27 protein-coding genes and 2 pseudogenes (1 of these 29 only partly in view) are annotated in these 45,283 nt (G+C 56.6%); 12 read left to right on the top strand and 17 right to left on the bottom strand.

All coding sequences use genetic code 11. The features are described 5' to 3' along the window. A pseudogene (locus G1C95_RS12860) lies at positions 1–113 on the top strand (IS30 family transposase); the annotation flags it as partial. A gap of 46 nt (positions 114–159) precedes the next feature. Further along, positions 160–2,244 carry an InlB B-repeat-containing protein gene (locus tag G1C95_RS11090; RefSeq protein WP_169173011.1) on the top strand — a complete coding sequence of 695 codons (2,085 nt, stop codon included), beginning with the start codon at positions 160–162 and terminating at the stop codon, positions 2,242–2,244. Positions 2,245–2,433: 189 nt separating this feature from the next. Here the strand turns inward: G1C95_RS11090 and G1C95_RS11085 are convergent, their stop codons facing one another. Beyond that, positions 2,434–4,722: an InlB B-repeat-containing protein gene (locus tag G1C95_RS11085; RefSeq protein WP_169173010.1), complete on the bottom strand. Its 2,289-nt coding sequence runs from the start codon at positions 4,720–4,722 to the stop codon at positions 2,434–2,436. A gap of 573 nt (positions 4,723–5,295) precedes the next feature. Further along, complete coding sequence (locus tag G1C95_RS11080) at positions 5,296–6,720, bottom strand: RNA-binding domain-containing protein (RefSeq protein WP_169173009.1); 1,425 nt, start codon at positions 6,718–6,720, stop codon at positions 5,296–5,298. 250 nt (positions 6,721–6,970) lie between these two features. On the opposite strand from G1C95_RS11080, the gene G1C95_RS11075 reads away from it, so the two are divergent. Continuing rightward, a complete protein-coding gene (locus tag G1C95_RS11075; RefSeq protein ID WP_169173008.1) occupies positions 6,971–9,376 on the top strand; it encodes an InlB B-repeat-containing protein in 2,406 nt (801 codons plus the stop codon). Between the two features lie 255 nt (positions 9,377–9,631). On the opposite strand, the gene G1C95_RS11070 is transcribed toward G1C95_RS11075, so the two are convergent. The 3 genes from G1C95_RS11070 to G1C95_RS11060 all read right to left on the bottom strand — a co-directional run bounded on the left by G1C95_RS11070 (position 9,632) and on the right by G1C95_RS11060 (position 14,120). Beyond that, positions 9,632–11,683 (bottom strand): InlB B-repeat-containing protein, encoded by a 2,052-nt coding sequence (locus G1C95_RS11070; RefSeq protein ID WP_169173007.1) that lies wholly within the window; start codon positions 11,681–11,683, stop codon positions 9,632–9,634. 404 nt (positions 11,684–12,087) lie between these two features. After that, entirely contained in the window at positions 12,088–12,777 is a 690-nt protein-coding gene (locus tag G1C95_RS11065; protein WP_169173006.1) for an HNH endonuclease family protein, read from the bottom strand. A gap of 2 nt (positions 12,778–12,779) precedes the next feature. Continuing rightward, entirely contained in the window at positions 12,780–14,120 is a 1,341-nt protein-coding gene (locus tag G1C95_RS11060; protein WP_169173005.1) for an AAA family ATPase, read from the bottom strand. Between the two features lie 186 nt (positions 14,121–14,306). Between G1C95_RS11060 and G1C95_RS11055 the strand changes: the two genes are divergently transcribed. After that, complete coding sequence (locus G1C95_RS11055; RefSeq protein ID WP_169173004.1) at positions 14,307–16,751, top strand: InlB B-repeat-containing protein; 2,445 nt, start codon at positions 14,307–14,309, stop codon at positions 16,749–16,751. 202 nt (positions 16,752–16,953) lie between these two features. Beyond that, a complete protein-coding gene (locus G1C95_RS11050) occupies positions 16,954–18,288 on the top strand; it encodes a DUF2142 domain-containing protein (RefSeq protein ID WP_169173003.1) in 1,335 nt (444 codons plus the stop codon). Positions 18,289–18,577: 289 nt separating this feature from the next. Here G1C95_RS11050 and G1C95_RS11045 read toward each other — a convergent pair whose 3' ends face one another. After that, positions 18,578–20,746, bottom strand: a complete 2,169-nt coding sequence (locus tag G1C95_RS11045) for an InlB B-repeat-containing protein (protein ID WP_169173002.1) — start codon at positions 20,744–20,746, stop codon at positions 18,578–18,580. A 211-nt stretch (positions 20,747–20,957) separates the two neighbouring features. On the opposite strand from G1C95_RS11045, the gene G1C95_RS11040 reads away from it, so the two are divergent. Further along, entirely contained in the window at positions 20,958–23,201 is a 2,244-nt protein-coding gene (locus tag G1C95_RS11040; protein ID WP_169173001.1) for a DUF7657 domain-containing protein, read from the top strand. Positions 23,202–23,385: 184 nt separating this feature from the next. On the opposite strand, the gene G1C95_RS11035 is transcribed toward G1C95_RS11040, so the two are convergent. Then, on the bottom strand, positions 23,386–24,630 hold the full coding sequence (locus G1C95_RS11035; RefSeq protein ID WP_240947543.1) for an ATP-binding protein: 1,245 nt from the start codon (positions 24,628–24,630) through the stop codon (positions 23,386–23,388). A 150-nt stretch (positions 24,631–24,780) separates the two neighbouring features. Between G1C95_RS11035 and G1C95_RS11030 the strand changes: the two genes are divergently transcribed. Further along, the gene (locus G1C95_RS11030; RefSeq protein WP_169173000.1) at positions 24,781–27,048 is read left to right on the top strand and encodes an InlB B-repeat-containing protein; all 2,268 of its coding nucleotides are present in this window, start codon (positions 24,781–24,783) and stop codon (positions 27,046–27,048) included. A 206-nt stretch (positions 27,049–27,254) separates the two neighbouring features. On the opposite strand, the gene G1C95_RS12435 is transcribed toward G1C95_RS11030, so the two are convergent. The 3 genes from G1C95_RS12435 to G1C95_RS11015 all read right to left on the bottom strand — a co-directional run bounded on the left by G1C95_RS12435 (position 27,255) and on the right by G1C95_RS11015 (position 33,716). Next, entirely contained in the window at positions 27,255–27,980 is a 726-nt protein-coding gene (locus G1C95_RS12435; protein WP_205832818.1) for a hypothetical protein, read from the bottom strand. A 220-nt stretch (positions 27,981–28,200) separates the two neighbouring features. Further along, positions 28,201–30,576, bottom strand: a complete 2,376-nt coding sequence (locus G1C95_RS11020) for a hypothetical protein (RefSeq protein WP_169172999.1) — start codon at positions 30,574–30,576, stop codon at positions 28,201–28,203. Between the two features lie 566 nt (positions 30,577–31,142). After that, on the bottom strand, positions 31,143–33,716 hold the full coding sequence (locus tag G1C95_RS11015) for an RICIN domain-containing protein (RefSeq protein WP_169172998.1): 2,574 nt from the start codon (positions 33,714–33,716) through the stop codon (positions 31,143–31,145). A 489-nt stretch (positions 33,717–34,205) separates the two neighbouring features. Between G1C95_RS11015 and G1C95_RS11010 the strand changes: the two genes are divergently transcribed. Together G1C95_RS11010 and G1C95_RS11005 are read left to right on the top strand one after the other, a co-directional pair. Then, positions 34,206–35,195: a L,D-transpeptidase gene (locus tag G1C95_RS11010; protein WP_169172997.1), complete on the top strand. Its 990-nt coding sequence runs from the start codon at positions 34,206–34,208 to the stop codon at positions 35,193–35,195. Between the two features lie 81 nt (positions 35,196–35,276). Then, positions 35,277–35,624, top strand: a complete 348-nt coding sequence (locus G1C95_RS11005) for a tautomerase family protein (protein ID WP_169172996.1) — start codon at positions 35,277–35,279, stop codon at positions 35,622–35,624. A 312-nt stretch (positions 35,625–35,936) separates the two neighbouring features. On the opposite strand, the gene G1C95_RS11000 is transcribed toward G1C95_RS11005, so the two are convergent. Next, positions 35,937–36,245, bottom strand: coding sequence for a hypothetical protein (locus tag G1C95_RS11000; protein ID WP_169172995.1), 309 nt, complete (start codon positions 36,243–36,245; stop codon positions 35,937–35,939). Positions 36,246–36,602: 357 nt separating this feature from the next. Between G1C95_RS11000 and G1C95_RS12805 the strand changes: the two are divergent. Beyond that, a pseudogene (locus G1C95_RS12805) lies at positions 36,603–36,794 on the top strand (ASCH domain-containing protein); the annotation flags it as partial. Between the two features lie 33 nt (positions 36,795–36,827). Here G1C95_RS12805 and G1C95_RS12595 read toward each other — a convergent pair. After that, positions 36,828–37,088 (bottom strand): hypothetical protein, encoded by a 261-nt coding sequence (locus tag G1C95_RS12595; RefSeq protein ID WP_240947542.1) that lies wholly within the window; start codon positions 37,086–37,088, stop codon positions 36,828–36,830. On the opposite strand from G1C95_RS12595, the gene G1C95_RS10990 reads away from it, so the two are divergent. Next, a complete protein-coding gene (locus tag G1C95_RS10990; RefSeq protein WP_169172993.1) occupies positions 37,087–38,097 on the top strand; it encodes a hypothetical protein in 1,011 nt (336 codons plus the stop codon). The two genes, G1C95_RS12595 and G1C95_RS10990, sit on opposite strands and share 2 nt — an antisense overlap. 66 nt (positions 38,098–38,163) lie before the next feature. Further along, complete coding sequence (locus tag G1C95_RS10985; protein WP_169172992.1) at positions 38,164–38,679, top strand: GNAT family N-acetyltransferase; 516 nt, start codon at positions 38,164–38,166, stop codon at positions 38,677–38,679. A 182-nt stretch (positions 38,680–38,861) separates the two neighbouring features. Here the strand turns inward: G1C95_RS10985 and G1C95_RS10980 are convergent, their stop codons facing one another. The 5 genes from G1C95_RS10980 to tmk all read right to left on the bottom strand — a co-directional run. Beyond that, a complete protein-coding gene (locus G1C95_RS10980) occupies positions 38,862–40,379 on the bottom strand; it encodes a formate--tetrahydrofolate ligase (protein ID WP_169172991.1) in 1,518 nt (505 codons plus the stop codon). A 156-nt stretch (positions 40,380–40,535) separates the two neighbouring features. Further along, the gene (locus tag G1C95_RS10975) at positions 40,536–42,155 is read right to left on the bottom strand and encodes a C69 family dipeptidase (RefSeq protein WP_169172990.1); all 1,620 of its coding nucleotides are present in this window, start codon (positions 42,153–42,155) and stop codon (positions 40,536–40,538) included. Positions 42,156–43,136: 981 nt separating this feature from the next. Then, entirely contained in the window at positions 43,137–43,691 is a 555-nt protein-coding gene (locus G1C95_RS10970; RefSeq protein ID WP_169172989.1) for a YbhB/YbcL family Raf kinase inhibitor-like protein, read from the bottom strand. Positions 43,692–43,793: 102 nt separating this feature from the next. Beyond that, positions 43,794–44,951 carry a DNA polymerase III subunit delta' gene (locus tag G1C95_RS10965; RefSeq protein ID WP_169172988.1) on the bottom strand — a complete coding sequence of 386 codons (1,158 nt, stop codon included), beginning with the start codon at positions 44,949–44,951 and terminating at the stop codon, positions 43,794–43,796. Further along, positions 44,948–45,283, bottom strand: the 3' portion of a protein-coding gene (gene tmk / locus G1C95_RS10960) for a dTMP kinase (RefSeq protein WP_169173020.1). The gene runs 285 nt beyond the window's last position; only the last 336 of its 621 coding nucleotides appear in the window; its start codon lies beyond the right edge, outside the window; the stop codon is at positions 44,948–44,950. The genes G1C95_RS10965 and tmk overlap by 4 nt, the downstream gene beginning before the upstream one ends.

Here is a 45,283-nt window from a genome sequence, read left to right as displayed (position 1 = left end):
ACGACGGCCAGGTCCGGACCGTATACGACGCTATCAACCACAGACCACGCAAACGCCACGGCTACAGGACACCCTGGGAAATCCACCATTCAACAACGTTGCACTTGCTCTGAAAATTCAAGTTCTCAATAACCTTCGCCCTAGAAGAAAGGTTCCAGGATGACTGGAAACAAGAATGTTTGGCGCGCGCCGCTCGCGGGCCTCGCCTCGGTCGCGATGATCGCGACGATGGGTGTCGCGGCAAGCACCGCGAACGCGGCGTTCGTGCCGGCCGAGAAGGCTGGAAAGTACACTGTTACCCTTGACGTGAGCAAGCAGTCTGGCGCGAAGCTGGGCACTGCCTTGGTCAACAAGCTCCGCCAGCTGGATGCGAATAACGACTTCGAAAAGAAGACCGATGACACTACTGATGTTGAGGTCACGCTGAACAGCACTGACCCCGCAAAGGCATCCAAGGCCACAATCGAGAACGTCGAGGCGAAGACTGCCGTGGCTGATCTGATTGCCAATCCGGCGGAGCCGGCGAACCGTCACTTCCTGACTTGGCAGGTCGGCGGACGCGCCGTCGCCGGTGATGCAAAGGTAACTGGCGACCTTGATCTGACCGGTCGCTACTATATCTCGGGCAACCTGAGCACAATCGAATTCGAAGGTGCCGCCACCGGTACCCAATTCCAAGTCGTAAAGGGTGACAAGCTGGCTGACTGGCAGGTTGGCAAGCTTGCCGATGGTGCCGATGCGATTCGTGGCTGGAATACCAGCCGCGCCGCCACCACCGCACTTGATCTGTCCACGCTGGACACCACCAAGGACGTTAAGCTGTATCCGATTTACGGCCCGAACCGCACAGTTACCTTTGATCTCAACGGCGGCACCGATGGCACGCCGGCCACTCCTCAGACCGTGAAGGTCGTGGAGAGCACCGCGTTCGAGGCTCCGAAGTATGACGATGACAAGGCTCCGACCAATGGCGACCTGAAGTTTGTGGGTTGGAATACATGGGCCGACGCGAACAACGACGGTAAGGTCACCGACAACGAGTTGACTTCGTTCGATTTCTCCAAGGGCACCGACAAGGATGTGACCCTGTATGCGAAGTACGCCAAGGAAGCCCAGACTGCCAAGATCACCTTCAAGTTCCCGGCTTCCCAGAAGCTTGATGGCACCGTTGTCGCCGAAACCGATTACGGCTACGATAACGTCGTGGTGAACAATCCGGTCGCCCAGCCTGAAGCTCCTGTGGACAACACCGATCAGGGTCGTTCATTCCTGTACTGGACCGAGTCCGCTGATGGCAGCGCTAACGCCGATAACCGTGCCGATAAGGAATACGCATGGTCTGCGAACGTGACTGCGGACAAGACTCTGTATGCTGTATTCGGCGAGGCTACCAAGAAGGCCGCTTCCAAGATTACGTTCGACGAGAATTGGCAGGATGGCGCGATTACCGAGGTTGAGTCCAACGAGGACGGCACCTATACGGTTGATGCCCCGGTGCGTCAGGGCTATACCTTCCTGGGCTGGTCGGATAATGACACGGACAAGGATGAGGACAAGGCCATTGACCTGTCCGACGCTGACTCGGTCAAGGATTATGCTGGCGGTACCCTGTACGCCATGTGGCAGAATCCGGCTGACGTGGACTACGATCAGGCCTCCAAGGTCCTGAACGAGAACGTCTTCACTGCAGACTCCTTCAAGGCCTATAAGAAGGTGTACGACAAGTACTTCGATGGGCAGGGCAATCTGAAGGATGCGTCCAAGAAGGATGAGGCCGTGAAGGCCGTGCTCGCCGCCCAGGGCAAGCTGGTGGAGAAGGATAACGTGACTGTGTATCGTCTGTACAACCAGTACAACGGCGGTCACTACTACACCACCGACAACTCCGAGGCCGCCGATCTGGTGACCCTTGGCTGGACCTATGAGGGTGCCAAGTTCCGCGCCACTGGCTTCGACAACGGATTGAACGAGGCGGTGCACAGCGCGTACAACAAGTACACGGGCGAGCATCTGCTGGTGCGTGCCGACGAGGCCAAGGATCTTGAGAAGATCGGTTGGACCGACGAGGGCCTGAAGTTCTACACGCTGGCCAACGGTTCCGACGACCTGTACCGTCTGTATAACCCGTACGAGACCGGCGCGGCTGCCCACCTGTACACCTCCGACAAGTCCGAGGCCGAGTCCCTGGTCAAGCTCGGATGGAAGTGGGACTTCAACGGCGAGGCCGCATTCAAGGTCAACTGAGCATAACCTGACTGCTCATCGCCCATAGACAAGAATGCCGGGGTTCCAGTGTCCTTTGAAGGATGCAGGCACCCCGGCACTCTCGTTTAACGCAAAGGAACGGTGCCAGTCCAATCCACGTGTGGGATTGGACTGGCACCGTTCCTTATTGGTCAGTCAGTCTAGGAGAGATTCCCTATTGGGGTTTGCTCACTTGACGACGTTGAACAGGACGTTCTCCTGGATCCAGCCGAGCTTGACGTTCTTGGCGATCTCGTCGGAGCTCGTGGTGTACAGGTGGGTGCCCACCGTCTCGTACGGGTTGAACAGACGGGTCACGCCGGTCGTCGCGCCCTGCGGGGCGTAGAAGTACACCGGGTTGCCGTCCTCATCGGTCAGGCTGCCGTCCTTGTCGAACACCCAGCCCGCCTCGGCCAGGCCAGCGGCCTCCGTCTTGTCGGCGGTCAGCAGATGCTCGCCATTGTACGGGTTGTACAGGCGGTACACGGCCTTCGCGTTGCCGAACTTCACCGTGGTGACATTGAACTGCACACCCTCGGCCTTCCAGCCGAGCTTGGACAGGGCGGAGGACTCGTCCTGGCTCGTGGTGTACACGTGATCGCCGTTCCACTTGTTGTACAGACGGTACACCTTCACCGGAGCAGTCTGAACAAGCTTATCCTGAGCAGCCTGAACACGTTCGGCCAGCTTGGCGGCTTCTTCGTTGGACAGCTCGCCCTTGTTCTCGAGGGCGGCCTTGTCGGCCTCGATCTCGTTCATCACTTCAACATACTCGGACCAGTTGGTGAAGTCCTTGTTCTCGGTGATGGCGGTACCGTTCTCGTTCTGAATCGGGGCCTGGTTGATGAGGTTGTTCAACTCGTCGGCACCTGCACGCTTCCAAGCGGCGAACACCTCGTTGTAGATGTTCTTCCACTCGGACTTGTATTTCGCGTTGCCGTCGTTGTCATATCCGTCTGCAACCTTGGTGTCAAGCCACTCAAGGTTACCATTGTCGTTGATGCGCAGCTTAGCATTCGCGGGCAGCTTGAACTGATCGAAATATTCAATCGTATGTGTGCCATTGTTCAGGTTCACATTGGCGGGACGGCTACCAATGGTGTTCTTGGAATAAAAGAACTCAGAACCGCCATTGCTTTGGAAAGGATTGGATGGGGTGCCAGTGGCAACGTACCAGCCGAGCAGGGTCCAGCCGTCACGAGTTGCGGTCGGCAGAGTGAAGGTGTCGCCGGAGGCGTAGTACTTCTCATCAATCTTGCCTGCGTAGTTGTAGTTGAACTTCACCACGGCCTTGGCGGTGCTCCACTGGGCGGCAAGGTTGACGTTGCCGCGCAGGGCCTCGTCGAACTTCACAGTGCTGTAGCTGTGTTTGCCAGAGTTCTCATTGACGCCCTTAGTGTAGTAGGCGAACGAGTAGTCGCTGTTGCGTTCCGGAGCGGCTTCGAGCTTGGCCTTGGAACCACTGTCCACAAGCTCCTCACCAAACGGTACGTCAACATCATTAATCTCGGTGTAGTAAGTGGCAACGAAAGCAGCTTGGAACTTGGTACCGTTGACGTTCCAACGGCTCTCACCCTTTGCCGTCAACTCCGCAGCCTTGGCTTCATCCACGTCCAACTTGCTTTCGAGGGTATCGCCAGACTGATCCTGCCATGCGGTCGCACGCTTCTGGAGCTTATTATCGTAGGAAGCGAAGCCTGTCGCCAGTTCGATGGAATCACCAACCTTCACATCCACACGGGAATCTCCAGCAGCCGGGTCATATCCGTTGCCTGCAATGTCGAACTCCACAGTAACCGCTTTCGCAGTCACCGGGTCCAGATCCAGAGTAACGGGATCGGAATTACCATTGCTCGGGAAGACGGCCTTGAGATTGGAGGTAAGCTGGTCATCGGACACCGCAACCTCAGTCGGGCTCGTCGGGCTCACAGTCTCCCAGCCCGTCAATGCCTTCTGGTTATCAGGACGATCAGTGGGCAGCTCCCACTTGGCGATCTTGTTGTCTGCCTTGGACACCTTGATGACATTGGAGCCGGTGTAAGGATAGTCAGCTTCGCCGCCGTTGAAGTTGACGGTCACAACGTCATCAGGCAGTGCGTAATGCGCATACAGGGTCACGTCCTTGTTCAGGAACGTGGACGGGTCGAACTTTTCGCCGCCCTGCGGAGCCGTATACCAGCCAGTAAACACAACATCCTTAGACGCATTATTCGGAGTGGCGACAACCGATGCGAGAGCATAGCTGGACGCGTCATAAGCAAGTTTGCCATTGGGGGCTGCCACACTTGCCTTTTCCGAATATGTTTCCTTGCCGCTAACAGTGCCTTCACTGCCGGCGTTGAACGTCACCGTGAAATCGTAGGCGGGCACGTCTCCAGCCGCGTTGGCGGTGCTTGCGGCGACGCCCATGGTCGCGATCATCGCGACCGAGGCGAGGCCCGCGAGCGGCGCGCGCCATGCATTCTTGTTTCCAGTCATATTCCTGGAACCTTTCTTCTAGGGCCACAGGAACGAAGATCTGCCTAGGGATTTCGAGTGGACGGCCTATCCCAAGAGCTGCTTTCCCCAAGGATTGTTCTCGCGTCGCCGACGGGGAATTCCCTAGTAAGCATGGGTCAGAAGCGGAAGCTCAAATGCGACTCGTCATGTGCAAGAACGACCAATACACGTACAAACAGGTCGTCATAAACATCGAAGGCGAGTATGCTAGCCGTTCTCCAAACAGCGAGAGGCTACCCACGCTGCATGTTCACACTTGATCTGCTGCCCCCTACAGCGCGACAACATGCACCACACCTCAATCTTAGGACGTCCTCGCCTCCAACTTCGACCTCGGATAAGAGACACTATCCATCATTCTCACAGAACGCATATCTCATGCTAGACAGGTGTTTGCCCATGGAATACGCCATATGATGACCGCATTCCGAACGCCCAACATTAGGGGCATTAGTCCCGCGCGAAAAGAGAATCTTACGAGTAAGCCGCATCGCCGGGGATGAATCGTCGGACAGCACCTTGGCATTTAGGAGGCTCATGCTGGGCGAGACGTCAGTCTGTGGACCTTTCGTATATGATGAATCGTCCTTTCTTGACCGCGACCAGGATTCCTCGGGACGTCATGGCGACAAGGTGACGGTTGGCCGTACGCGGCGTGACGTGCGCAAGTTCGGCCACAGTTTTCGAGGTCACGGTCCCATTCGCGTCAAGCAACCATGCAATGGCGTCATCGACCGCCATGCCCTCAGGATGCTTGTTCCGGATATTCGGCCGAGGCTGCTCCTGCGGGGCCGTGGCGGATCCGTCCGTGAACTCCACCGGCACGAACGCTCTGAACACGTCCCCATCGCTGAATTCCGGTTCCTGGCCCGTGTATTTCCGCGAGTATTTGTACAGGTTGCGCATGCCGCTTCCGAGTTCGTCCGCGAGCCCTATTTCGGTGAAGAAGCCGGCGATTATGGGGTTCTTCGACATGGGATTGAAGTTGTCCGGGTCCAGCCTGCCCTCGTAAAAGGACCTGGACGCGTTTTCCGTGCGGATGCCATCGTTTCCGATGACGAGCATGCCCGGCATCGGGCTTGAGTACTCCCTATGGATAAGGAGGTTCGCGATGAGCTCTCGCACGATGATGTCGCGCGGGCTTACCGACTGATCGTTCTCAAGGTAAAAACTGTCGGGAAGCTGACGCCGGGCGAACCCCGTCAACAAATCGTACGACTCCACCAGATTCGTCTTCGTCAGCAGACGGTCGTCATACCTGTCGAGATCAATCCTCCTGACGATCGCATCCGTGCGGTACGCGGGGCACAGGGAACCGATAACCGAATCCTTGCCCAACAGGAGTACCGAGGCAAGCCGGTATCCGGAGGTCTTGTCCGAAATGTCGACGCCCCACAGGTTCGCGCTTCTCAGCAATTCCTCGGCAGTCAAATCCCTCCACGGGTGATCCGGGCGTCTTGCCACGGCCATGCGACGGCACCGTTCAATCAAATCAACGCGAAAATCATCCAAAGTCAGGGAAGGAAAGACCTTCTGCTCGTAATAGTAGTTCTGCTTGCGCATATACAGCTGGGACAGCAGATAATCGCCCGTGACCTTCCTGTCCACATCGAACGCCCTGTCATAGGCCACGCCCTTGAACCGGATGACGGATGCCGACATAGGAACCCACACCCTGATCACGGCCAGCCCGTCCTTCGTCAAAACCTCCGTCTCGACCATGGGACTCGGATCGAACTGATTGGGGTTACACACCCTATTAACCAGATTGCGTTGAATCTCATCAACCCTTTTCGGGTTCACCCCCTCGACGGTGCCGTCGTTCAACACACCAAGAAAAATATTGCCGCCATACCGGTTGCCGAATGAGCAAACCGTTTCATAGACATCATCCTCGGGAAGACCCCCGCAGCGTTTGAACTCCACGCAGGAGGACTCGCCAGACGCCAGGATCCCCTCGAACTCCTCTGGTGACATGTCCCCTCCCCGATGACTAGACACACGGAACACCTAACAGTCTACCGTGTCCTCGAATGTCCTCGAATGTCCTCGAATGTCCTCGAATGTCCTCGAATGTCCTCGAATGTCCTCGAATGTCCCAATACCCAGTATCGAGACCAAGCAAAGTCTGGGCAGGATAACGAATGCCACGACCGCCAAGAACCAAGATGGACCCACGACCTCACCTGCCCCGGTCTCCTGTCCCTAGAAGAAAGGTTCCAGGAATATGACTGGAAACAAGAATGCATGGCGCGCGCCGCTCGCGGGCCTCGCCTCGGTCGCGATGATCGCGACCATGGGCGTCGCCGCAGCCACGGCCAACGCGGCAAGTGATCTTACACCGAATGAGAATGATCAGTATTTCGGTGTTGCTGTTTACCGCAAGGATCAACCTTGGAAGGCTGTGAAGCAGTACGGTTTCAATTACGTGTACGGCCAGACCTTCGATTTAAGTAAGGTCGCTAATCCATACAGTGCTCTCAATGACGGTAAAGTGCTGACTGGATACTCTTATGACTTGGCAGGCAAGAATGTTGCTAAGCCCGGTTTTGCGGTTAAGGGTGACACCAAGCTTTATGCCCAGTATGCTGACGCTGTTAATGTTACGTTCAAAGGCGCAAGCTTTGGCGGAGCTGACAAAACGATTGAAATCGCAAAGGGTTCTGGTGTTACCGCCGCTGATTACGCTGCGGTAACTGAACCCACCGCTCCTGCTGGCGAGGTATTCGCAGGCTGGAAGCTGACTGATGACAAGGATGCCGAGGATTTATACACTGGGGAAGCGCTAAATTCGGACACGATTTTGTACCCTGTGTTCCGCGTGTATTCTTCTGAAGAAAATCAGAATAATGCTTCTCAGGTGTTCTTCGATGTTCCGGATAACACCACAGATGATGCAACCCTGTATACATTGGATGGCAAGCCGTTCCCGGCCTATCGCGCTCCTGCTGGCACTTGGCTGGATGCCTCCGGCAACTCCTACGACTTCTCTGCTCCAATTGATTCTGATGCAAATGTCGCATACAACCCATCGAATAATGGTGAAGGTGCTGATTTGATTCTGACAGCAGCTACTGCCGCTTCAGACAAATCTTGGACCGTCAACTACGACTTTGGCAAGCCGAATGGAACGAAGGTTGATCCGACCAATGATGTTGCTGGCTCCGATGTGTTCAACACCGATGGGGATCAGGTGTCCGGCGAGTATCTCGCTGCCGACGACAAGGCTGAGCAGCCGGCTGATCCTGCTGTGAAGAATGCAGTGTTTACTGGCTGGTATGATGCTGCCGGTAATAAGGTGGACTTCAATGTCCCTGTTTCCCAGCAGCCTGCTGCCGATACGGAACATCGATTCCTGGAAGTTCACGCTGGCTGGGACACCAAGAATGTGGCTGCTGTTGTCTATTATTACAACTACAAGGAGCAGGGTTGGTCTTTGCCTATTGTTGGTGAAGCTGCTGGTCGTGTAACGCCGAAGACTGGCAAGGCTCTCGATTATGTGACCACTGGTAACGCAATCTCGCAGCCGACCGGTGTCGAAGACTACTTCCAGACCGCTGCCGATAAAGATCATGGTACTTATACATCTCGCAAGGTTGTCGCTTGGCAATCTGTTGCCGACGGCGCAGTTGTTACCAAGCTAACTGCTTCTACGGCTGTATACGCTAAGTGGGATTCTGCCGCATCCATTTTCGTCAATGGAAATGGTGGCTCTTTCTCAAATGGCAACAACGGTATCTATGCCACGAAGACTGATTCTCAGCGTTGGCAGGATGTTGTCGAGACGCCGACCCGCGCTGGTTACACATTCACCTTCTGGACTAACGCCGACAAAACTTTGCGCGCTAACTTGTTTGATGGATATTATTACGATGCAGCTGGCAAAAAGGTTTCTCTGATTGCAGACGGAAGCGAAATCCTTGCTAACTGGGTCGAGAATAATCAAGATAAGCTAGGTTCTCAGATTTATCAGTATAATCTGAGCTTTACGAGCAAGTCCTTCGATGTTGCGAAGCTGGTGAAGGAAGGCTACACGAAGGCCTCCGCCACCAAGTTCGTCGACGAGATGTACAAGCTCGAAGATGAATACCAAGCATACCTCCGTCTCACTGACGCACAGGAGAAAAAGGATGCTGCTGCGAAGCTGACTGTTAAGATTGCGGCTGCTGAGAAGCTTCTGGTTCGTCAGGATGCGGCTGAGGTGCCGGCCGGCACCGAGCCGGTGTACCGTGCCTACAACCCGTACATGAAGGTCGGCTCCACCCACCTGTTCACCACGGACGAGCAGGAGTACAAGGCCGCGAAGGACGCCGGCTGGATCGGCGAGGGCATCGCGTTCTACACGACGACCTCGAAGGACGCGCAGAAGGTGTACCGCCTGTACAACAAGTACGACGGCTCGCACCACTACACGACCGACAAGGCCGAGCGCGACAACCTGCTTGAGGTCGGCTGGACCGACGAGGGCGTTGCCTGGTACGCGGCCTCCGATGCCCCGGACAGCGTGTACCGTGCGTACAACAAGTACAACGGCGAGCACCTGTTCACCCTGGACGCGGACGAGATGAAGAACATCGTGTCCGTCGGCTGGATTGACGAGGGCGTTGCCTTCAAGGCCACCGCGGCCGAGTGAGCCTGGTTGTCCTAGGCGTTGGGTCCTAGGCGACGGCTCCTAAGGATAGAGGGGGTTCTCCCGCCATTGGCGGGAGAACCCCCTCCCCGTTTATCAGGCCGACACAACCATTACCTGAACCCACACTCACAAAAAACAACCTAATGCACCGGGATACGGAAAAAGGTCGGTTCCGATCCCCTTATAAAGGGATCGGAACCGACCTTTTTCCGATTAGGCCGTCAGCCTAGGAGATGATTCCCTATTGGGGTTTTCTCACTTGGCGACGTTGAACAGGACGTTCTCCTTGACCCAGCCGAGCTTGACGTTCGAGTCGATCTCGGACTGATCGGTGGTGTACAAGTGGGTGCCCACCGTCACGTACGGGTTGAACAGACGGGTCACACCGGTCGTCGCACCCTGCGGGGCGTAGAAGTACACCGGGTTACCATCCTCGTCGACCAGGCCACCGTCCTTGTCGAACACCCAGCCCGCCTCGGCCAGGCCCGCAGCCTCCGTCTTGTCGGCGGTCAGCAGGTGCTCGCCGTTGAACGGGTTGTACAGGCGGTACACGGCAGTGCCGAAGGAAGCGTCGTCAGTCACGTTGAACTGCACGCCCTCAGTGGTCCAACCGATATTGGACAGCTGCTGATATTCCTTCAAGTTGGTGGTGTACACGTGGTCGCCGTTCCACTTGTTGTACAGACGATACACCTTCACCGGAGCAGTCTGAACAAGCTTCGCCTGAATCTCCTTGAGCTGCTTAATCAGGGCAGCGTATTCGTCGACGGTATAGCCGTTCTCCGCAGCCTTGTCCTTGGCCTTCAGGTAATCCTGGAAATCAGACTGATACTGCTTGTAAGATTCTTCGGTGACCTTGTCTTTTGCAACCTTCTGCTCAAGCTTGGTCAGGGTGTCCTCAGCCTCGTCATCCGCAACCCACTGGGCAGTGAAAATGGTGCCTGACACAGGCACTGTCACGCTGGGCTTTTCACCCATGAATACCAAGTAGGTAAGCGTGGCAGTCGGAGCCACTGCGGGTTCGGAATTCAAAGTCAGCGGGGTTCCATCCGCGAACGCCGGAGTCCATCCAAGCAGCGTGTAGCCGTCACGGGTGAGCGCGGGGAAATCAACAACGCCGCCCTTGAACCAAGCCTCGGTGGTCTCGCCGCCACGGTAGCCAGACTTGAAGGTGAGCTTCACCTCGGAAACCTTGAACTTGGCCTGCAGCGAGATCTCACCAGTCACAGGATTGGAGAAATCGTACTTCTTGTCATCCTGCGTATACCAGCCAACGAACTCATACTTGTAGTTGTCGTCGGTCTTCAGCGTCGGATCGGCCGGGGCGCTGGCGGTCTTGCCGGACTCGACAATCTGGGCCTCAGGAGCCTCGGAATAGCCGTTCTCCTCAGAGCCGGTAGCGAAGGAGACCTTGTAAGAGACCGTGTCGGTGGTGTCGGCCGCGTAGTAGGTTGCGCTCTCGTTCTGGGCCTTGCTGGCATCGAACTTGGTCTTCTTGTCGCTCTTCACCCAGTTCTGGGCGGTCTTGCGGGCACCGTCCGTGATGATGGTGGCGGTGGGTACGGTACCGGTGTACGGCTTGCCCTTCTCGGCTTCGACGGAATACGAAGCGTCGCCGTTGCCATTGGTGACGGTCAGCTCGATGGTGCGCTTGCTCCACAGATCCTGATCGGTGAAGACAATGTAGACGGAGGAAACCTCCGTAGCCTTAAGATTGATTTCGGTCTCGCCATGGGTGGCCTTGCCGGACAAATCGGTGGTGGGATCCACGGCATCGCCATCGGCAGCGAGCCAACCGGTCAGCAGGACCCCGTCATTCTTGTCCTTGTCCGCAGGCACCTGCCAGTCGGCGACACGATCGAGCTTGCCATCGTTCTCGGCAAGCGTCACTTCGGAAGTCTTCACGGACTTACCCGTGAAGTTCACGGTGTACGGGGTCTCGGACCAGTGCGCGTACACGGTATGCTCGTAGGCGTCAGAGCTATTGTCGAGCTCCAGTGCCGCAGTACCATAGTCGGCGGACGCGAACCAACCAGTGAACACCTTCTTGGAGTCCTCGGTCAGCGCTTCATACGCCTTTGCGGCCTCATCGTCCAGGCGGGCATCGCCATCGGACTTAATGGTGTAGGTATCAACGGTCTTGCCGTCCTCAATGAAGGACAGACCATTACCTGCGAACGTGATATCAGCCGGTTTAGCGGTGGCAGCCGCATTGGCGGTGCTCGCCGCGACGCCCATGGTCGCGATCATCGCGACCGACGCCAGGCCCGCGAGCGGCGCGCGCCAAACATTCTTGTTTCCAGTCATCCTGGAACCTTTCTTCTAGGGCCACGGGCCCGGCCCATAGCGGGGGTATTCCATGATGGTTTATGGATGGGGGAAAAAGGATGATATGTGTGCTATGTTGCTCGCGCCGAATGCTCACGGGGTTGGTGATCCCGTCATGCTGGCCGATGCGGATAGTACCTGGTGAAAGGGCGAATTCGAGAGTCGGTATGGTTCCGAGGACGAGTTGCGCCGCACTTGCGATCTGATCGGATTGAGTTTGGAGCAGCGCATTGTCCTGCCTGAGTTTGACGATCTTGATTTTCTGAAGAGATGACGGTAGTGAACGTCCGGCGGCATAGTTGCTTGGAGTTGGAAGAAGCCGTCAGCCGGGAGCCGTCAATCGTCTTGTCTTACATGACTCAGCACATCTTCCTTGTTGCGGTTCAGCTCAGTGCGCGGATTTTGCGTTCCAGACGGTAGATGAGTATTCCCGCGTAGGGGTCGTTGTGGCCGGTGCCGTTCTGGAGTTCGTCGAGACGCTTGCGACATTTGCTCTTCATATCGCCGGCGCGTCTGCTTTCGTGCTGGTACCACCGGTACAGGCCCTGTAGGGTCTGCATGCGGCCGTATACGAGGAAGCCGTCGTTCAGGTTCAGCAGACCCCGGCAGTCGGAGTCGATCGCCGTGTTGTCCGAGAGGATCTCGGCCTTTGTGTTGTACCGTATCTGCTCGATGTCCGACTGGTTGCGTGGATCCACGGTCAGCTCCGCGTTCCCGCGGGTGGCATCGCACGTGCCGTTCTCCTTGCATACGGCCAGCATGTTGCGGTAGTCCACGGACAGTTCGTCGAGCGTGCGTTTGCCCTGATACCAGTCGCAGTGGCGCGGAATGTAATGCTCGATGTGCGCGTTGCGTGGCTCTATGCGGCGCATACAGTACGCGCACAGTCCGCGCTGATCCTCGATAAGCGCCTTGAGCAACTCATCACGAACCGACAACGATCTGCCTCGCACGGTGACGTAGGAGGGCAGGTTGTCATAGCAGACGGTCTGGCCGGGAGTGCGTCGCATGTCCTGAATCGCCAACGCCAGGATCTGGGGCTGTTTGCTGCGGCTTTTGTCGATGTGCAGCATGGTCAGCCCGCGTCATCCGTGTAGAAGAACAGTTCGGACTGCATGCCGTTGACCTCGGGGTTATCGTCGCCCAGGCCCTTTGCGAGCCGTGCGAGCACTTCGCCCGCCTCCCCGTACTGTTCCCTGTCAAGAAGATCACGGAACCGGTCCATCAGGTCCTGAACCTCCCTCGGCCGTTCCGGGGCTCCCATCAGCAGTCGGAGAATCGCCCCTGTGCTGTTGCCGTAGGTCTCCATGGGCGGTACGTCCGCATGATACCCGACATCATCATGCCGGATAACACGCACGTTCCGCCTGTGCACGGAGGAGATAACCAGCGGCGCATGGGTGGTGACAATGAACTGGATCCCGGGGAACAGGTCGAGCAGATCGCTCAAAATACGCTCCTGCCAGCGCGGGTGCAGATGCAAATCGATCTCGTCGATGAGCACCACGCCCGGGGTCTGCAGAATGGCCTCGTCCTCCAACGCGGGATTCATCATGGTCATGCGCCTGGCGATATCCGCCACCAAGCCGATGACACCCCGGTAGCCATCGCTCAACTGGCTCAGGGGCACACCAAGACACTGCTGCCCGTCGGCGTTGGTGTAATCCACACGCAACTGCCCGCTGAAATAGCGAACCCGAGCATCGTCATAACCGGTGATACGGGCGACGCACGCGCCGATGACGTTCCTCACCGCCTTGAACGCCGGTATGGGCTCGCCCTCGTCGAGCTCCTGCGCGGTCATGGCCTTGAACCAGTTGACCAGCGAGATCTCGCTCAACTGCGAATCCAAGGCACCGGCATACGCATCGAAACGCGTGCTCGCCTCAAGATACGCCGTGGAATGCGCGCCCCACTTCGAACGCTCTATGGGGTGCAGCCTCCTGGTGCCGTAATACCCCAGCAATGGCATCACCACACCGGCATGCCCCTCGCGTATCGCCTTCTGGTACTGATCCGACACCTCGATAAGATCATGAGCCTTGGAACTTGTCATCCGGCTGTTCTCACGCTCGATGGTGCGCAACCATCTAATCTCACGCGGCCGCCACACGCCATCCGGGGATGCCACCGGCATACAGGCCCAGGCCTCGACCCCGACCGGATACTGCGCCTGGGTCTCGGCCTTCCTGCCAAGCAGACGTGTCTGCGCGCGGGCATCCTCACCTCGAAGCCCCGGGCCTTTCACATCCGGGAACCGCACAAGAAACGTGCCCAACGCCACCGCGGCCGCATCCAGAACAGTCGTCTTGCCGGCATCGTTGTCACCGATGACAACGGTGAGCCGATCATCGAAATCAATCGACAGGCAATCGAAACGCCGATAATTCTCCAGTTCAAGATGCGTCAGCTTCATCGGGTCTCCTCGCCTAGTCGTTCACGCCATTATATTAGACCGAATTCCCGTTCACACGTGCAATTAACTGGCCACGATAATACGTTCCACTCACGCTGTCCCCACTCCATTTCTTACTGACAGCATGCAACCATTCCCATAACTTAGAATCCGGTCTCCTGTCCCTAGAAGAAAGGTTCCAGGAATATGACTGGAAACAAGAATGCATGGCGCGCGCCGCTCGCGGGCCTCGCCTCGGTCGCGATGATCGCGACCATGGGCGTCGCCGCAGCCACGGCCAACGCGGCGGTTGTCGACGAAAGCGACAACTTCAGCGTGAAGGTGTACGAGAAGGATCGTCCGTACGGCAAGTGGTTCTACACAAGCCCCAGCAGCATGAAGTACGGTGAGACCTTCGATACTACGACCCTCAAGGATCCGTATGCGGCTGCCGGTGATGGCAAGGTTCTGACGGGTTATTCCTTTGATTTGGCTGGCAACAACGTGGCGAAGTCCGGCTTCGCCGTGAAGGGTGACACCAAGCTGTACGCCCAGTATGCCGACGCGGTCAAGGTCACATTCAAGAGCACCCAACGTGCTGACGGCAGTCTGGTTACTGGTGCCGCTGTCGCTACCACGGATCAGTCCTTCGATGTGGCCAAGGGCGCTGGCGTAACCGCTGAGGATTACAACAAATATTCTGTTACCGAACCAGATGCCGCAGCCAAGCCTGGCTATGTGTTTGTCGGCTGGAAGCTGACGGATGACGCTGATGCTCAGGACATCTACCAGGGCGGCGCGCTGAGCGCTGACACGACCCTGTACCCGGTGTTCGAGAAGTATCAGACCATTGAGGATCAGAACAACGTCGCCAAGGTGTTCTTTGATGTCCCAGATACCACCGCTGGCGATGTGGTGAAGTACACGGTGACCAACAAGCCGTTCCCGGCCTACCGCGCACCCGAGGGCACTTGGCTGGACGCTTCCGGCAACTCCTACGACTTCTCCGCCAATGTTGATTCTGATAAGAATGAGGATGTCTATCCCACCACTGACCCCACTGTCGGAGTTGATTTGACGCTCGAGAAGTTTACTTCGGCTTCGGATAATGCTTGGACCGTTAACTACGACTTTGGCAAGCCGAATGGAACGAAGGTCGATCCGACCAATGATGTTGCTGGTGCCGATGTGTTCAACACCGATGGGGATCAGGTGTCCGGCGAGTATCTCGCTGCCGACGACAAGGCTGAGCAGCCGGCTGATCCTGCTGTGAAGAATGCAGTGTTTACTGGCTGGTATGATGCTGCCGGTAATAAGGTGGACTTCAATGTCCCGGTTTCCCAACAGCCTGCTGCCGATACGGAACATCGATTCCTGGAAGTTCACGCTGGCTGGGACACCAAGAATGTCGCAGCTGTTGCTTACTACTACGGTTACTACGGTAAGGTTTGGAATAACACCGATCCAGCCGGCAAGACCGATCTCGTGAAGGGTGGCAAGGCTCTGGACTACGTGACCACAGGCAATGCGATCCCGCAGCCGACCGGTGTTGAGGACTACTATCAGACCGCTGAGAACAAGGATCACAACACGTACACGACCCGCAAGGTCACTGCTTGGAAGTCTGTTGCCGACAATGCCGACATTACCAAGGTCACCGCTTCCACCAGCGTGTACGCGAAGTGGGATTCCGCTGCTTCTATTCTGCTGAATGGCAATGGTGGCTCCTTCTCCAACGGCAACAACTACATCTACGCGACCAAGACCGATTCCCAGAAGTGGGAGGACGTCATTGAGACACCGACTCGCGCAGGCAAGACCTTCAAGTACTGGACCGACGTCAACTACACCACTTGGTTCAACACCTTCGACGGCAAGTTCTACAACCTGTCCGATGGTACGGTCAATCCTTACAAGCTCGTTGATGGTGACACCCTCGTGGCCCAGTGGAGTGATGACAATCAGGACGAGGTAGCTGCGTTCACCTTCAAGTATGACCTGTCCTATACTAACCAGCAGCGCGATGTTGCGAAGTTGGTGAAGGAAGGCTATACGAAGGCCTCCGCCACCAAGTTCGTGGCCCAGATGTATAAGCTGTTTGGCCAGTATGTTTCCTATGATCAGCTGCCTCAGGGTCAGGCTCGTAAGGATGCCGCTGCGAAGCTGGTTGCCGCCTACCAGGCTGCTGAGAAGCTTCTGGTTCGTCAGGATGCGGCTGAGGTGCCGGCCGGCACCGAGCCGGTGTACCGTGCCTACAACCCGTACATGAAGGTCGGCTCCACCCACCTGTTCACCACGGACGAGCAGGAGTACAAGGCCGCGAAGGACGCCGGCTGGATCGGCGAGGGCATCGCGTTCTACACGACGACCTCGAAGGACGCGCAGAAGGTGTACCGCCTGTACAACAAGTACGACGGCTCGCACCACTACACGACCGACAAGGCCGAGCGCGACAACCTGCTTGAGGTCGGCTGGACCGACGAGGGCGTTGCCTGGTACGCGGCCTCCGATGCCCCGGACAGCGTGTACCGTGCGTACAACAAGTACAACGGCGAGCACCTGTTCACCCTGGACGCGGACGAGATGAAGAACATCGTGTCCGTCGGCTGGATTGACGAGGGCGTTGCCTTCAAGGCCACCGCGGCCGAGTGAGCCTGGTTGTCCTAGGCGTTGGGTCCTAGGCGACGGCTCCCGAGGATAGAGGGGGTTCTCCCGCCATTGGCGGGAGAACCCCCTCCCCGTTTATCAGGCCGACACAACCATTACCTGGGCCCACACCCACAAAAAACAGCCACAAAATCACTCGAGGAACAGTAGTGAGGGAAGATCATGGGGAAGAGATTCCTGATCAGGAATGATTTCCGCAATCGTGGCCGGTCTGGTGTTTCTGGTTTTGGCCTTGGCCCAGTCTGGCTTGTTCATCGGCCGGCTCGGGGTGTTTTCTATACCGGATCCCGATATGCACAGCAGTGGCACATACGCCCTGGTGTCAGGCCAAATGTTCAATCGCCGTCAGGATAGGGTCGACCAATACGGCAACATCATCCATGAGCAGTATCTCAAGGGCACAGGGGCATATCTGGACGTGCCGGCCGATAATGCCGTGGTGGCCGACCTGCTGACCTCCGTGCTTCTGACGAACTATGATGTCTCCCCTCCTCAGGCAAGGTCGGTAGCTTGGCAGAGGGAGACGCTGAACATGCAGAAGGATAAGAAGATCGACGGGGCCTATCGTTCTTCACAGTATTCCTTCATGAACTACATTCCGCAGGCCATGGGCCTTAAAGTCGGTCAGGCGACGCATAGGAGCCCTTATGGCCAATGGCAGATGGCGAGGATTTTCAATCTGGCGTTCTATCTCATTGTCATGGTCGCTGCCATTGTCGTCGCCCCAGTGGGCAGGCCGCTGATCATGGCGCTCGGGCTGCTGCCTCCATCAATGCTCATGGCGAGCAGCATCATGTGCGATCCTCAGTTCCTGGCATTGAGCGTGCTGTTCCTGGCGGTGCTGGGCAGGGTTGCATACAATGGCGATCCGATGGGTCGGTCGAGTTATGCGGTGATGGTTCTGCTGGTAATTTGGCTGGCCTGGGGCAAGACGAATTACGCGGCCGTCTCGCTTCTGGCCTTGGTGCTTCCGTCCAGGGTTTTGTCTTGGCGGAGGAAGGCGGCCGCCGTGGCTGTAAGCGGCGTGGCCTTTGTCCCGTGGCTGTACTGGCACGGCAATTTCTCCGCGCTGAACTACATGGCAAGTAAGGCCGATAACGATGGCGTGGGCATGCTGCGCAAGCTGGTCACGAACACGTACAATACGATCATGCTATACAGGTTCGGCTGTCTCGACATCATTTCCCTGGCCTGTACAATGGCGGTTCTTCTGGTCTTCGTGTATTGCATGGCGGGCCGCGTGGCTGCCAGCGGAATCGGGCGCATGGATGAAGAACCCCGAACGCTCACGGGCAGGGTGCGCGTATTCCTGTCGGATAATCGCTATGCTGTTACTGCCGTCGCGGTGGCTTTTATGGAGTCCTTTATCGCCTCTTGGTTCGTTCTTACGACATGGAACGAAATTCCCGATATGGGAACGTTCGGTCTCATCAGAGGCTTCCAGGGCAGATATATGCTTCCAATCGCCGCGCTGCTGCTCATGCCAGTGCTCGACAAAGCAATCAGAGAACGCCCGGAGTGAGCTATGCCCCGTTCGCTGGATGTTTTATTAGGATACGGGGGCAGGGTGCGAGGGACATGTTCCGGAATTCCTCCGGGATGTACCCGAGTTTGTATCTGGTGCCATTTGGTGTTCCGACGGATGATGTACGCGTCGAGCTTGATTTAAACTGCTCGGACGAGTCGGATTCGTACTTGCGGCAAAACTCGTCCTTGAGATGACCGGGTACCTGCTCGGCGAACGAATGATGGCCCGGAGCCATGGGGTTCCGGGCCATCATCAATCAGATCGTATTGATGTCAGTGGCGATTCACTTGACGACGTTGAACAGCACGTCTTCCTGAATCCAGCCGAGCTTGACGTTCTTGGCGATCTCGTCGGCATCGGTGGTGTACAGGTGGGTGCCCACCGTCACGTACGGGTTGAACAGACGGGTCACGCCGGTCGTCGCACCCTGCGGGGCGTAGAAGTACGCAGTCAGGCTGTCGCCGGATGCGTCACTCTGCCAGCCTCCCTTGACCAAAGTCTTGGCTTCGTCCTTGTCGGCGGTCAGCAGGTGCTCGCCGTTGAACGGGTTGTACAGGCGGTACACGGCGGTGCCGAAGGAAGCGTCGTCAGTCACGTTGAACTGCACGCCCTCGGTGGTCCAGCCAATCGCTGCCAAAGCCTTGTATTCGGTCGAGCTCGTGGTGTACAGGTGGTCGCCGTTCCACTGGTTGTACAGACGGTACACCTTCACCGGAGCGGTCTGGACAAGCTTGGCCTGCAAGGTCTCGAGCTTGTCGATCAGCTTGGCGTAGTCGTTGTTGGTGGACGGGTTGCCCTTGTCCTTCAGGTACTTCTGGTAGTCGGTCACGTACTGGTCGAAGGATTCAGCGGTAAAGTCATCCTGATCCTCGCCCTTGATGTACTTACCATCCTTCTCGATCGTTACCTTCTTCTCGAGGTTCTCGAGCGTGGCCTTGAGGTCCTCGGGCTTGGCGTTCGGATCCACGACCCACTGGGCCTGGAACACGGAGGCCTTCAGCGTGTCGTTCTTGGCGTTGCCGCGACGGCCTTGGAGCTCGTCGCCCTTGATGGTCAGCACGGCGTTGACCCAGGTCTCGTAGCCGGCCGGGGTCCAGGTGTCGATGACGAAGCCATCGCGGGAGAACTCGGGGGCCTGGAACACGTCGCCGTCGGCGAACCACTTGGTCTCGGTCTTGGCAACGCCGTAGTTCGGATCGAAGTCGATGCCGATTTCGGTGACGCTCCACTTCGCGTACAGCGTGATCGCCTTCTCGACCTTGGAGGAGAAGTCGTACTTGGAATCATCCTTCAGGGACGCATCGGTGTACCATCCGGCGAACTCGTAATGAACCTTCTGTCCATGGCTGTTCGTGGCGTAGGTCAGGGTTTCGCCCTCGGCGTTCTTGCCATAGTTGTAGGCCACGCCGGCGGGCTCGGCGACGGTTTCGCCTGCGGCCACCTTGGACACGACGGACTTGTCGTCTCGCTGATCGTTGTAGTTGAACGTCACTTCGTACTGCTGGACGGCATCGCCCGGATACACGGTGACATTCTTGGTGATGGAGGACGGGTCGAACTCGGAACCGGCGAGATCCTCGAGCTTGTTGGCCTGCTTGGTGTAGAACTTGGATGCCTGCTTCGGGCTGCCCTCGTCGCCGGTAATCGCGACGACGGTGCCTTCGAACGCGGCGCCCTTCTTCACATCAACCTTGTACTCCGCGCCCTTCGCAGCGAGCTCATTGTTCTCGCTGTCATACAGGGCGTAGTCCCACTTGCTATCGGCGTTCTTAATGGCGTTCTTGCCGGAGAACGTGACGACCCAAGCGTCCTCGGCCTGGGCGGTCAGCACGATGTTATGTGTGCCCTGATTAGCTGCACCCTCCAAGCCGGAGTTTACGTCGGTCACATTCGTGTAGAAATCGTTGTTGCCGTTTTTCCAGTTTTTGACGACCTTGCCGTCCTGCACGTCCTGGGACGGAACCTGCGAGGTGGAAATGCCATCGGAAGCGAGCACCTGGAACGAGGATTCACCGCCCGATACCAGTTTGTTAGTATTGATGGTCACATTGTAGATGTCTGCGGCATTATCACTGTAGTGCAGGTACACGGTTCGCGAAGTGTCGTCCTTCGTGCTGGAAAGCACGGCCTCGCTCTTACCTGCCGCTTCGTACCAACCCGTGTACGCGCCAGACTTGAGGGTCGGCAAAACCGCCTCAGCGGCCGCGAACTCGTCAGCCAAGCTGCCGTCCTTGTCCGCCTTGACGGTGAAGGTGTCGGATTCCTTGTTCTCAGCATCGGCGGACGCCTTAGAGAACATCACACCACCATCGGTCTTGAAAGTGATAGTCGCATCACCACTGGAGGCCGACGCCGCGTTCGCCGTTCCCGCGGCCACGCCCATCGTGGCCAGCATCGCCACGGACGCGAGGCCCGCGAGCGGCGCGCGCCAAACATTCTTGTTTCCAGTCATCCTGGAACCTTTCTTCTAGGGACAGGAGACTGTTGGGCTTCGTGCCTTTTGCGGTCTGTACGTGGTGCTTGCATTTTGAGTTGAGGGGCACCACTATTGCAAACGTAAGGTTGAGGATGTCAGAGGTGCTGAGAATCTGCTATAGGGGAGGAACCACTCAATAGTTGAAAGCATTGTCTTCGCTTTTTGAGCGCGGCCATATACTGTGGGCGTGAGCAGGAGCGTTCTTGGGGGCAAGCGGTTTGATGCGGTTCGGGTTCTTTGTTTTTTCGCGGTCGGATTGGTGTCGTCTCTGTATCTTGAGTGTTTTCATCAGGCCGTAGTCGCGTCCCGTACCTCTTTCGACGCTACGGGAGTGATTGGTTGGTTTTCCCGCGCGTCATTGTGGCGAGTTCCTCTGGTCTGGCTTGTGATTTCATTGGCGCTTGTCCTTTTGGATGTTCGCGGCAAACCATTGCTGCATTGGGCGCATCGATGGCGTTGGCCGCTGGGCGTGTTGGTTGTTGCGGCATGTACTGGCTGGTCGATCAGCGGTTCTTCTGTCGCCCGATGGTCCACGGTCTTCGGTGGTGTGCCTGATGATGGAACATTGTTCGGCATACCGAGAGGCATCCGCAGTGACGAGTGGGCGGTGTTTACGCCTTTTGCGTTTTCCCAATCCAGCAACAGCTATGCTCCCATTTCAAATATTCTGCGGGCATCCGCAACGGATGTGACCATGCTGTACGGGCAACCTGCGTGGGCGTTGGCCACGGCATTCCGTCCGTTCCTGTGGGGGTTTATGTTGCTGGGTAGTGAACATGGGCTCTCGTTCTTTTGGACAGCGCGTCTTGCTTGCCTGTTGCTGGTTTCGTATGAATTCGGCAGGTTTCTGACCAATGACGATCGGTGTCTTTCCTTTGCGTATGCGGTGTTGGTGGGGTTTGGCCCCGTGCTGCAATGGTGGTTCGCCATCAATGGCATCGCTGAATTGTTTATTTTCGGCCAGCTGCTTGTTCTTCTATTCGATAAGTATTGGCTGAGTTCATCGGTAATTGGCCGGTGGGCTGTTGCCGCGGGGATTGCATATTGCGCGGGCGGATATGCGCTGGTGCTCTACCCTGCCTGGCAGGTGCCTCTGTTCTACGTTTTCGCGGCGCTCGGTGTCGCCGTTTTTATACAGGATTTCGGTATATTCAGTAGGCGGTTGAAGGGTGGGCGGCATTCCAATCGGCGTTTTGCTGCTGGGTTGCTTCCCATATGCGTGATGACTATTCTGCTTATCGTTGTTTTGCTGACGATATGTTGGCAATCGCGCGAGGCTATTCGCCTGGTTGCCAATACCGCGTATCCCGGGGCACGCAAAGAGAGCGGCGGCGGTCTGTTGCAATCCCTGTCCGATTATGTGTCCTCTCCGTTGCTCGCATTGGATGCCGACTCGGCCATACCGAATGCGCCGGAACGCGCTTCGTTCTTCACACTGTTTCCCGTGGGGATAATTCTTGCATTGATGGTGCTTGCCAAACACCGGGATTCAAAGTTGATGGCCTTGCTGCTTTGCGACCTGTTCCTCTTGGCGTACGGGCTATTCGGATTCCCCTCTTGGCTGAGTTCCGCCACTTTGCTGTCCATGGTGACCACCGGGCGGCTGGAATTGGCAACATCCTTCTTGGATATCATCCTATTGATTCGTTCTTTGACGCTGCTGCCTTTCTTGCATCGACCTGGCACGTCAGATGTCAACGGACACGATGATTCCCCTATCTGCCGCGTGATTCCAAGAGCAATCATATCGATGATTCTTGCGGTGTTTCTCGTTGCTTTGGCAGATCGTCTGTCCGAATGTCCCCTGAACCGTGTCTTTACTTGCCTTGCCCTCGCGATTCTTGCGGTTTTTCTGTTCTCCGTGTTCAGCGCAGCGGTCGACAAACAATTCGGAGTCAGACTGGTTGCGTCGGCCAGCGTTATGGTGCTTATCTCCGGCCTATGCGTGAACCCCATACAGCATGGGGCGTCGGCCATTCTCGACAATCCCGTACCGGCAATGGTGCGTTCTGAACTGGGAAATCGCACTAGCACGGCGAAGCTCGTCACCGATGACCCCTATATCGGGCAAGGCATGGTAGCCTCCGGCATCCCCGCCATCACGTCAGCCAACACCATGCCTGCACTCAAACGGTGGCATAAGCTGGATCCTGACAGGCGCTACGAAAAACTCTATAATCGATACGCATTCGTCCAAATCCAACTTCAAGCCAAAGGCTCGCCCTCTTTCGAACTTGCCAAAGGGCATCCTGATTACCTCATAGTGCATATGACGGCTAACGACCTCGTCACGATAGGCGCCACGCACATCCTTTCCAAGCAGAATCCCGAGGAATATCAGACTGATGATGTGCGGTTTGCCCCTATGGGCCAAGCCAACGGGTTCACCTTATATCGCATAGTCCAACGACAACATTTCAATGCACAATAGGAGGCAGCTCTCAACCATGACAAGCAGATATCCTCTATAGGCCCCTACATCTGTTTCACCGACTTCGCCCATATTCTCATCGTTTGGATTCCGAATCTATCAGGCTGAACCTATCATTCCCGATCATTAATCTTTCATGAAAGATTTGTCGATAAATTTCTGACAGGTTGCGCGGATCCCAGACCTATCCGAGATCAAGATCGCCGTCGGCGGCGAGGAAGTCCATGAGGTTGAGATGGCGCACACCGTCTCGCTGCAATGGCAGCGGGTCGAGCGTGAACAGGTAGCGCGGGTATCCGTCCCGCAGTTTGGAGAACGGCCGGTATTCGCGTTCCTCGACCTGCGGGTCCTCGACGCTCATGGAGACCTGTATGTACGCGTACTGGTCGTCCCTGCGCACAATGAAGTCGCATTCGAGACTGCCGATCCTTCCCACACTGACCTTGTATCCCTTGGACAGCAGGTGCGTGTACAGCACGTTCTCGAGCATGGGCCCGTAGCTCAACCGTGTGTCGGCGTTGCGCGCGTGGTAGATGCCCAGATCGGCGAGATAGTATTTTTCCCCGCCGCGCAATGATCTGCGGCTTCTCAGGTCGAATCGCGGACATTTGCACAATATGCGTGCGTTCTCCAACAGGCGCACGTAGCCGGCGAGCGTCTCCCGTTTGATGCGCACGCCCTGCGTGTGCTCCATGTAGTCGATGATGCCGGCGAGATTCGTGGGCGATGCATAGTTGTTGATCAGATAGGTCTGCACGCGCTCGAACGTGTCCCGGTTGGTGACGCGCCTCCTGGCGGTGATGTCCTTCTCGAAGATCTGGCCTATCACGTCGTCGACGTACTGGTCCCTCGCCGCGGGATCGTCGTAGTCGAGGGACTTGGGGAACCCGCCGTAGGTCAGCCATTCGCGGAAGCATTGCGCTCGCGGCGCCTCGGGTTTGCCGAGGAAACCGCGCATGCCCAGGTATTCCGAGAACGAGAGCGTGAACATCCCGATCTCGACATACCGGCCGGTGAGCTTGGTGGCCAACTCGCCCGACAGCAGGTACGAGTTCGAGCCGGTCAGGAAGATCGACACGTCGCCCTCCTCGCGCCACGCGTTGACCACGGTCTCGTAACCCTTCACGTTCTGCACCTCGTCGATGAACAGGTAACGCATGCCCTGCGTGCCACGCAGACGCTCCTCGATGGCCGCATCCAGCAGATCAGGCGTGGTCACATGCCGGAACTCACGACGATCGAGATTCATCTCGACCACATTCGAAGAGGGAACGCCGCCCTCGACCAGTTCCTCGGCCACGGTCCGCAGCAGGCTCGACTTGCCACACCGCCTGATGCCGGTGACCACCTTGATCAGCCCGGCATCGGCATAGAACGGACGGATATGCTCCAGATAGCGTTCCCTGCGATACAGGCGTTCCATCATCATCCCCTTCCCAATTCATTACTTCCGGGGGTTATTCCTCATTGATATTGCGAGAATAACCCCCGGAAGAGACAGTTTGCCAGATAGATTGAGTGCTCGAAATCCCTAGGCCAATTTTCGTTCCTATGGCCCTAGAAGAAAGGTTCCAGGAATATGACTGGAAACAAGAATGCATGGCGCGCGCCGCTCGCGGGCCTCGCCTCGGTCGCGATGATCGCGACCATGGGCGTCGCCGCAAGCACCGCCAACGCGGCTGCGGAGGTTGCGGATTACAACTTCACAGTCACGTTCAACGCTAATGGCGGCCAGGTTAACGGAAAGTCCGTGGATACGTTCAAGACCGCTGACAATCCGTCGTTTAAGGGTGAGCTCGGTTACAATTCGGCTGACTACTCCCTTGAGGGTTATAAAGCGACCAAGAAGTTAGAGCGTTTTACCGGCTGGTATACCGCAGCTGAAGGCGGAGAGAAGTTTAATCCGTCGACGTTCGTGAATGCTGATTTGACCCTGTATGCCCACTTTGCCGAGCCGGATGACCTCTACGTAATCACCTTTGACGGCAAAGGTGAAGTTGACACCGATGCGGATCCAGATAATGGGGATGTCCAAAACACGAAGACGATTGAAGTCGCTGGCAAGGATCAGAAGATTGCCGCTTGGGAACTTCCCGTCGACATCCCTAACGACCAAAAGGCTCTGACCGGCTGGTCCACGAACAAGGGCGATGCCGTCTCTTCGGACGAACTTACGACGAACTTCGTCGACAAGCTGAACTATGACCGCTACCATGCGGACAAAGTCACGCTTACTCCGGTGACCACCGAGGATGCCGTGACTATCGCATACGACTATGACGCTGATGACATTGTCGATAAGTATGTCGACGCCGCATTTGGCTCCAAGATTGAGTATCCGGAAGGCTACACTGCAGTGGGCGCTAAGCAGAACACTCGTGTGCTTACTTGGACGGATGAGGATCAGGGAGGTCGTAAGGGCTTCGATACCGTTTCAAAGTCCAACTATCCTGTTTGGCATCTGAAGGGTGAGACTTGGCAGAAGGCTTATAAGGCCACCTATTACACGGAAATCGCCGGCAAAGATCGCAAGTTCGCCGAGACCATCGTGGACGAGGGCAACACCGCCGCCGCGCCGACTGCTCCGTCTCGCAACGAGGGCTACACTTTCGCCATGTACACCGAGCCGGCCAAGCCGGACACGGATCACGTGTATAGTGACACCGCTGCGAATCCGACGTTCTACAAGGATCACAGCCTTGTTGCTCAGTGGTCCGTTAAGAATGCGAAGGTCACTTTCGACTATAGCTATGGCAACAAGTCGACTGAGAAGTACTATGAGGCTGGCGACGTGTTCACCACTCCGACCGCTTCTGAAGTCACCCGTGACAACTGGACTCTGCTCGGCTGGTACGTGAAGAGCGATGGTACTTCTCCGTTCGCTGACAACCGCGAGGCTGAATTCCAGTGGACCACTGACACCTTTGGTCAGCCTGTCACGAAGAGCCTGAACAATGGCGTGCACAGCATCGGCTGGTATGACGCTAATTTCAAGCTGCCCGAGAACGCCAAGCTTAAGATTGGTGAGGACGGCGTCCTTTACTACCAGAAGACTGCAGCTACCGGTAGCGTCGACGGTGCTAGCGGAAAGCCCGTCTACAAGACGGAATGGGTTCCCACTGCAGGCACGCTGTACGCTGCTTGGAAGAAGGCCGATGTGGAACAGCTGAACAGCCAGTATGACCGCATTCCGACTCAAAACGCTGATGGTAGCTACATCAAGGGCGACAAGCAGTCCGACTGGAAGCCGGAATCCTATGACGCTTATCAGTCCGCCATGGCCGAATATCGCGAGGCCAAGGCTGAGGCCGAGAAGGACGGCATTAACGCTGCCGAGCTGAAGGCGTTGCAGCAGCAGCTTTCCGACGCGCAGGCGAAGCTTGTTCAGACTGCTCCGGTGAAGGTGTACCGTCTGTACAACAAGTGGAACGGCGATCACGTGTACACCACGAGCCAGGACGAGTCCTCCGCCCTGTCCAAGCTCGGCTGGAAGGCCGAGGGCGTGCAGTTCAACGTCACCGAGAAGAACCCGCTTGGCTTGAGCACCGCCGTGTACCGCCTGTACAACCCGTACAACGGCGAGCATCTGCTGACCGCCGACAAGACCGAGGCCGCTGGCCTGGCCGAGGCCGGCTGGGTGTTCGACAAGAGCGGCAGCCTGGTCGACGAAGACGGCAACCCGGTGTACTTCTACGCCCCGCAGGGCGCGACGACCGGCGTGACCCGTCTGTTCAACCCGTACGAGACGGTGGGCACCCACCTGTACACCACGAGCTCCGACGAGATCGCCAAGAACGTCAAGCTCGGCTGGATCCAGGAGAACGTCCTGTTCAACGTCGTCAAGTGAGACGGGGCGCGGGGTCCTTCTGATCCCGCTCCAGGCCGATGACTGACACGAGGGGTGACTCCGATGCGCAAGCACCGGAGCCACCCCTCACGCGCTTTTGTGAGCATTTCCAAGCACCTAGTTACCCACGTGACGATTTTCAATGTGGAAATAACAAAGACGGGGAACGTTTCCACGTTCCCCGTCATCAACATCAACTGTTGCTCTTAATTCGAAGCAACCAAAGTCCATTGAGGAGTAGTTAGCCCCGGATGCGCCTGGCATAACAGCACTCTTCCGTATTTGTCATAGCCTTTCATGCCGATCTGGGCTTTCTTGCAGAATCTACCGTTGACTACCGTGCCCGTCACGAAATTCTCATCCGGAGTAGGGTTCGGACTCGGTGCCGGCGTGCCGGCCTCTAACGCATACCAGCCCACGCCCTCGGCTCTCCAGCCACTGGAAGCAAGCGCGTCATTCTCACTCTTGTCCGTAGTGTAGTTATGAGTGCCGGAAACCGCGTACGGATTGAATTGCCGGTAAACGGGAACTCTTTGCAAGTCATCGGAATACCAGCCGACGCCCTCGTATTTCCATCCCGCGAGCACCATGGCGTCGCGCTCCGTCTTGTCGGTGGTGTAATGATGGTCGCCACCGGGAACGTAAGAATTATATAGACGATACACCGGCGTTTTCGACTCCCGTGGCGCAACCCAGCCGATGCCCTCGTCCCTCCAGCCTATCGACGCCAGAGAATCACGCTCTGATTCTTTTTCGGTGTAAAGATGCTCACCGGTGTACGGATTGTACAAGCGATACATGTCAACCGAATCCCCACCGGTATCGGCTGCCGACGCGGGACAGGCGGAGAGGGAAAAGGCCGAAGCGGAGAGTGAAACCGCAAGAACCGCGGAAAAAGCCGATCGTGAAATGTGATTCGAATACGACATCATCGTCCTTTCTCTAAAACACTTGCATCGTACCATCGAGGCGCTAACATACAGCGAATGTTTCAATATCTGACGAGAATTCAATAAACCATCGAGACCAAATCTCAATTTCCACATTTTCACCTGCATACGAGAGAGGGGTGGTTCCGGTGCTTGCGCATCGAAACCACCCCTCGTGTCAGTCATTGACCGGAAGCAGGTTCAAAGGACCCTGCAGTCCGAATCACTTGACGACGTTGAACAGGACGTTCTCCTGGATCCAGCCGAGCTTGACGTTCTTGGCGATCTCGTCGGAGCTCGTGGTGTACAGGTGGGTGCCCACCGTCTCGTACGGGTTGAACAGACGGGTCACACCGGTCGTCGCACCCTGCGGAGCGTAGAAGTACGGGTCGCCAGCCTTCGCGCCCTCGGTGACGTCGTACACCCAGCCGGCCTCGACCAGGCCGTCGGCCTCGGTCTTGTCCGCGGTCAGCAGGTGCTCGCCGTTGTACGCGTTGTACAGGCGGTACACGGCCTTCGCGTTGCCGAACGCCTTGTTCGTCACGTTGAACTGCACGCCCTCGGCCTTCCAGCCAAGCTTGGACAGGGACGCGGCCTCGTCCTGGCTCGTGGTGTACACATGGTCGCCGTTCCACTTGTTGTACAGGCGGTACACCTTCACCGGAGCAGTCTGAACAAGCTTATCCTGAGCAGCCTTGATGTCGGCCTCGAGCTTGGCATACTCGTCGGTGGTCAGGGAACCGGAGAGCTTGGTCTGCAGATCGGTTACTTCCTTGACATATTCGGGCCAGTTGGTGAAGTCCTTGTTCTCAGCAATCACGTCGCCGTTCTTGTCGGCGATCGGAGCGTTGTTGAGCAGATCGTTCACCGAGGACTTGTTCGCGCGAACCCAAGCGCCGTACATCATGCTCGGAACATCAATCCACTTCGTGGTGTAGGCGGGCTTACCGGTGCTGGAATCAACCTCGTTGGAAACCTTCACGTTCGCCTGCAGCGTGCCCTGAGCGGTGATGCGCAGCTTGGTGCCTGCCGGGATGCGGAAGACCTTCGTGTCGTCACTATATTCAGCGTTGTCGAACATGCTCAGCGGGAAACCAGCCTGATTGACGCGATCGCCCTCATCGAAACGATGATTGTGGTTCGTGTCATCAGCCTTGCCGTCGTTGTTCTTGTCCACGTACTGGAAGTCAGCGGCGATGACGTCATTGTGGACGAACGGGTTGAACGGGTTGTTGTCGAACGTGCGGTTGACGAACCAGCCGTAGAACGCCCAGCCATTGCGCTGCGGGCCTTCGGAAGCGGACGGCATGGTGAACGTCTCGCCAGCAGCATAGGACTTGGTGGTCTTCTTGCCGCCGATATTCCAGTCGAACGTCACACCAGCGGACTGAGTCCACTCAGCGGCCAGCCAAGTCGGACCATAGATCTTGCCGGTGAAGGCATCGCCATACGCATGATCCTTGTTCGGGTGCGCCGGGTTCGAGTAGTGCGTGAACGTGGAACCGCTGTTGCGAGCAGGCATCTGATACTTATCATGAGCGGTATCGCCGTGAAGCACGTAAACAGTGCCCATATAACGATCTTTGCCATTAATCTCAGTGAAATATTTCACCGCATAGGCAGCATCGGCCTCGGCCGGCTTCAAGTAAGCGCCATCAAGAACAGCACCACTTTCAGTATATGTCTTGTTACCATACTGCCACTTGCTGAACTGGAACACGGTATTCTCGCCAAGAACCGGTCCCAGCCAACGGTTACCACCCGGGTAGGTCGGATCGGACAGCAGATCGCCATACGCCACATCAACGGTCACATTGTCTGCACCGGGGATAGCATAGGTAATCTTCGCGGCCTTCTTGGCCACGGCGACAAGATTCAAGGTCACCTTACGACCAGTGGCATCATTACCGAGCTTTGCCTGAAGCTTCGCAGGATCGGTCAGATCCTCCGTGGTGAACTGCACATTTTCAGCAACGCCCACGGTACCCGCGGTAGTCACCCAATAATTCACGACCTTGCCATCGGCAGCCGCATCAGCAGGAATATCCTGAGCAGCGAAACCATCGGTACGGTTCGTAAGCACAGTATCATCGTTGGTGACACCAGAGCCGTAGAAGTTTGCCTCAACGAGGGTGTCGCGAGTTGCGTAATGAGCCTCAAGCGTCGTATCGGCATTCACAGTCTGACCTTCAACGACCTTCTTACCGTTCAGGTACCAGCCAGTAAACACACTCTCCGCAGACGGGGCAGAAGCGACGCGACCTTCAATCCTATAATGATCTTTGCCGTTGGCAGTAGAAGAATTGTTGGCATAGTTCAAATGTCCATCATCAACACCGCAAAATGCCTTTACTGCACCGTCATAATCGTCTGTATAGGTATTGCTGCCATCAGAGCAATTCTCCGACGAGGTGAGGGTTTCATCGCCAGAACCAGCGATACGCCCTTCTTTGGCGTTAAACGTCACGGTGAAGTTATACGAATCCACCGCAGCCGTCTTGGCGTTGGCGGTGCTTGCGGCGACGCCCATGGTCGCGATCATCGCGACCGAGGCGAGGCCCGCGAGCGGCGCGCGCCATGCATTCTTGTTTCCAGTCATATTCCTGGAACCTTTCTTCTAGGGACATCGGGTTTGTTTATGGGGACTTTCCCCATCCCGACTGTGCTCTTTTTTACTACTACCCCTCGGACATTGTCAAACTGAGACTTGTTTTTGAGTTGTGGTGCCTATATCTGGCGTGTCTTCTGGAAGTTTCCTGACAGCTCTGTCCAACAGCTAGCTGCAACCTACGTAAGTCTTAGGTTTTCTACGCTCTTGTCACTCTTATATAGATGTCGTGATGCATATACAACTTGTCTTGTTCGCGGCTAGATGAACCTGAATATTTCCAAACCGTTACAGGTATGTATAAGAAATTCGTATACCCAGAGGCTTTGCGCTCAGCGAATTACGCTCAACGGTGATTCCCGAACCACCACGTTGCTGCAATTTGCATTTATCCACCCTTCCGCATATCCTTCTGGAAGGCACAAGATTTGCAGGCATGTGGATTGAGCGCCTAGTGATTCATATTTTTATGTATTGCTAAAGTCGGGACATCGCGGTAACGAATGCCCGGTCGACAGGTTACTTTCGACCGGGCATTCGTTTATCTGAAGCGATTTCTAATTGAAGGCGGTGAACGCCGTTCCCTCACTGACCCATCCACTCTTCAGCAGCGAGTCTCGCTCTTCAGTGCTGGGCGTGAGATGATGCTTACTGGCCTTAGCGTTATACACGCGATACACCGGCTTATTCCCACCTGTCGTCGGCACATAGAAGGCAACACCCTCGTCTGTCCATCCAGCATTTTTCGCCGCAGTGGCCTCAGCTTGGTCCGGAGTGAACAGATGATCGCCACTATACCGGTTGTATAGACGGTAAATAGGTGCCATGCCGTTGGAAGATTCGTTCGAGGCACGGAAAGACACACCTTCATCGCGCCAGCCGATTTTCTTCATTCCGTCGTATTCCGTTGCCGATGCAGTCAGCATGTGGTCGCCGTTCCAAGGGTTATATAAACGGTATACATCCGTCTTGCGGATCACCGTGTTAGATCCGCTCTCCGCAATAATCTTCCACTGCTGGGCTTCGGAACCGTTGGAATCGTAAATCCACAACGGAGTGCCATTGCCCATGGTGCCGTATTGCACATCCAACGCCTTGTTGGACTTGCTATTAAGCAACGTCACATTGCCGTTGCCAGCGTCGCGCACTAGCCAACGCTGCGCCTGGGTGTCGTTGTCCTGATACTGCTGCACCACGGCACCGCTCACGGTTCGGCCATTGTATACGTCAATGTTCTTACCTGAGTTCACATTCTGAATCTCATACAGCCCGTTGCCCACTTTCGTGAACACGAAGCGCTGCGCAACCGAGCCGTTCGACTGGTACAGATTCAGGGCGGTGAAATTAGCTGTGCTTGCACCAGGTACATCTATTACATACTTTGTGTCCTTAGCCGAAGCCAAGCGCACCTGCTTGTTAGTCGGCACGTTCACAGCAGAGGCCAGGAGCCACTGCTGCGCATCGGTACCATTCGGCGTCCACAGGCGTACGGACGTGCCGTTCGCCGTGGAACCATTCTGCAGGTCAAGCACCAAATTGCCCAATGCGGATTGCAGGTAATAGCCCAACCCATTATCTCGGATGAACCAGCGCTGCGCGGTGGAATCGTTCGCATCATACTGCTGAACCACCGCACCTGCCTTCGCACTGCCGTAACGCACATCCAAAGCCTTGCCGGAATGTACGTTCACAATACTGTAGCTGCCATCGGAATGGCGGGTGAAGCGGAATCGTTGCGCTGCTTCGGTACCATACTGCCATATTTGCGTCGCCGTGGAATTAGCGGTGCTGGCGGAAGGAATATCAACGCTAGCGGAGGCGCGAGGGTAAGAATTAATGTAATACTCACCGTTAGGAATTGTGACTGCGGCCATATTCGCCACATTGATTGCGGGAGCGGTGCCGCCCATGGAAGAGCCATCAGTGCTGCCGAACGCGTTCAAATCCACACTGCCGGAGACACCAGCCACATGGCCCTGCGAGGTGTACTGCCAGCCGCGGCCCCTAACAGTCCAATCCACATAGTTCATGGTCGGGCCATACTGCGCCACCCACGACGTCTTGGCATGGATGTCGCTGCTATTCAGCGGACCATACAGGTAGCTAGTATATGAATAGACTCCCAAGCTGCTGAGCCCACGATTCTTCATATGCTGATACCACGTATCCACAATGTCGTTGTATACAGCGGGCTCGGTCGGATGCTGATAGCCAGTCCAAGTCCAAGCTTCGAGATCGTAGTAAATCGGGTACGCGATATCGCTAGCCTTCACGCCGAAGCTGGCGAGTGTGTCGGCGAGGGACTCAGCCTCTTCGGCTGCGAACGCGGCGTTATAGGCGTAGGAGTACCAGTAGACGCCGAAGGGAATGCCGCGGCGAAGGCATTCGCTAATATTGCGTGCGGCCTGAGCGTCGACATTGCCGATGCCATAGCCCAAGCGGATAATCGCGCCTTCAACACCACCCTGCTTGGCTGCCTGCCAGTCGATGGTGCCGTTGTGCTCGGAAACATCGATCACACCTCGGGCGTTCTGCACGAACATATCGCCGTTCGCATCGAAGAATGCGGAAGTGCCGTTATAGGTGCCCCACGACGTGCCGTAGTCGCTGTTGGGCAGGGCGGCTAGGCGAACCTTTGACTTAGATGCTTCGCTGCTGCGTGCTGAAGCGGGATTTGTGCTGTTTTCTTTGGCGCTGTCTTTGACCTCATCGATCTTCTCGCGCACTTCGCTCACCTGAACCGGGATGAAGGAGTCGCCGTCGGTTTTTGCCAGCGGATCGGGCTGCGTGTCTTTGGTGCCTACCAGCTTCGGATCGGTTACGGTTTTGCCGGTTTCGATGTTCTTCAGATCACCGTCTTCGGTCAACACGTACTGTTCGGAAACCACCGTGTCATTGTCATCAATGGACTTTGACACCTTATCCGGCAGCTCGGCGTTAGGATTGTCCGGCATCGAATCAGCATCGGTCTGGTCGCTAACAGTAGTGGTGCCAGCGGAGAAGGGATTGCTGTCAAGGTTGACGTCGGTCAGCCCCTGTGCGGGAGCAACGGAAACCGACACCAGCATGGCTGTTGAGATGATTGCGGCGGCAACGCTCATACCGCCACGCACATGCGGGAGATTCTTCATTATGCTCATTCCTCTTGTCTTGCGCCGCCCGTGAAACATATTTATTGCGCACCGGCAGTCCAAACACCTCAAGCGCCAGCACAAACCCACGGAACAACTGACTTATGACCTTAGTGCAGACGGCATATATCAACCCTGCTCAATAGCCCCTATTCGTGCGAAATATGAACAACTTTTGGAACTTGTTAAGTTTTAACGCTTGGAGTGACGAACTACGGCGTTTTAAATGGTGGTTGCGCGCTGCTTATGACGTGGTATCTCGTCGGATCTGGCGTGAGGCCCGGTACCGGCGACGGCTTGGGCGAAGTTTGCACATAGTACAATTGATATAAGGAGGCGCTGCTGTACCACGATCATCCAAAACCACCGTCTCAGACTGCAACGACGCAGCCCATACGGTTCTGACAAAGAAGTTAGTTCACCGGAATTGAGGAAACAATGACTACGAAAATCAACAGGCATCTGACCTGGCAACGGATGTGCGCTTGTATGGCCACTTGCGCAATGGCTATTGTCGTCGCATGCCCTATCGCTGGCTTTGCATCGGTGCAAACCGCGAGTGCTGACGACACGGCTAATACCGTTTCGACGATTATCGTGCGCGACGGCATGCTCAGCCGATACACACAACTCGGCGGAGCGCAGGGCATACTCCGGCAACCCCTGGAAAATGAGCATCCCACCGCAAACGGAGGTGCAGAGCAGCGCTTCCAAGGCGGCACATTGTTCTGGAACCCCTCACTGCGAGGCTCCTATCTCGTACGCGACGGCATGCTGAGCCGATACACGCAGCTCGGCGGGCCAGCCGGACGCTTGGGACTTCCATGTGCAGATGAACTAGCGGTCCCCGGCGGCGCTTCGCAAGTATTCCAAGGCGGCACCCTGTTCTGGAACCCCTCGCTACGAGGCGCGTATCTCGTGCGCGACGGCATGTTGTCCAAATATGCTGCAGCTCGTTACGAACAAGGACCATACGGGCTGCCTGTGTCGGACGAATATGCATGGAACGGCGGCGCTCGACAGGACTTCCAATATGGCAGCATGTTCTGGAATGTTTCTGATTGGTGGAAGTATTCTTCGCAAGGGCCGTATCCCAACCTTGCCGGAGTCAGCAATCTGAACGTTGCTGTGTCAATTGCCAGCCAGCGCGTATACATTCGTGACGGCGAACGCGTGCTCTATACCATGATCACATCCACCGGTATCAATGATTGGACGCCCCGCGGCACTTATCGGATCAACGGTCGTGGCCCCTCCTTCTACAACCGGAACGAAGCCATGGGAGCGCGCAACTGGGTGCGTTTTATCGGGAATTTCCTGTTCCACTCCGTGCCCATCGACAGTTCTGGCAACTACATCGTCTCTGAGGCCTGGAAGCTGGGACAGCCTGCTTCGCATGGTTGCATACGCTTGACCGTTGCCGACTCACAGTGGTTCTATAACGCCATTCCTGACGGCACTTTGGTGAGTATTTGGTGACAGTGGTGACAGGTGGTTCTGGCAACAGTAGAGTGATACTGATTGTTTGAGCCACCTGTGGCATCAATGAAAGGAAGCAACATGCCCGTTATCCACACTCATGTGTCTGTCTCTACCACTCCGGAACAGCGCGAGGCACTGAAGGCCGCGTACGGCAAGGCGATTACGGCGGTGCCTGGCAAGTCCGAGGGCTGGCTGATGTGCCCGTTCGAAGACAATATGCCGATTTATTTCGGTGGCGACGATAGTCAGCCGGCCGCCTATGTCGAAGTGAACGTGTTCGGCCGTTCCGTGCCGGGATCCGCGTGGGAGAAGCTGACCGCCTCGATTATGGCGGCCCTCTCCTCCACCCTCGGCATCCCTGAGGATCGCACCTATATTCGCTACACCGCCACCACCGACTGGGGCTGGAACGGCGGCAACTTCTAGTCTTTAGTCTTCTAGTCTTACGGAGTCTTATGGCACTTCTTTGTGTGTTTTCCACAGGAAGTGCCGTGAGCAACCTATTTCCGGCTCCCTCGCGGCACTTCTTGTAGGATTCCCGCGAAAAGTGCCTCTAACGTGCCTCTACGCCCCTGCTAGAGGCACTTCTTATATGATCACCACTAAAAAGTGCCGCGTACGGGCCTGTCCTACACCCGCTCGCGGCACTTTTTGTCAAATTTCCATCACAAGTGCCACTAAGCAGATGCGCTTATCTTATCGATGTAAGCTCATCGTCCTTCAGCTCTGCGTATCCGCTCATATCAGTTCGGCGACGTGTTGCACGGGTAGTGACGGCTTCCGATATGGGATGCTGTTGCCTCGTTTGCTGCGCAACACACTCAGACGGCTATTGAAACTTTCCGTTTTGGATTCCACAGCCATCTGATTATCTGGATCCACCAGATTGATCTCTGCACGCACGCTGGCCACATTGTCCACAAGCGCACGACGGATGGCAGGATCATCATTGCGATGCGCAAGATACATGTATTCACCAATCAGCCTATTGGCGCTCTCGCACATCACATCAAAAATCATGGGGTCGTAGCTGCTAGTGTTCGGCACTCGCCCTCCTTAGCTATCCGGTAGTTCCAAGTAGTGTGCACGCAGCCTGCACAATACGATATCCAACAATATCCATCTTTTTCTGTATCACCATACTGGGAAGCATGCTTCTCTCTCGACACAGCCTAGTCCCACGCATGATCCACCGCGCCCCCAACATGCGCGGTAAACAACGATCCGAGCTATGCAAAAGACGGCGGCACCGGTACCATTGCCGAAGCAGAACTGGGTATTGAATCACACTATGCGAACCTTCCATCTATCTCAATATTTCAAATCCCAACTCCAGGTCTCAATGCCACGCGATAATGGAAAATCTCTATAGACAATCCCATCTTCACAAGTTAGGAGGATAGCGTGAAAGTCCTTATACCCATCAAACCGCAGTATGCGGAGCAAATTCTGGATGGGACAAAGCTGTTTGAATACCGACGTAGAGTCTTTAAGCGTTCAGATGTCACCAGCTTGGTAATCTATGAGTCCGCACCGGTCGGTCTTATCACGGGAGAAGTCCAAATCACAGGCATTCTCAGCGGACCAGCCGAAGAGCTGTGGAAAACAACCGGTGCCCAAGGAGGAATCTCAAAAGAGAACTTCATGCGATATTTTCGGGGTTGCACAATGGCATACGCCATACAGCTCATGAACCCAAAGCGATACGATCGTTCCCTCGCGCTTTCCGAAGTTGCTGGCGCCCCGCCACGCGCGCCGCAGTCCTTCAAATACCTCGATGATATGATGAACTGAACGCAACGACGCGACAGGGGGACCAGCCATGAAAAGCTTTGCGCTGTGGTGCAGATCGACGCAAGAGAATTGCTCGACGCCAATCGGAGTGCTCATGAATTTCAATCTTTGGGCGGAACATACGGAGAAGAATCCAGAAGTTGCTCTGGATGTAGGCGTCATGCTGTTGCCGAAACCTAGCGAATCTAGTACGACCCCAACCGTGGGCACATATGTCAAGGGAATTTCGTTTTATTGTCCTTTCAGTGTCGACGACAAGTCGTGCACCGATCTCATCGATCAAGTGGACGCAAGAACCATCGGTGCCATTTTCAACGATCAGTGCAAAAGTGCTGACAGCGATAATAAAGAATGGAAAGAAGTCACATTGCAGAACGGTAGCCCCTGCGAGGAATTCTACTTCTGCAAATGCAAAAGAACATATCACGACGAGGATTCCGGGACAACCATAGAAATCGACGTTCCGAAAGATGTACCCCAACCTTGGCCTGTTTATTTTCGCTTTCGTCTACGCGGCGAAGGCATCCGACAGCTCCTCACCATTTCACATTCAAAGGATCAGCTTCTTACCAGCGCCTTCTCCAAAGAAGAGGTCGTTGATTTTCGCTTCAATGATTACCGCACCTTGGACGACGACACAGTACGTTCGAAGTTAGACGAAAACGCTAAGGGCTGCGTACCCGTTGACGGTAAAATACCCATCCACTTTCTACTAATGTCCCATGCCACGGTAGACGTAGACTCTGGAGACGTTACAGGTCTGAAAGAACGGCGCCTACTCGAAGAAGAGATATGGGATAGGTACGCTCCAAACTGGAAGCATGAAGAGACCGGAATATTCAAGAAGCGTAAGAATCACCAGCCAGATAAAAGTCGCACCAGCCTTGAGGAGGTAACAGCCTGGCACTGGAAAAAGACCATCGACAAGCCCAGCGATGGTTACAAAATGTATCTACGTCTCAGGCTGCATGTCAGTAACTACGGCACAATCGCGCGCTATCTCGTCATACTGTTTTTCATCACTGTCGTATTCGACAGCCTTGAGCAACCTTTGTTTGCCCTGTGCAAGACTATATTCAATCTACTAATCGACTTGGTTTGTTAGGGCACTACAATGAATGCTAGAATTGTCACTTTGAACGAAAAGCACGCTAACGGTATTAAGGAGGGCATGATGCGCAACGTTGTCACAGTGTCCGTCCTCGAAGCGTACGACGACGAGTCGCTGCTACGCTCATATCTAGATACGTTCACTGATTACTACCCGGATTTTGATGACTGGTTTGTGAACAAGGTTCAGCCCAACTTAGGCAAGTCCCGCTGGATTTTGATAGCCCGCATGGGTAACGAGGTGGCTGGAGTCTGTATCATTAAGGCGACTCCTGCCGAAAATAAGATTTGTGCACTGCGTGTGTTCGATGGTTTCCGCCATCACGGCGTTGGAACGTCTCTTGTTCAGTACGCAATCGATCAGTTGGGAGATCCCCAGCCCCTTGTCACGGTGCCTGAAGAGTTCAGAAGCCAGTATGCTACGCTCTTCCGCAAGTTCGGTTTCCGCCAGATGGCGATTTATCGCGACTACTACCGTTCGGGTAAAAGCGAATATGCGTTCAACGGATTCCTTAACGAATCTGACCACTCGAGCGAAGCGAGAAAATCTGCTGCAGCACCTCGCATAATTGCCTAAGATAACTGGTTTTATAAGTAGACAACATGCTTGGCAGGAGGCTCGGTTCGTTGGGGACGAACCGAGCCTCTTTGATGTGTTGCTTGAGTCGGCTAGCTGACGGGGCAATCAAGCCTAATCAGCCAACTAAACCGGCCAAACCATCAACCGCAATCATCAATCAGCCTCAATCAACCCTAAAATCACACGATCTTGGGCATGGGCGTGGTCAGGCTGCTGGTGAGGTTGACGTGAACCAAGCCAGCACCGGCGTGCACTTCGACCTTCTTCAGGGTCACGGTGCGCTCGTCTTCGGGGGCACGGTCGTTGTCGGTCATGGTTGCGGGGCTCTTAACGGCCACCAGCGCAAGGTCATCCAGGCGGAAGCCGGCGTCGGCGCACAGCGCGCTGGCCGCACCGAGCGAATCGGCGAAACCGTCCTTGAGCACCACGCGGTCGGCAGGCACACCATACGCGTGCTCGGCCACCCAACGGATGTTCTCGATAATGGCCATGCCCTTGTGGCTGTGCGGCTGCGCCGGCATGGAACCGTTGGACAGCGCCTCAACGAAACCGTCGAGCTGCGGGGCAAGCGCCTCACCACCGTCACGGAACAGGTTGCCAACAATCGGCGTGCGGAAGCCCAGTTCGGCTGCGGTTTCGCGCAGTGCCGGAACCTGATCGTCCTCGCCTTCCCACAGGTTGATCAGCGGGAAGGTGGGGATGTCGAGCTTCTCCAAGCGATCGACGTGGAACGGGTAGCGCCAAGCCAGCTCGGGGTCGTCGCGCCAAGTGGAGGCGCGGGTCACGACGATGGCGGCGGACGGCCACTGCGCGCCGTACTCGCGGCAGGCGATGTCAAGCCACTTCTGCGCGCCAGCGTCGGCACCGTAACCGGCTTCGACGATAACCACATCGTGCAGGGAACAGGCCATCTCCACCGAGACGAGCGTCGGGATGCCGATGGACACGTTGGCGAACGGGCCGCCATGCACGTAGACGGGCGAGCCGTTCACGGTTTCGGTGAGGGCCGGCTTGACAGCGTCGGACAGAATGCCGGTAATGCGCCACAGATCAACGAACTCGCCGAAGGTGACGGCCTTGCCGTCCTTGGTGCCGGCGATCATCTTGGCCACGCGCTGGCCGATCTCGTCCATCGAACGCGACAGGCAGACGATCTGCATCAGCTCCGAAGTGGGGGTGAGCACGACCTTCTCGGCCACGTTGTTCTTGCCGGCGTCCACGGTGATGGAGCGCAGGGAGCGGCTCGGCACTTCGGAGACGCGCGGCACGAGAATCGTGTCCAGCTTGCCATCGTCGATGGCCTTTTCAGCGAAGGAGACCAGCAGGTTCTGCGCGGCTGCGATTGCGGCCATTTCGCCGGTCAGACCCCAGTCGATGAGCTCGGGGTGGGTCAGAGAAGCCTTGCCGCCACCGGACGCGCCGCCCTTGGAGCCGGCGGCGGTGATGCCCATGCTCGGCTGGCGCAGCACGGCGGCCGCGTCAATGCCGCGCTTGTTGAGCGCGTCGATCAGAGCGATGGTGGTGGTGGTTTTGCCTTCGCCGCGGCTGGCCTTCAGAGGCGTATCGGCGGTGACGAGCACGATCTTGCCGTGCTTGCGCGGCGCGTCGGGGTTGGCCTTCAGATAGTCGAGGTAGCCAAAGGCGTCGATTTTCTTGACCAGGCCGTACTGGCTGGTGAAGTCCTGGATGGTGGTCATGAAGATTCCTTTCTTGGATGGGCTGTGGTGGTCTGCTGTGGGATCCCTCGACTTCGCTCGGGATGACGATTATCCCCTGCCGTCATCCTGAGCGAAGCGTAGCGGAGTCGAAGGATCCCACAAGAATCTCAAGGATCTCAGGGATCTCAAAGGAACTCAGAAGTCCGAGAGATGGAAGCCGTTCTTCATCTCCATGCTGCGGGTGTACAGCACGGAATCAAGCAGCTTATCAGTTTCCTGACGCAGCTGATCGGCCATGGTCTGGTTGGCGGCGGCGAGAATCTCGCGCACCTCGTTATTGCGCACGGCGGCGATGATATCGTCCGGCTCCATCGGCTGCACATCGCCGTCCACGTTATCCGCCTCGAATTCCTCTTCACGGGCGGTTTCGTGCTCGGCTTCCGCAGCGGTCAGGCCCAAGCGGGCGATCTGCTCGTCAGTGGCGGCGACCAAGCGATGGCCCATCGCACCGGTCTTCTCCTGGTAGCGTTCCACGGCGTTGGAGGTGGAACGGAACGCACCGTCGCACAGCGCGGCGATAATGCGGTTGACCCAGTAGAAGTTCTCGGTGGTCACGCGCGTGGTCGTGTCTTCCAGATAGGCGGGCGTGGTGTTCACGTTCGGATAGAACGGTACCAGCGTGTTGAACGGGTTGGAACCGTAGGCCATCCACTGGATCGCACGCGATGCCTGCGGGCGGTAGGGGCGGATCTGCAGCACTGCGAGCTGGGACTGGCGGTTGATGCCAATCGCACGATACATGCCGCGCGTGCGCTCGTCGCCAAGCTGGCCGTACGGATCGAACGGCGTGCCCTGATAGTGCGAGCTGAGCACATACTTCACATCCTCGATGGTCACCTTGCGCTCAGGCTGGCGGGCCCACGGAATATCGTTGCTCTCCGGCTTATGATCGGCGTCGGGGCCATCCCACACCTCGTCGTAGGGGTTGAGGAAGCGCTGCATGTACCAGGCGCGCGGCGTGTTGTAGACGTGATCGGAGTCGGAGTGCGAACCGAAGGCATCGCGCGGATTGAACGGGGTGGTGGCCTCAACCGCAAGATCCAGGTGGTTGTTTTCGATGAATTCGGCGAGATCGGCGGAGCACATGTGGTTCTCCTGCTCACCCAAGGCGTCGTCCAGATCGAATTCGTCGATGCCCAGCTGGTTCGGCATCGTCACGTAGGCTTCATCGGGCACACGCTTGGCGATCCAGTGATGGCCGCCAACGGTTTCCAGCCACCAAATCTCGTTCACGTCGGAGAAGGCGACACCGTTCATTTCGTAAGTGCCGAACTCCTCCAGCAGGCTGCCCAGGCGCTCGACGCCCTCGCGAGCCGTCTTGATGTACGGCAGCACGATGGTCAGGAAGTCCTCTTCGCCAATGCCACCGGCGACCTCCGGCTCATAGTCGGCGTCGCCTTCCTTGCCCTTGGCCGGAGCGTATTCCACGAACGGATCGGCACCGAGCACTCGCTCGTTGGTGGTGAGGGTTTCGGTGGCGCTCATCGCCACGTTCGCCTCGTTGACGCCGGCTTCGCCCCAGATGCCTTCCTTCAAATCTGCGTTCGGCACTGCGGTGTATTGCAGCGGATTGTCGGGCAGAGCGATGGTCAGATGGCTGATCACTGACCGGTATTCGCGCGGTTGTTCCTCGGGTTTGACGACGACGAAGCGCTTGGGGTTGAATTCGCCGTTTGCGGAGTCCTCATTGCGGGCGATGATGGTGGAACCATCGTAGCTCGCGTCCTTGCCGACCAGAATCGTGGTGCAGGCCATGGAGATGCACGTCCTTTCCTAAGCAATGAATCGTGTTCCAGTCTAACGTGGCGACGGAACACCGCGCCGTCAATTGCATAGACCAGTGAATACATATGGACATGCGCCAGTTGCATGCTCTTAGCAAAGCGTCGCCTTCTCCTTGCGCGAATACGGAAGAGGGGCGAAGACATTTGTCTCCGTCCCTCTTCAAAGGTCTGATGCCTCTGCAAGGCAGCCATCCCGCCCTCGCGTGATGGTAACTAGGCCTTCCGTGTGTTCCAACGGTTTCGCCCGACCTGTGGACTACACCTTCCTTACGGTTCAGGACTTTCATCCAGCGAAGGTATCCGGCAGTGACCTTGCAAGCCGAATCCGCCAACCCGACCCCGGACGCAAGTCGGGCGGGGATGGCTTCATAAGCTTGTACACCACATGATACCTCTTCATGAGTATCTGTCTCAGCTCTAAGCCGAAGCTCTGACTTTTGTCCGTTTTCCCAGCACCAGCGTTCGAATAATCGCATGTGTAGCGGAAATGCAGCAATCCGGTCTCTCTTAGCGTGGCTCTGAATCCACATGTGGACTTAGAACCACGTTGAGGGTGTTGTGAGCGTGGCATCTGCGCCACGACATGGAGTTAAAGTCACGCTTACAGTCTCAGCGTGGTATTGAGACCACGTGTGGACTGAATACCACGCTAAGAGGGCTGTCAGCGTGGCAATAAGTCCACATGTGGATTCAGAACCACGCTGACGCGCTCAGCGAAGCCGTCACGCCACCAGATGGATTCGAAACCACGCTCAGCACACCGTCAGCGTGGCTTTCACACCACATGTGGATTCAATACCACGCTGACAACGCTGTGACAACGCTAACGGACACCGACAGCTAATGGACGCCGACTTGCCCCTATGCGGCCGCGATCCGCCGCAAGCATCTCCGCAGCAGCGTGGACCAACCTGAATCAGCCCAGACCGACAAACCAGCGCAACCCGCCCAATCAGCAGGTGCCGGTCAGGAAGATGCCGCCTTGGTCGGGGGTTTCGTCCAGTGCGCGCAGCTTGTGGAACATTTCGTTCATCCAGAAGCCCTGGTTGAGACCGGCCAACGGCTGTTTGGTGGCCCAGACCACCAGATGGTAGTCGTGATCCTGATCAGGCGGCTGGGGACCGTTGTAGCGCATGGTCACGGCCGGATCATTGTCGCGCCCCACGAACTTGGAGGCCGAGGAGTTGCGCCCCTGTACGGCTTCGGGGATCATCGCCGGCATCTGGCGGGAGAAGTCCGGCGGGATGGCGAGCGCATGAGAATCGTTGAAATCGAACATCAGAGCGTCGATCGGCAGGTTGGCCACGGTCCAGTGGATCCATTCGAATCCGCAGACGGGGATTGAGTCGGGATCGGTGAACGCCCAGTGCAGGTAGCGGGCGGCGGGATCGACTTGGTCGATATAGAAGGGGAAGGAGATGACCGGCACACCGCCGTTGCGGTATTCGGGGGCGGCGGCCTTGGCGAAGTCATCGGGAATAACAGTGAAATCGGCGGAAATCTTCATACCCTCAGTATCCTCCACCAATGTGACAGCCGCCACCATCAAACACAATCGCGGCGCACGGCCCACCACCCAGCTTCTTGCAAAGCCCTACCCCGAGCATCCTTAGGCGGGGATTAGGGCGCAGAAGAGGGCTTCGAAGAGGAGTAGGGGGTTGACGTTGCCGGATAGGCGCTTGCGGGCGCGGGCTACTTCGTCGAGTCGGGCGACGGCATCGGCGCGGGTCAGGCGCACGGATAGTTCGGTGATGGACGAACGGTTTTCCAGGTTGATGAGCCCGACCGAATCCTCGGCATTGTTCTGCAGCACGGCCACATCACGGTAGATGGAGGCGATCGAGTTGAGTGCACGGTCAAGCACATCGCGTGTGCGGCGGGTGGCCAGGCGCTTCATATCGTCCTTTTTGGCGATCTGGTTGAACGCGCCACGCAGCTTTGGCGGGATACGCTCGTCGGGGGTAAGTCCGTTGACACGTCGGAACTCGGCCTCCTGCCCAGCGGCGATGGAACTGGCATCAGCTTCGGCCTGGGCCTTGGCATTATCAATCAGACTGCCGGCGAGCAACACCGCATCCGACGCCCTGGTGAGATTAAGCACGCCAACCACCAGCTCGTCACGGTCAGACATCACGCGTTCATCGGTGGCATACAGTTTCGCCACACCGATATGCCCTTCGGCAAGTCTGGCTGCACGCTGCGCGGTTTTCGGCTCAACGTCGGGCACATGCTGCATCAGAAACTCAGCCACGGCCTGATTCGACGGCACCGCAAGGTTCACGATGCGCGTGCGCGAACGAATGGTAGGCAGCACATCCTGCGCACTGGGCGCACACAGCAGCCAGATGCAATGCTCAGCCGGCTCCTCGATCTCCTTGAGCAGCACGTTGGTGGTGCGTTCCAGCATACGATCCACGTCTTCGATGATGATGATGCGCCACGGTGCGGTGGCCGGCATCTGCTCGGAGGTGGCGATGATGTCGCGCACCTCGTCGATGCCGATGGTCACTTTGTTCGTGGCCAGCACGGTAACATCCGGGTGCGTGCCGGCCAGCACTTGACGGGTGACGCGCGTGGGTTCATCGCCCATACCATGATCGGGGCTTTCGAGAGCTGCTGCAAAAGCACGTGCCATATTCGAACGCCCCGAACCTGCCGGCCCGCAAATCAGCCAGGATTGGGTGATTTGGCTCGCATCCCCCTGTGCCACGGCCGACAGCATGTCGATAACGGGCTTCTGCCCCACCAGTGAATCCCACACGCTCATAGCAAACCCTTTACATCCGATTCGATGGCGGCCCATACCTGTTCGATGGGTTTGCCGGCATCGATCACACGAAAACGATCCGGCTCGTCGGCAGCCAGATCAAGGAACGCCTGCCGTGTGCGACGCTGGAAATCGTCGCCGGCGGATTCCATACGATCCTCGCCATGTTCCAAACGCGCGTGTGACAGTGCAGGATCCATATCCAGCAAATACGTGCGCTCCGGCAGCAGATTGTTCGTGGCCCACATGCTCAAGTCACGGATCTCCTGCGCCGTCAATTCGCGGCCACCGGCCTGATAGGCCAGCGACGAATCCAAATATCGATCAGTGAT

The organism is Bifidobacterium oedipodis (genome assembly GCF_012932425.1).
GTDB classification, from domain to species: Bacteria; Actinomycetota; Actinomycetes; order Actinomycetales; family Bifidobacteriaceae; genus Bifidobacterium; species Bifidobacterium oedipodis.
This window is presented reverse-complemented; position numbering and strand designations above follow the sequence as displayed.

What these genes read in the sequence shown, in the direction of transcription:
- G1C95_RS11050 (WP_169173003.1), top strand. Translation starts at nt 16,954, where the DNA reads ATGATTTCCGCAATCGTGGCCGGTCTGGTGTTTCTGGTTTTGGCCTTG.
- G1C95_RS11075 (WP_169173008.1), top strand. Translation starts at nt 6,971, where the DNA reads ATGACTGGAAACAAGAATGCATGGCGCGCGCCGCTCGCGGGCCTCGCC.
- G1C95_RS11005 (WP_169172996.1), top strand. Translation starts at nt 35,277, where the DNA reads ATGCCCGTTATCCACACTCATGTGTCTGTCTCTACCACTCCGGAACAG.
- G1C95_RS11055 (WP_169173004.1), top strand. Translation starts at nt 14,307, where the DNA reads ATGACTGGAAACAAGAATGCATGGCGCGCGCCGCTCGCGGGCCTCGCC.
- G1C95_RS11080 (WP_169173009.1), bottom strand. Translation starts at nt 6,720, where the DNA reads ATGTCACCAGAGGAGTTCGAGGGGATCCTGGCGTCTGGCGAGTCCTCC.
- G1C95_RS10965 (WP_169172988.1), bottom strand. Translation starts at nt 44,951, where the DNA reads ATGAGCGTGTGGGATTCACTGGTGGGGCAGAAGCCCGTTATCGACATG.
- G1C95_RS11030 (WP_169173000.1), top strand. Translation starts at nt 24,781, where the DNA reads ATGACTGGAAACAAGAATGCATGGCGCGCGCCGCTCGCGGGCCTCGCC.
- G1C95_RS10985 (WP_169172992.1), top strand. Translation starts at nt 38,164, where the DNA reads ATGATGCGCAACGTTGTCACAGTGTCCGTCCTCGAAGCGTACGACGAC.
- G1C95_RS10975 (WP_169172990.1), bottom strand. Translation starts at nt 42,155, where the DNA reads ATGGCCTGCACCACGATTCTGGTCGGCAAGGACGCGAGCTACGATGGT.
- G1C95_RS11035 (WP_240947543.1), bottom strand. Translation starts at nt 24,630, where the DNA reads ATGATGATGGAACGCCTGTATCGCAGGGAACGCTATCTGGAGCATATC.
- G1C95_RS11060 (WP_169173005.1), bottom strand. Translation starts at nt 14,120, where the DNA reads ATGAAGCTGACGCATCTTGAACTGGAGAATTATCGGCGTTTCGATTGC.
- G1C95_RS11085 (WP_169173010.1), bottom strand. Translation starts at nt 4,722, where the DNA reads ATGACTGGAAACAAGAATGCATGGCGCGCGCCGCTCGCGGGCCTCGCC.
- G1C95_RS11010 (WP_169172997.1), top strand. Translation starts at nt 34,206, where the DNA reads ATGGCCACTTGCGCAATGGCTATTGTCGTCGCATGCCCTATCGCTGGC.
- G1C95_RS11015 (WP_169172998.1), bottom strand. Translation starts at nt 33,716, where the DNA reads ATGAAGAATCTCCCGCATGTGCGTGGCGGTATGAGCGTTGCCGCCGCA.
- G1C95_RS11045 (WP_169173002.1), bottom strand. Translation starts at nt 20,746, where the DNA reads ATGACTGGAAACAAGAATGTTTGGCGCGCGCCGCTCGCGGGCCTCGCG.
- G1C95_RS12435 (WP_205832818.1), bottom strand. Translation starts at nt 27,980, where the DNA reads ATGATGTCGTATTCGAATCACATTTCACGATCGGCTTTTTCCGCGGTT.
- G1C95_RS11065 (WP_169173006.1), bottom strand. Translation starts at nt 12,777, where the DNA reads ATGCTGCACATCGACAAAAGCCGCAGCAAACAGCCCCAGATCCTGGCG.
- G1C95_RS10980 (WP_169172991.1), bottom strand. Translation starts at nt 40,379, where the DNA reads ATGACCACCATCCAGGACTTCACCAGCCAGTACGGCCTGGTCAAGAAA.
- G1C95_RS11090 (WP_169173011.1), top strand. Translation starts at nt 160, where the DNA reads ATGACTGGAAACAAGAATGTTTGGCGCGCGCCGCTCGCGGGCCTCGCC.
- G1C95_RS11070 (WP_169173007.1), bottom strand. Translation starts at nt 11,683, where the DNA reads ATGACTGGAAACAAGAATGTTTGGCGCGCGCCGCTCGCGGGCCTGGCG.
- G1C95_RS10970 (WP_169172989.1), bottom strand. Translation starts at nt 43,691, where the DNA reads ATGAAGATTTCCGCCGATTTCACTGTTATTCCCGATGACTTCGCCAAG.
- G1C95_RS10990 (WP_169172993.1), top strand. Translation starts at nt 37,087, where the DNA reads ATGAATTTCAATCTTTGGGCGGAACATACGGAGAAGAATCCAGAAGTT.
- G1C95_RS11020 (WP_169172999.1), bottom strand. Translation starts at nt 30,576, where the DNA reads ATGACTGGAAACAAGAATGCATGGCGCGCGCCGCTCGCGGGCCTCGCC.
- G1C95_RS12595 (WP_240947542.1), bottom strand. Translation starts at nt 37,088, where the DNA reads ATGAGCACTCCGATTGGCGTCGAGCAATTCTCTTGCGTCGATCTGCAC.